Raw genomic sequence first — 54,591 nt, 5'->3', positions numbered from 1 at the left:
CGCCCGGAACCAAGAACCGCCGTCCCGCACCCCGCTACGACGTTGGCAAAACCGTCAAACGACCTGAGACCCTCAAGGCCATCGGCAGACCTTGCCGATCTTGGTAGATAAAGAACAAGCTAAGCGGGGCATAAAGCCCAACAGGCCCGCTGAACGGCGCACGCGCTCGCCTCGGACCGGCCCGCTCCATCAGCTCAACGGGTCCGCACTGAACGACGAGAGCGGCGGCCAGGGCAGGCCCGAAGGGTGCGCGCCACCGCGACCGACCCCCGGGAAGACGGCCGCCGACGAGGGACGCGGCCGCGCCCGTTCGGCGAACGGCCTCAGACGCCCACAGGCCGATCGGTGACCGCGACGACCGCCACCCACCACCCTCCCTCCCGTAGGTGCCAGCCCTGACCCGCACCAGAAACGAAACAAGCCACCGCGGCAGGCGGCCCGCACCACCGGACCCTCCGTAGCCGCCCGCCGTCCGGGCCGCGCCGCGCCGCGCCGCACCGACACGTTCCCCGCCTCCTCGTCGCCCCCCGGGCGTACGCCCCCCGCCAGCAACGAGTTTCCGGCCGCGGGCCCGGCGGGATGCCACCCCTCACGGGGACGCGTCGTACCGCGCGCGGGCTCTTCTGATGTCCTCGCGGTGGCGGGCGCTCCAGTCGCACACGGTCAGCAGCGGTTCGCGGAGCGAGAGGCCGAGGGGGGTCAGGGTGTACTCGACCCGGCGCGGGTAGGTCTGGTGATCCCTACGGGTGAGCAGGCCGTCCCGTTCCATGCCGCGCAGCGTCTGCGTGAGCATCTTCTCGCTGATCCCGCCCGCGAACTCCCGCAGGGCGGACCTGAGTTCGGCGTAGCGCCTGGTGCCGTCGGCCAGGAGCAGGATCACCAGCCCGCTCCACTGGTCGGCGAGCCGGTCCATCCCCACGCGGTCGTCGCGAGTCGCGTGCCCGCGCGCCGCGCCGGGCGATCCCGGCCGTGGGCGGATGCGTGCGTCGTCCATGCCCCGACCGTACAAGCGGCCCCGACCGTACAAGCGCCCCGGCGTCCGCGTGTCCCCGCGTCCGCACTTGCAAGTGCGTACTCCCCAGCCGACCTGCGCCGATCTAGCGTCGGGGACGGATTCATCCCCGAGGAACGGCACCAGAGATGACCCTTCCCGCGCACCGCGCACACGTCCGCGTCGGCTCGACGATCGTCACGTATCTGCCGGACGGCCACGGCATCCACCCCGCCGCGGCGACGTTTCCCGACGCGGACTGGACCGCGTATCCGGACCAGCTCGACGACGAGGGGCGGCTCACCCTGTCCTTCGGGGCCTTCCTGCTGGAGGCCGGGGAACGCAGGATCCTGGTGGACCTGGGAGTCGGCGCCGTCGACGTCGAACTCCCGGGCGGCGGTGGGGCGGTCGGGGGCGCGTTGCTCAAGAACCTTGCCGAGGTGGGCCTTTCCGCCGACGACATCGACACCGTCGTCTTCACCCATCTGCACCTCGACCACGTCGGGTGGACCACGGATGTGCCCCCGCACCCCGTGGATCCTGCCGAACGGGCCCCGGCCGGGCTGACGTTCCGCAACGCTCGGCATCGCGTGGCCGAGGCCGAGTGGGCGTACTGGACACGGACCGGCGGCTGGGGAGCGCCCGACCGGCGTGTCGTGCTCGAACCGCTTTCCGGCGTCGTCGAGTTCCTCAGGGACGGGGAGACGATCGCGCCGGGGATCACGGTGCACGCCACGCCTGGGCACACGCCGGGGCACCTGGCGGTCGCCGTGGCCGATCCGGACCGGCCGGAGGCCGAACGCGTGCTGATCGTGGGGGACATCCTGCACTCGGCGGTGCAAGTGGCCGAGCCTGACTGGTCGTTCGCCACCGATGTCGATCCGGGCCGGGCGCTCGCCGTGCGCAGGGACGTCCTCGCGACACCCGACGCCGTGCTCGCGGCCGGGCACGTCACCGGGCACGTCTTCGGGCGCGTCGAACGCACCGCCTCGGGAACGGTGTGGGCCCCGGTGTTCGACGGGGGCGGCGCGTGATGCGCGTGCACCACATCGACTGCGGCGCGATGCGGCCGCTCGGCGGGCGGCTGATCGACGACCGGCCCGGGCTGCTGCGCCGGGGCGAGATGGTCACGCACTGCCTGCTGATCGACACCGGCGCCCAACTCGTCCTCGTGGACACGGGGTTGGGAACGCCAAGCGTGGACGGGGCCCGCGACTGGCTGGGGCGCGGGCTGGTTGCCGCGTTCCGACTTGGCGGCGACGCGGGGGAGACGGCCGTGGCGCGGGTGAGAGGGCTCGGCCACGACCCGGCGGATGTCTCGGACATCGTGCTCACCCATGGGGACGGGGACCACGCCGGTGGGCTCGTGGACTTCCCCGACGCCAACGTGCACGTGTTCGCCGAGGAGTTGAGGGCGCTCAGCGCGCCCAGGACCCGGCTGGAACGCACCCGCTACCGTCGCGCGCACTTCGCCCACCGGCCGCGCTGGATCCCGTACGAGGACGCGGGCGAGCGGTGGTTCGGATTCGAGGCCGTCCGTGCGTTGAAGGGGCTGCCGCCGGAGATCCTGCTGGTCCCGCTGGCGGGGCACACGCGCGGGCATGCGGGTGTGGCCGTCGACACCGGGGCGGGCTGGCTGCTGCACGCGGGCGATTCCTACTTCCACCGCGGGGAGTTGGACGCCACGAGCCCTCACTGCCCGCCGGGCATCGGCCTCTTCCAGCGGATGGTCGAGTCGCGGCGCCGCGAACGCCTGGCGAACCAGCGGCACTTGCGCGAGCTGGTCCACGACCACGGCGACCGGGTGACCGTCTTCTCCGCCCACTGCGCCGACGAGCTCGACGCCTTCGGCGGCTCGCGGGGCGCCGCGTCGGCCTGACTGTCGGTGCGACCCCGTACGGTTCCACGGTGGAGAACACGGCGACGAGGGCGCTCATGGCGCGGGCGCTCGAGGCGTTCCGGGTGGCGCCCGTGGGGCGGCCGGGGGTGGCGCTCGAGTCCAGGTCGGGGGCCGGGGTGCACACCGTGCGGGCGGAGGGCGGGGAGGTCGCGTATCTCAAGGTCACCGGGGCCGAGGCGGGGCGTGGGCCGTTGGCGGCGGCCCGGCGGGAGCTGCGTTTCTACCGGGAGTTGGCGCCGATCGTGCCCGTGCGCACGCCGCGCCTGCTCGGCGCGTTGGACGCCGACGACGGGGTGGCCCTGCTGCTCGCGGCCGGGGGCGAGGCGCGGGACGCCGCGTCGTGGACCCCGGGGATGTGGGCGGCGCTCGGCCGTGACCTGGCCGCGCTGCATGGCACGCCGGTGCCCGAGGCCGGTGGCTGGGGCGGCCGCCCCGACGCGTTGCTCGCGGCCCTCGACGCCGCCGACGCCCCCGACGCGGCCGACACCCCCGACGCGGCGGGGATCGGCGCGTTCTGGGCGGCCTCGCTCCCCCGGCTGCCCGACCTGCTCGACCGCCGTGACGCGCTCAGGGCCCGGCTCACCGAGCGGCAGCCGCCCGTCCTGGTCCATGGCGACTGCCACACGGACAATGTCGTGCACGACGCGGGCTCGCTCGTCTTCTGCGACTGGCAGGAGACACGGATCGGCCGCCCCGCCTCCGACCTGGCCTTTCTCCAGGTGCGCGCGACCCCGGCGGGGACGACCGTGCCCCGGGCGCTCATGGACGCCTACCTGGACGCGCGCCCATGCGACCGGGACGCTCTCGAACGTGCCCTGGTCGCCGAGGAGTTGGCGATCCTGCTGTTCCTGTGGCCGCCCTTCGCCCCGTTCAACGCCCCCGAGGCGGTCGAACGCGTCCGCCGCAGGGCCCGCGCGCTGGCGGCGCGGTACCTCGGCGAGGAGGTCGACCCTCAAGCGCGGCCGTCCTGAAGAGGCGGGACGCGGGAGCTGGCCGTAGGGTGGCCCCATGGAAGACAAGGACATTCTGGTCCATGTCGGGCAGCTCGTGGACGAGGAGCGGGTGCTCCGGGCGCGGGCGGCCGGGCGTGGGCTGGGGGAGGACGAGCAGGCGCGGCTCGCCGGGGTGGAGGCCCGGCTGGACCAGTGCTGGGATCTGCTGCGACGGCGGCGGGTCAGGGAGGGCGCGGGAGAGGACCCGGACGAGGCGACGGTGCGGCCCGCGTGGGAGGTCGAGGGGTACGAGTCGTAGCCCGAGGTGCTGGGGTAGCCTGCTGGGGTGGCGGCACAGCGGATCACGACGCGTAACGCTCGGTTCCAGCAGTGGCAGGCACAGCTCACCAACAGGAACAAGCGGCAGAGGGCCGGGGAGTTCCTGGTGCAGGGGGTGCGCCCGGTGTCGCAGGCGGTCGAGCACGGGTGGCCCGTCAGGGCGCTGCTCTTCGACGAGAGCCGTCCGCCGACGCGTTGGGCCAGCGGCCTGTTGCGGGACGTGAAGGCCGAGAAGATCGCCATGGCACCGGAGTTGCTCGCCGAGCTGGGCGAGAAGGACGAGGGCGTCCCCGAGTTGGTCGCGGTGGCCGAGATGCCGCCGGACGAGCTGACGCGGATCCCGGTGGGCCCCGGCTTCCTCGGGGTGCTCTTCGACCGGCCGACCAGCCCCGGGAACATCGGCAGCATCGTGCGTTCGGCCGACTCCTTCGGCGCGCACGGCCTGGTGGTCACGGGGCACGCGGCCGATGTCTACGACCCCAAGTCCGTGCGGGCGAGCACGGGTTCGCTGTTCGCGCTGCCCGTCGTCCGGGTGCCGGGACAGCGCGAGGTCGAGGCGTGGCTCGCGGCGGCGGCGCCCGAGGTGACGGTCGTCGGAACGGACGAGCGCGGGTCGGTGGACATCACCGAGGCCGACCTCACCGGGCCCGTCCTGCTGGCCGTCGGGAACGAGACGACCGGCCTGAGCGCGGCCTGGCGCGAGCGGTGCGACGTGCTGGTGCGGATTCCGATGACGGGCTCGGCGTCCTCGCTCAACGCCGCGAGCGCCGCCAGCGTCGTGCTCTACGAGGCGGCGAGGCAGCGCGGGTTCAAGCACGGCGCGTCCGAGCGCGGCGGATCCGAGCACGGCGCGTCCGAGCACGGCACGTCCGAGCAGGACACCTAGCGGGAGCGAGGGGCGGCATGGCGCGGATCCTGGACATCGTCGTCGACTGCGCGCACCCGGCGCCGCTGGCGCGCTTCTGGGCGGCGGCGCTCGACGGGTACGCGGTCGCGCCGTACGACGAGGCGGAGCTGGCGCGGCTGCGGGCGCTGGGGTACGAGGGCCCTGAGGACGATCCGACGGTGCTGGTCGAGTCGGCGGACGGCGGGCCGCGGCTGTGGTTCCAGAAGGTGCCCGAGCCCAAGCGCGTCAAGAACCGGGTCCATCTCGACCTGCGCGCGGACGCCCCGGGGGCGGAGCTGGCGCGGCTCGGCGGCCTGGGCGCGCGGGTGGTCGAGGAGCACGAGACGCTGACGGTGCTGTGCGACCCGGAGGGGAACGAGTTCTGCCTGATGCGTTCCTGATCCCCTCCGGGGCGGTGTCCCTCAGGCCGCCGGATCCCGCACGAGTCCCGCGCGGAGCAGGCTGTCGCCGGTCTCGACGATGGTGGTCTCGGGGTCGCGCGGCCGCCAGCCGAGGACGGTGCGGGCCTTGTCGGTGCGCAGCACCGGCCTGCGGCCCAGCTGGCTGAGCACGCCCCGCAGGTCCGCGTGGGAACGGGCCGCCTCCCGCGCCTGCTCCTCGGTCAGCTCGGTGGTCGGCACGCGCGTGGCGCGCTCCCCCAGGTGCTCGGCGAGGGTCCTGGCGAGCTCGAGGAACGTCATGGTGGCGTCGCCGCTGGCGAGGAACCGCTCCCCCGCGGTGGCCGGGTGCGCCATCGCGCGCACATGGATGTCCACGACGTCGCGCACGTCCACCACGCCGAAGGCCACGGGAGGAACGGCGGGCATCGCGCCATCGAGCATCGCCTTGACCAGGTTGACGGAGGTAGACAGGCGGGAGCTGAGGACGGGGCCGAAGATGCCGGTCGGGGTGATCACCGTGAGTTGGAGATCGCCCCCTTCCTCCCGGACGAAGTCCCAGGCCGACCGTTCGGCGATGACTTTCGACCGGACGTAGGGGGTGTGGTCGGCGGACGGGATCGTCCAGTCCGTCTCGTCGTAGGTGTCACCCGGCTTGGGCGTGTAGCCGACCGCGGCGAACGACGACGTCAGCACGGTCCGCCGCACCCCGTGGTCGCGCGCGGCCCGCAGGACGCGCAGCGCGCCGTCCCGCGCGGGAACGATGACCTCGTCCGCGTCCTCCGGCTGGGAGGCAGGGAAGGGCGAGGCGACGTGGTGGACCTCGGCGCAGCCCGCGACGGCCTCGGGCCAGCCGTCGTCGGACGACAGGTCGGCGGTGACGATCTCGAGGCGGTCGCCCGGGTCGGTCCCCGCGGTCGCGAGGGCGGCGCGGACCTCCTCGGCGCGGGTGGGTGTGCGGACCGTGGTGCGCACGCGGCGGCCGTCGCGCAGAAGGCGGTCGACCAGGTGCGTTCCGAGGAAACCGGTGCCGCCGGTGACCAGAACACGTGCGCCGTTCGGCGTGGGGGTCGTGCTGTCCATGGATGTTCCCTCTCAGCGAAGCGCGTCCGCGCCGTGGATGAGTTCGTCCGTCGCCCGGCGTTCGGCCTCGGCGTCGGAGCGCCGCCTGGCGGCCCACAGGTCCGCCTTGAGCCGCAGATAGCGCTGGCGGGCGCGCAGCCGCCGGATCTCCTCGTCGACCCGCTCCACGTTGCGGCGGAACAGGTCGTGCAGCTCGGCGGCGGCGCCGGGTCCCCCGCCGAGGTGGCGGAGGTAGGCGCGCATGTCGCGCACGCTCATCCCGGTCGCCCGCAGGCAGGCAAGCGCCTCGATCGTCTCCACCGTGGCGGCGTCGTAACGCCGGTGGCCGCTGCTCTCGTCGCGGTCGACGCGGGGGATGAGCCCGATCTTCTCGTAGTACCGCAGCGTCGGCTCGGACAGACCGCTGCGCCGTGACACCTCCTGAATCGTCAGGGGCGGGCGGTCCACGCGTTTCTCCGTCGCTGCCATGCGGCCGAGTCTCCGGCACTTCAAGCGCTTGAGGTCAAGCGCACCGCCCCGCCGCCCCCGGCAGGTCGCGCGCCTGGCGCAACGGCGCGCGGCTCAGCGCGCGCGGTGGACATCGCCCCGGCGGGCCGGGGCGCGGGGGCGGGCCTACTATCGAACATGTGAACGATCTGCCGTCCGATGTGCCCCGCCTGCGGGCCCTCGCCGCCTGGCTCGAGTCCCAGCTGGGCGCCGTGCGGAAGGCCATCGACGCGGCGGAGGAGCGGGACGGGCCGCGCTGGTGGGTGCAGTGGATGCGCACCGCCCCTGGCGAGCCCCGGCGCGGCGTGCTGCACCGCGCGGGCTGCTGGTGCCCGGGCGCGCCCGACCTCCACCTCGCCGACGCGCGGCGCGTGCTGGCCGAGCACGGCACCGGGATCGAACGCTGCCTGGTCTGCCGCGCCGAGGTCACCCCGCAGCCGCCGGGGTGACCCCATCACCCGTGCGCCGAAGGGGAGTTGCGCGGAACGAACCCGTCAACGGAACGAGCCCGTCAACGGATCGGGTGGCCCGAGATCGCGCGCGCGATCACCAGGCGCTGGATCTCGCTGGTGCCCTCGAAGATCGTGTAGATCTTGCCGTCCCGGTACATCCGCTCCACCGGGTGGTCGCGGCTGTAGCCCGCGCCGCCGAGGATCTGGATCGCCTTCTCCGTGGCCGCCACCGCGAGCTCGCCCGCACGCAGCTTGGACATCGAGCCCTCAGCCGCGTGGAAGGGCCGCTCCGTGCGCGCCATCCACGCCGCGCGCCAGATCAGCAGGCGGACCGCGTCGATCTCGGTGCGCAGGTCGGCGAGGGGAAAGGCGATCGCCTGGTTCTCGATGATCGGGCGCCCGAACGCCTCGCGCCCCTTCGCGTACTCGAGCGCGTACTCGTGGGCCGCGCGGGCGATGCCGAGGGCCTGGGCGCCCACGGTGGGGCGGGAGACCTCGAACGTCGCCATCGCCGCCTGCCCCTTGGCGCGGCCGCCCTCGCGCGCCCGCGCGAGCCGCCGTTCGAGTCGCTCGCGCCCGCCGAGCAGGCAGTGGCCCGGCACGCGCACGTCGTCGAGGAAGACATCGGCGGTGTGCGAGGCGCGCAGCCCCAGCTTTCTGATCTTCCGGCCGCCGGTCAGCCCGGCCGTCCCCGGCGGCACGACGAACGCGGCCTGCCCGCGCGAGCCCAGCTCCGGGTCGACGGAGGCGACCACGACATGGACGGCGGCGATGCCCCCGTTGGTGATCCACGCCTTCTGGCCGCCGAGCACCCACTCGTCCTTGGCCTCGTCGTAACGCGCCCGCGTGCGCAGGGCGGAGACGTCGGAGCCCGCGCCCGGCTCGGAGACGCAGAACGCCGCCACACGGGGGGCGTTCGCGTCGCCGAAGCACTGCGGCACCCACTCGGCGAGCTGGTCGGGGGTGCCCGCGGCGAAGATGCCCGCCACCGCGAGCGACGTGCCGAACAGCGCCATGCCGATGCCCGCGTCGCCCCAGAACAGCTCCTCGTTGGCCAGCTGGAGGGTGATCCCCGTGGGGTCGCCGAACATCTCGGCCAGCGACTCGAAGCCGTAGAGGCCGATGGCGGCGGCCTCCTCGATGATCGGCCAGGGGGTGTCCTCGCGCTCGTCCCACTCGGCCGCCGCGGGCCGCACGACGTCGGCGGCGAAGCCGTGCACCCAGTCGCGCACGGTGCGCTGCTCGTCGGTCAGGTCGAGGAAGAAACCGCTCAACGTCCCGCCCTCCCTCAGCCCTTGGGGATCTCGAAGAGGCGGGTGAGGCCCGAGGCAAGACCCATGTCGCCGCCGACCCTGAGCTTCCTGGCCATGAACATCATGACCGGACTGCCGTGCCCCGACACGAGCTTGAGGAACTCCGCGTCGCCCATCGTGAGCACCGTGCGCGGCTCCGCGTCCGAACGGCCCTCGGCCACCGCACACTTGCCATCGGCGATGGTCGTCTCGTACACCACCACCGGGTCGCCGGTGATCTCCCAGCGGATGAGCGCGGTGAGGCCGCCCGCCTGCTCGGGCCTGAACTGCCCCGCCAGGCGCCCGAATATCTCGGCCAGCACGCGCGGGCGCGTCTCGCCACGCATCAGCCGCTCGATGTCCTTGCCCGACGCCTTCCCCACCAGCGCCGCGAACTCCTCGGGCGTGATCTCCCCGAAGTCCCTGCTCTCCAGACCCTCAAGGCCGGTGTCACCCATCAGCCGCTCACCCGACTCCCTGCCGCCCGCACCTTCCTTACCAGGAAGTAAACTTACCAGAGAGTAAGGTATGAGGGGAACGTGGGTAGGGTGACCAGGGTGAAGGACAAGCCGAAGCGCCGAGTGCCGAGGAGCGTGCGCGAGCGGGAGATCGTCGACGCGGCGGTCCACGTCTTCTCCCAACGCGGGTACCGCGCGGCCGTGGTGGACGAGATCGCCGAGCTCGCGGGGATCTCCAAGCCGATGGTCTATCTCTACTTCACCTCCAAGGAGGGACTGTTCGTCGCGTGTGTGCGGCGGGAGGCGCGGCGCCTGGCGGAGACGTTCAGGGAGGCGGCGCAACGGGCGGGCGGCTCACCGGAGTTGCGGCTGTGGGCGGGGCTCTCGGCGTTCTTCGCCTTTGTCGCGGAGCGGCGGGACAGCTGGGTGGTGCTGCACCGGCAGGCGCCCGAGCAGAGCGAGGCGATCGCCGCCGAGCTCGCGGAGGCGCGCCGGACGGTGATGGCGGAGGTCACCGCGCTGGTCGCCTCGGGGATCTCGGACAGCGACGGGGGTGACCATCTCGGGGAGTTCGAGGCGGAGTTCGTGGCGCACGCGCTGGTGGGCGCGGCGGACGCGGTCACCGACTGGATGGAGCGGCACCCGGACAGCCCGCCCGACGGGGCCTCCCTGCGGCTGATGAACATGGTGTGGATCGGCATGCGCGACGTGCTCGCGGGCGGGACCTGGGCGCCTCAGGCACCCTGAGGCCCTTGACCCAACGCCCGTGTGCGGCCCGTCAGATGGACGCGGTCGCCGGTGGCGGAGCGCAGGGTGAACGGGCCTGGCGTGGTCGCGTGGAGCGTCACACGGGCGGGCAGCGGCACGGGGGCGCTGAAGGCGGCCTCGACGGTGAACGCCCCCGGCAGCGCGTCCTGTTGGGCGGCGAGGCAGCGGGCGAGCGACCACATGCCGTGCGCGATGGGTCCTGGCAGCCCGAACAGGCGGGCCGTCAGCGGGTGGAGATGGATGGGGTTGCGGTCGCCCGAGGCGGCGGCGTAGCGGCGGCCCGTGTCGGCGGGGACGTCCCAGGGCTCGCCGGGGCCCTGGACCTCGGGCGGCACCTCGGGCGGCACCTCGCGCGGGCCATCGCGCGGCGCGTCGGGCGCACGCCTCGCACCGGGCCGTCGCCGCCCGTCCCGGCGCAGATAGGTGCTGGTCGAGTGCCACACGGCGGCGCCCGTGGCGTCGAGCGCGGTGGTCCTGATCTCGAACGCCGTGCCCCTGGGGTGCGGGGCGAGCCCGCCCGCCTCGACGCGGTGGCGCAGCGGCTCGTCGGCGGCCAGGGGCCTCCGCTGCTCGACGCGGACTCCCAGGTGGATCAGGCCCGTCGGGCGGAACGGGAAGTCGCGCCGCGTCATCAGGTCGAGGGCCAGGGGGAACGCCGCCGTGTGCGGGTGGGTGGGCGGCAGCGGGTCGGTGCGGGCGAACGCGCAGACCTCGGCGTAGCGCGCCAGCGAGGCGGGCTCGGCGGCGGCGGGCGCGCCGGTGACGACCCGGGTGGGCAGCGGCCCGCGGCCCGTGCGGGGCAGCAGCAGGGCGCGGGCGTAGGAGCGGGCGAGACCCGGCACGGTCACGCCCCCACCAGGGACTGGCCGCACACGCGCAGGACATGGCCCGTGACCGCGCCGGAGCCGGGGGACGCGAGCCAGGCGACGGCCTCGGCGACGTCGACGGGCCGCCCTGGCTGGCCGAGGCTGTTGAGCCGCGCGGCGACCGTGCGGACAGGGAACGGCATGGCCGCCGTCATGCCGGTGGCGATGAAGCCGGGCGCGACGGCGTTGGCGGTGATGCCGCGCGGCGCGAGCAGCGGGGCGAGCGCCTGGACCAGGCCGATCGAACCCGCCTTGCTCGCCGCGTAGTTGGTCTGCCCCGCGGCCCCGGCGAGGCCGTTGACCGACGAGGTGGCGACGACGCGTCCGCCGTCGCGCAGCAGCGGCGCGAGGGCCGCGGTGAGCCGCTCGACGGCGGTCAGGTTGACGTCGATGACGGCGTTCCACTGCTCGGCGGGCATCCGGGCCAGGGTGCGGTCGCGCGTGATCCCCGCGTTGTGCACCAGGATGTCGAGGCCGCCGCCGTGCGCGTCGCGCACCCGCGCCTCGATCCTGGCGTCGGCGTCCCGCGCCGTGATGTCCACGGGCACGGCGGTGCCGCCGAGCCGGTCGGCGAGGGCGTTCAACGGCTCGGCAGCGCCGGGCACGTCAAGGCACACGACGCGGGCCCCTTCGCGGTGCAGGACCTCGGCGACGGCGGCGCCTATGCCGCGCGCCGCGCCGGTCACCAGCGCGGTGCGGCCGTCGAGCGGGCGCTCCCAGTCGGCGGGCCGCGCCGCGGCCGACGGCACGGCGGGCGGGTCGAGGCGCACGACCTGCCCGCTGACGTAGGCGGAGCGGGCGGAGAGCAGGAAGCGGACGGTGGACTCGGTGAACTCCTCGGCGCCCGGGGCGACATGGAGCAGATGGGCGGTCGAGCCGCCGCGCAGCTCCTTGGCGAGCGAGCGGACGAAGCCCTCGAGCGCGCGCTGGGCGGCGCGCTCGCGTGGCGTGGTGGTCAGCTCGGGCGGGGTGCCGACCACCAGGACGCGCCCGCAGGGGGCCAACGACCGTACGCGAGGCCCGAGGAACGCGTGGAGCGCGCCGAGCCCCCGGCTCTCCCTGATGCCGGTGGCGTCGTAGACCAGCGCGGCGGGCCGCGCGGCGCCCGGCTCCACGGTGGCGCCGCAGGACGCCAGGACCGCGCGCAACGCCGTTGCCACGCGGGCGTGTTCGCCCTCGCCCAGCTCGACGGGACCGGTGAGCACGGGCCGCCCCCTGTGGTGCCGCGCCAGGGGCGCGGGTCGGGGCAGGCCGAGCCGCCGGGCGAGAAACGCGCCAGGTCGGCTGGTCACGAAGGAGAGATACCGGTCGGCCATTGATTTCCTCCTTACCGCGCGGTAAGTCTACTGATGAGTCAAGTCCGCGGTGACCGGAAGGGGTGAGGGCCATGGGGGCGTCGGGTGTGCGCCGGGTGGCGGTGCTCGGCGGGAACCGGATCCCGTTCGCGCGGGCCGACGGGCCCTACGCCACCGCGTCCGACGGGGAGATGCTGGCCGCCGCGCTCGAAGGGCTGGTCGAACGGTTCGGGCTGCGCGGGGAGTTGCTCGGCGAGTTCGTGGCGGGCGCGGTGCTCAAGCACAGCAGGGACTTCCAGCTGGCGCGCGAGACGGTGCTCGGCAGCGCGCTCGACCACCGCACCCCGGCGTTCGACGTGCAACAGGCGTGCGGCACGGGCCTCGAGGCGGTCATCCTGGTCGCCAACAAGATCGCGCTCGGCCAGATCGACGCGGGCGTCGCGGGCGGCGTGGACACCGCGAGCGACGTGCCGCTGGCGTTGGACGACGGGCTGCGCCGCCTGCTGCTCCGGGCGCGCCGTGAGCGGACGCCGCCCCGCGGGCTGCGGGCGCTCGCCGGGCTCCGCCCGCGGCATCTGCTGCCGGAGATCCCGCGCAACGCCGAGCCGCGCACCGGGCTCCCGATGGGCGAGCACGCCGCGCGCACCGCCGCGGCGTGGGGCGTGACCCGCGCCGACCAGGACGCCTTCGCGGCGGCGAGCCACCGGCGGCTGGCCGCCGCGTACGCGCGGGGCTTCTTCGACGACCTGCTCACCCCGTTCCGCGGCCTCGACCGCGACCAGAACCTCCGCCCCGACAGCACACCCGAGCAACTGGCCGCGCTCCGCCCGGTGTTCGGCGTTCGACAAGGGGACGGCGGAGAGGGTGCCACCATGACGGCGGGGAACTCCACGCCGCTCACCGACGGCGCGGCCACCGTGCTGCTGGCGAGCGAGGAGTGGGCCGCGGAGCGCCGCCTGCCGGTGCTGGCGTATCTGACGCACGCCCGCACCGCGGCCGTCGACTTCGTCGAGGGCGACGACGGGCCCGACGGGCTGCTGATGGCGCCCGCGTACGCCGTTCCCCGGCTGCTCGACGACGCCGGGCTCGGCCTGGCCGACCTCGACGTGCTGGAGATCCACGAGGCGTTCGCCGCCCAGGTCCTCGCCACCCTCGCCGCCTGGGAGGATCCCGCGTTCGGGACCCAACGCCTGGGCCTGCCGGGGGCGTTCGGCGCGGTGGACCGGGCGCGGATCAACCCCATGGGCTCGTCGTTGGCCACCGGGCACCCGTTCGCGGCGACGGGCGGGCGGATCGTCGCCACGCTGGCCAAGGAGTTGCACGAGCGCGCCGGTGAGCGCGGCGGCGGACCCGTCAGGGGGCTGGTGTCGGTCTGCGCGGCGGGCGGCGTGGGGGTCACCGCCATTCTGGAGAGCCGACAAGGGAGTTGATTCCGTGAGCGTGCACCGGGACCTCAGGCGATTGCGGCGCGGCCGACTGGCCGCCCGCGTGACGCCCGAGCTGATCAGGGAGGGCGGCGCGGTGCGCGAGGTGCGCGTGCCCCCGCTCGTCCCACCGCTCGCGCGCGGCAGCGTCGCGGACATCCCCTTCGCCAACGCCGCCGAGGCGCAGGGCGCGGTGGTCGTGCGGCGCAAGGAGGGCGACCGGTGGGTGCCGGTCACCGCCGCGGCGTTCGCGGCCCGGGTCACCGAGGTGGCCAAGGGCCTGGTCGCCGCCGGGCTCCCGGCGGGCGGCCGGGTGGCGCTCATGGCCCGCACGAGCGCCGACTGGGTCGTGCTCGACTTCGCGATCTGGGCCGCGGGCGGCGTCACCGTCCCGGTCTACGCGACGTCGTCGGCCGACCAAGTGGCCTGGATCCTGCGGGACTCGGGCGCCTCGTTCCTCGTCGTGGAGACGGCCGCGCACGCCGGAACGGCGGAGCAGGGGCGCGTCGAGTCGGGGATGCCGACGCCCTGGGTCATCGACGACGGCGCGCTCGACAAGCTGGCCGGGCTCGGGCGGACCACGCCGGACGCGGCCGTGGACGAGCGGCGCGCCGCCCTAGGCCCCGACACGGTGGCCACCGTCGTCTACACCTCGGGCACCACGGGCCGCCCCCGGGGCTGCGCGCTCACCCACCGGAACCTGCACGCCGAGGCCACCACCCTCGTCGCGCTGCTCAAGCCCGTCTTCGAGGAGGCCACCGGGCAGACGCCCACGACCCTGGTCTTCCTGCCGCTCGCCCACATCCTGGGCCGGGCCATCCAGATCGCCTGCCTGTCCGCGCGCATCGAGACGGGCCACTGCCCCAGCGTCAGGCCGGACGACCTGCGCCCCGAACTCGCGTCGTTCCGGCCGACGTTCCTGGTCGGCGTGCCGTATCTCTTCGAGAAGATCCACGACACGGGGCGGGCCACGGCCGAACGCATCGGCAGGGGCGCGTCGTTCGACCGGGCCGACCGCGTCGGCGTGGCCTACGGCGAGGCCAGGATGCGCGCCCACCACGGCACGGGCCCTGGCCCTGGGCCAGGGCTGCGGCTGGCCAAGGCGCTCTACGACGTGCTGGTCTACCGCCGCATCCGCAAGGCGCTCGGCGGCCGGGTGCGGTACGCCATCAGCGGCGGCTCGCCCCTCGACCCGAGGCTCACGCTGTTCTTCTTCGGCTGCGGCATCGTCGTCTACGAGGGCTACGGCCTCACCGAGACCACCGCCGCCGCCACCCTCAGCCCGCCCCTCGCGCCGCGCCCCGGCACGGTCGGGCTCCCGCTGCCCGGCACGGCGGTGCGGATCGCCGACGACGGCGAGGTGCTGATCCGCGGCGGGATCGTCACCACCGCCTACTGGAACGCCCCCGAGGCCACCGAACGCGCCCTGGACGACGGCTGGTTCGCCACCGGTGACCTCGGCGTGCTCGACGACGAGGGCTATCTGGCCATCACCGGGCGGAAGAAGGACATCCTCGTCACCAGCGGCGGCAAGAACGTCTCGCCCGCCCCGCTCGAGGACCGGCTGCGCGGCCGACCGCCCATCGGCGCCTGCATGGTGGTCGGCGACAACCGCCCCTTCGTCGCCGCGCTGATCTCCCTCGAACGGGAGGCGCTCGACCACTGGCTCACCGTCAGGGGCCGCCCCGCGGGCACGCCCGTGGCGGAGCTGCGCGAGGACCCCGAGCTGCTCGCCACGGTGCGGCGCGCGGTCGACCACGCCAACGAGTCCGTCTCACGCGCCGAGTCGATCCGCGCGTTCGCCCTCGTGGACGGCGAGTTCACCGAGGAGAACGGCATGCTCACCCCGTCGCTCAAGGTGCGGCGGCAGGCCGTGGCGACGGCCTACGCGGCGGAGATCGAGCGGCTCTACGATCGGAGCTCCTGACCAGCGCATGGATCCGGCGGGAGGTGGGGCGGGGTGGGCGTGGCGATCCGTCCGGCGCGGCAGGGCGAGGCGGCGGCCCTGGGCGCCCTCATGCTGCGCTCCAAGGGCCACTGGGGCTACGACGCGGCCCACCTGGCGGCGTGCCGCGATGAACTGACCCTCGATCCGGGCGAGTTGGCGGCCCGGCGCGTGGTGGTCGCCGAGGACGCCCACGAGGTGCTCGGCCTGGCCTCGCTCGAAGGCGAGCCGCCCGAGGGCCTGCTGGGGCTGCTGTTCGTCGAGCCCTGGGCGATCGGGCGCGGGATCGGCTCCGCGCTCCATGCCCATGTTCTCGGCCGGGCACGGGAGTTGGGCTTCACCCTGGTGCGGGTCGAGGCCGACCCGCACGCCGCGGGGTTCTACGAACGCGTCGGGGCCCGCCACCGGGGCCCCGGCCGGGACGGGCTTGTGCTGTTCGAGGCGGCGCTGGCGCCGCGCGCGGGCTGGCTCGACGCCTGGACGGGCGGGCGCCGCGCGGTCCACGTGGGCAATGTCGCCGACTTCCAGGGCCAGTTCGGGCCACTGCCGCCCGCCGCGCGCAAGGGCGCGGGGCACTACTCGGGGCTCGCGGCGTTCGCGGGACCGCACCCCGCGGCGCTCGTGCTGCCCCGCGCGGTGCCCGAGGGCTGGGTCGACCTGGTGGGGCGGCAGCTCGGCTGGGGCGCGGTGGAGGTGTTCGACGGGCTCGACGGGGAGCGTGGACCGGCGGGCGCGGTGCTCGAACGCCCGGCGCTCGCCGCCCATCTGCGTGGCCTCGCGGCGCCGTTGCTGCCCTGGGGCCGCACCGCCGCGTTCGCCGAGCTGGCCGGGGAGCCCTGGCGGCCCGGCGCGCTGCGGAACGAGTCGAAGCGGGCGGCGCACGCGCTGTTCACGCGGCTGGCCGGTGGCCACCCCGGGATCGTGGTGCCCGCGCAGTGGGCCGCCGCCACCCGGCGCGAGGCGGCCGGGCTGCTGCGGGCGCGTTCCGGGCTGCGGTCCATGGTCAAGTCCGCGCATGGCGCGGGTGGTTCGGGGGTGCGCCTGGTGGGGTCCCGCGACCGGGGGCGGGCGGCGCTGCGGGGGCTGCCCGAGGGGCCGCTGCTGATCGAGGAGTACCTCGCGGGCGACGGCGACGGGCCACGGGACCTCACCTATGACGGCGTGGTGGCCGCCTCCGGCGAGGCGTTCGACGTCGGCGTGGCCGAGATGGAGGTGCGCGGCCTGGCGTACCGGGGCGCGACGGTCGGCCCCGGCGTGGTCCCCGCCCCACTCGTGGACATCGCACTGAGCTTCGGCAACGCCGTCGGGGCCGCGCTGGCCGAGGACGGCTACCGCGGCTGGTTCGACGTGGACTTCGTGACCGCGCCCGGCGGGCGTCTCGCGCCCACCGAGGCCAATCTGCGCCTGACGGGACCGGCCGTGGCGTTCATGGTCAAGGCCCGCCTCGACGAGCTGCGCGGGGCCGACGACGGCTTCGTGGTGCGGGCCATGGACAGGCTGGAGCTCGGCGCCCGGCTGCCCGACGGCGAACTCCTCGACTGGCTCGGCACGTTGACGACGCGCTGCCGGGCGGTCGACGCGGTGTGCGTGCCGTCGATCGCCACGGCGGCGTTCGAGCCGAGCCCCTGGCTCGGCGTCGTCCTCGCGGCCCGCTCGAAGCACCGGCTGCTGCGCGCCGAGTCTCTTGTGCGCACGGCCGCCCGCGAACTGGCCAGGACCTTCGCCCCGTTGAGCCGGTAGCCCCGCACCGTCACACGCGCGCGGAACGTTCCTCGTGGTCCTCCTCGTCGCGGCGCCACGGCGGGCGCCACACCGCGAACACCGCCACCACGACCGCGGCGATCATCAGCGGGACGTTGAACACATAGACGAGCAGCGCCTGTTGGGGCCAGTCGTCCTTGGCGGCCAGCCGGTAGGCGTTGTCCTGCGGCCACCACGACGCCATGAGCCACACCAGCGACACATGCGCCGCGACGGTCAGCGACAGCGGCTTGCCCTGGCGGGCAAGCAGCGGCCAGCCCGACAGCAGGAAGGCCACGCCCGCGCCGAACGCCGCCCACTCGGCGACATAGAGCGCCCGAAACAGCTGCCGCCACGGCCCCGGCACGCCCGTCAGGTCCGTGGAGCCCGGCCAGATCGCGTCCGTGGCGATCGCCGCGAACACCGCGGCGATCACCGGCACGAAGAACCAGCCGACCACCGCCCTGCTGTCCTCGTCACGGATCGAGACGCCCTTCCCGCCCCCCGAGGCCCTGGCCGCCGCGGGCACGGCGGGGAGCGACAGCGCGCCGCGGTCCACCTTCCCCGCCCGGTCGCGCGGCAGCGCGTCCGTGGTCACGACCGTGTCGGGCAGCGCCCGCTCCTCGATCCCCCTGGCCCTGAGGTGCTGGCGCAGCACGGCGGCGCCCGGCACGCGGCGCGCGTCCGACGCGGGCTCGACATGGGCGACCAGGTACGAGGCGCGCCCGCCACCGGGCCCCGTGTCGCCGATGATCACCGCGTCGCGGATCCGCGGGTGGGCGGCCAGGGCCAGCTCCGCCTCATGCGGGTGGACGACCCCGCCGCCGACCTTGATCCGGTGGGCCGCCCGGCCGCGGAACTCCAATGGCCTGCCCTTGCGTTGACGCCCGAGGTCGCCCGTGGGCACGGCGGCGCCGCCGCCCGGCGGGGTCAGCCACACGAGCCCTGAACGGATCCGCACGCCGCACCCCGGCATCGGGCGGCCGAGATAGCTCACGGCGTGCGGGTCGGGCGCCGGGTCGGCGAGCTGGCCCGTCTCGAACCACGTTCCGCAACCCGCCACTTCGGCGGGGCCGTAGACGTTGATGACCCTGGCGCCGGTCCACAGCAGCTCCTCCAGCTCCACCTGCTCGGCCAACGTGAGCCGTTCGCCGCTCACGGCCACCAGGCGCGGCGGGCGGTCGCGTTCGGCGGGCCGACCACCGCCCTTGGCGTGGTCGCCGCCCGCGCCCCTCGGGCGGGCCAACAGCCGGGCGGCGGTGGCCGGGTCGGTGTCGAGCACCGTGCAGGAGAGGCCCTGGCCCGTGGGGCGAACGTTGAGCAGCAGCGTCGCGCCCGCGCACAGCGCGCGTATCCAACCCCCCGTGAACGCGGCCGAGTCGGGCGGCGCGGTCACCAGGCAACGGTCGTCGGGCTCGATCCCGTACACCTCCGCCCAGGCGGCGTGGGCGGCCAGCAGCGTGCGGTGCGTGGCGGGCAGGGCGCGGCGGTGGCTCGTGGTGCCCGCGCTGAACAACAGGGCGGCCCTGCCTGCGGAGTTGGCGGGGACCTTTGCCTCGATCGGCGCGGGCCGCGCCCGGTCGTCGAGGCAGATGACGGGGCGGCCGCCCTCGTCCACCCGCGCCCGGTGGGCGCGTTGGGTGACGACGGCCACGGCGGCGGCGCGGCGCAGCAGCCCCGCCGCCTCGGCGGGCTTCTCGTGCGGGTCGACGACGGCGTACGCGCCCCCGGCCTTGAGCACGCCGAGGATCGCGACCAGGCCGTCCGGCACCCGGTCGGTCCGCACCGCGACCGTCGCGCCGTCGGGCAGCCCGGCGGCGCGCAGCCGGCGCGCCAACGCGTCGGCCGCGCGGTCGAGTTCGCCGTAGGTGAGGTCGGTGGTCTCCGTCTGGATCGCTGCCCGCTCGGGGGCGAGCCGTGCGTGCGCCTCGAACAGGTGGTGGATGCGTGTGGCGTCTTCCGTCCCCCCTGGCATGTTCGGGGATTCTTCCAGAAGTTCGCCTCCCGCGGGGTTGGACGCCCGCCTCCGGCGGGGGTTTCGCGCTCGCGGGCGTGCGGTGGGGCGCGGCCCGCCTCCGGCGGTTGTTTCGCCCGCCCACCCACCCCTTTGCCTGCGGCATGGTGCCGCCGGGTTCGCTCCCGCGGCCATCAGCCGCGAGCGGTGCGCTCCGCGCTGCGGATCCGGCCCGGGGCCGGAAGGGGTGCGGCACCGCCGCCAAACGACGCGGGCCCGCAGGGGACCCCGCCGAAGGCGGTCCGCCCCGCGCAGCAGGCCCCTGCCGGGGGCGAGAAGGAGCGGCAGCGCCGGGGCGCCCGGCCGCCCCGGCAGGGCCCATCTCCGGCCACGCCGGGTCACCCAGGCCGCGCCGCTCGACACCACCCCCGGCAGAGCCCCCTCAGAAGCCCCGCCGAAGGCGGTCCGCCCCGCGCAGCGGGCCCCTCGCCCCCGGGCGAGAAAGCGCGGCAGCGCCGCCGCACGCCGGGCCCGGGCCCCGCCGGAGGCGACGCGCTGCGCACAGCGGACGGGCGAGGAGAGGGCGCCGGGCGACCCGCGGGAGGTGGGGGCATCCGCGCAGCGGAAACCCATACCGGCCGCGAGCCGCCCCGGCGAAGGGGCGCGGCACCGCCGCCAGGCGACGCGGGCCGCAGGCCGGGCCCGCAGGGAACCCCGCCGGAGGCGACGCGCCCCGCGCAACAGGCCCTCGCCCCGGGCGAGAAGGCGCAGCAGCGCCGGGGCGCCGGGCCCGGGCCCCGCCACAGACCGCACCCCTTCATCACCCCCGGCAGAGCCCCCTCGGAAGCCCCGCCGAAGGCGGTCCGCCCCGCGCAGCGGGCCCCTCGCCCCCGGGCGAGAAAGCGCGGCAGCGCCTCCGCACGCCGGGCCCGGGCCCCGCCGGAGGCGACGCGCCCGCGCAGCGGAAACCCGTGCCGGGCCGGGGCACCGGCCGGGGGCCGCCCCCCGCCGGGGAGGGGCGGACCGCCGGTGGGGGAACGTCGGGGCCAGCGCAGCGGACTACTCGTAGACGCGCACCCAGTCCACCTCGAACACCGCGGGGCGCAGACCGCCGTCGCCGGTGAAGTTGTCGAGTTGGATGTTCAGGTGGCCCGACGGCATCGTCTGGATGTCGCCGCGGTCCTCGTTCGCGCCGTTCGACGCGCGGAACCACTCCTCGCCGTCCACGTAGCCGACCAGCGCGTCAGGGGTCCACTCGAACGCGAAGTTGTGCCACTCCGTCATGTCGAGCGGGCACAGGTCGTAGCGCTCCTTCTCGTCCGTCGGGCTCTCCGGGTAGTGCAGGAACGCCGTGAGGCACTGCTCGTCGGGGTCGGAGTACTCGACCCAGTCGTACTCGCCGTTCTCCAGGCGGTTGCCCTCGGTGGGCCAGATCAGGTGGAGGGGGTGGTAAAGCCCGCCGCTGTCACCGGTGTTGCGGGAGCGGGAGCGGATCTCCCAGCGGCCGTACTGCTCGTCGCGCTCCTGGCGGAGCCACCCCGTGTCGCCGTTCTCCTCGCCACGCATGGTGAGGATGCCGTCGGCGACGGTGCTGTTCTTGGCGCAGCGGCGGCCGTTGCCCGCGTGCCCCTCCCAACAGCCCTCCGTGCCACCGACGTTGCCGGACGGCACCGCCCACCTGTCGGGGTCGACCGGGCCCGTGTAGTCGAACTCGTCGGAGATCGGCAGGGGTTCGCCCCAGCCGTAGCGGTCGGCGGCCGAGGTGTCGTCGGTGCCCTCGCTGCCGTCGCCGTCGCTGTGTGTGACGGTCAGGTCGTAGATCTCCACCTCGCCGTAGTTGTCGTCGCTGCATGGGGATGAGCGCTCGCAGTTGGCCTGCGTGTAGGCGCCCGCCTTGAAGTAGTTGGTGGAGTCGGAGTGGTCGATCGTCGTCTCCAGCTCACCGTTGTAGTAGATCTCGATCTCGCCGTCGCTCACCACGTACTCGAGCTCGAAGACCGTGCCCAACTCGTACTCGTCGGTGATCAGATGATGCTGGACGGTGTCTTCGTCGGTGATCCACAGCCGCGAGCCCTGGAGGCGCAGCGCGGTGACGTCGTCGTCGCCGCCGTGGATCTGGGCGCCGACGACCTCGGGCTTGTCCTCGGGCAGGTGGGTGAACGCCTCGCGCACCGTCATCGTGTGCGTGCCGGACGTCGAGGACCACTCGATCTCGTCCTCGCCGCCGCTCTCCATCTCCCGCAGCTCGGAGCGCGGATAGCTGGAGCCGCCGGTGGTCACGCCGTTGACGGGCGCGCGGAACGTGACCGCGTCGCCCGCGTCGTTGACCCGGAAGAAGGGGTCATGGGAGTACTCGTCGAGATCGGGCTGGAAGATCTCGGTCGGGTCCTCGTCGTCGCCGATGGGCAGCGTGACCTTCCAGTCGCTCAAGTCAAGGACTTCCGACGGGAGTTCGGCGTCGCCGCCACCGCCGTCGTCGCCACCACCTTCGCCGCTGCCCCAGACCTCGACCTCGGTGAGGCTGTTCCAGTCGCCCTCGCCGTCGCCCTCGTAGCCATGGCCGAGGTAGCGGATCCTCGACGTCTCGACGGGGTCGTCGAACGTGAACGTCTCGAGAGCCGTCGTCGTGCCGCTGGTCAGGCCTTCATAGGTGGTGACCCAGCGCGAGCCGTCCCAGTACTGGAGCTCGAAGACGTTCTGCCGGGTCGTGCCCTGGTGCACGGCGAGCTTGACGTGGCTCACGGTCCGCGTCGCGCCGAGGTTCAACTGGAGCCAGGCGCCGTCGCCTTCGCCCGACCAGCGGGTGCCGAGGTCGCCGTCGACGGCGTTCGCGGGCACGTTCTCGTCGCTGGTGCTCGCGCTGACCGCGCCCCCGCCCGGGGTCAGCTCCTCGTCGGCGGCCTGCGCGGTCGCCGGAGCGCTCAGCGCCGCCGTCGCCACGGTGAGGACGGCGACCGCCAACGGCAGCCGCCCTCGCCCTCTCCCGGCGGAACGGGTTACGCGGGTACCTCTCACGGGGATGCCCTCCTTCTCTTCGGGGTCCGCCCCCCGAGCCCGGGAGGCGTCTCGTCAGGCGTGACCGTAAGCGGCGCGGCGCGGGACGGGTCCCGCGCCCGACCGCCGCGTGGACGGCGAGGAGTGGCCCCGTTTCTGAAAAAGTTTCGGTGGCGCGGCCTCAGCAGGTCATCCCGTGGATGGCGTTCGCCGCCCGTGCTGACCTGGAAATCCCGGGGTAACGGAGTATTGACCCGCGCATGACTTGTCCTTAGCTTCTTCCGGAACCCTCTCGGAAATTATCGGTCCCGCCCTCCTCTTCCGCGTGGAGTACGAAGCCCATGACAAGCCGCCGTGCCTTCCTCAGCCTTCTGCCCCTGACCGTCGCGGCGACCGCGGCCGCGCCCACCATCGCCGCGACGTCCGCGCGCGCCGCGGAGAGACGTGACCTCTTCGTCTCGCCCTCATGGCAGCCAGGCAGCCTCACCCTCGCCAAGGGCGGAAGGGCCGCGCCGATCCTGGTGAGTTCGCGGGACCACCCCGGCGTCATCCGCGCCACGGGCGACCTGGCGGCCGACGTCGAGCGCGTCACCGGCGTCAGGCCCCAGGTGTCGCAGGGCGACTGGAGCCGCATCCGCGGCGACGAGATCGTGGTCGTCGGCACCATCGGCAGCAGCCCGCTGATCGACCGGCTGATCCAGGAGGGCAAGCTCGACGTCGAGGGGATCGCGGGCAAGTGGGAGACGACGCGCGAGCAGGTCGTCGACAACCCCGTGCCCGGCGTCCGTCGGGCCCTCGTCATCGCGGGCAGCGACCAGCGCGGCACCATCTACGGCGTCTACGAGACCTCGCGGCAGATGGGCGTCTCGCCCTGGCACTGGTGGGACGACGTGCCCGCGCGACAGCACGCCGAGCTGTACGCGCTGCCGGGCCGTCACACACAGGGCACCCCCGCGGTGCGGTATCGCGGCTTCTTCGTCAACGACGAGAACCCCGCGCTCGGCACGTGGGCCCCCGCGTTCTTCGGGCCAGGACACGCCCCCGGATTCCCCAACGGGTTCAACAGCGAGTTCTGGGCCAAGATCTTCGAGGTCATGCTGCGGCTCAAGGCCAACTACCTCTGGCCCGCCGTCTGGGGCCGCGCGTTCGCCGAGGACGACCCGCTCAACCACGCGACGGCGACCGCCTACGGGGTGGTCATGGGCACCTCGCACGAGGCCCCGATGATGCGCGGCATCGAGGAGTGGAACCGGCACGCGACGGCCGCGGTGCGCGACGAGGAGGGCGCCATCGTCACCCCGGGCGATGACCCCTACGGCGGCACGGGCGAGTGGAGCTTCGTCCGCAACGCCGAGGCCATCAAGGCGTATTGGCGCGACGGCGTGCGGCGCATGGTCGACGAGGACTTCGAGGGCGTCATCACCCTGGGCATGCGCGGCAACGGCGACGTCAGCCTGCCGGACGGCGACGGCATCGAGCTGATGGAGTCCATCCTCGCCAGCCAGCGCGAGATCATCGAGGAGACCTTCGACGGCGACATCACCGAGATCCCGCAGGTGCAGACGCTCTACAAGGAGGTGCAGCGCTACTGGGACCAGGGCCTGCGCCCGCCCGAGGACGTCACCGTCATCTTCTGCGACGACAACTGGGGCAACATGCGCAAGGTCCCCGACCTCTCGCTCCCCGAACGCGCCGGCGGCTACGGCATCTACTACCACTTCGACTACGTCGGCGGCGGCCGCAACTACAAGTGGGTCGACACCATCAACCTCGCCTCCACATGGGAGCAGTTGCACCTGTGCCACCAGTACGGCATCGACCGGCTGTGGATGGTCAACGTCGGCGACATGAAGGCCGAGGAGATGCCGCTCCAGTTCTTCCTCGACTACGCCTGGGATCCCGGGCGTTGGACCCTGGACCGGCTCGGCGAGTGGGAACGGCGTTACGCCGAGGAGAACTTCGGCCCCGAGCACGCCGACGCCATCGGCGAGCTCCTGCACACCTACGGCGTCCTCCAGGCCCGCCGCAAGCCCGAGTTGCTCAACCGCCGCATCACCCTGGACCCCGGGAAGGACCTGGCCACCGACCCGACCGCGGTGGTCTACGACGACCGGGCCACGCCGTTCAGCCTCACCGGCTACCGCGAGATGGAACGCGTCACCGCCGAGTGGGAACGCCTCGACGCCGAGGCGCAACGCATCGGCGACGCCCTCGACCCGGCCTGGTCGGAGGCGTACTACCAGCTGGTGCAGTACCAGGTGGAGGCCACGGCCAACCTCTACGCCCTGCGCTACGCCGAGTTCGCCGCCCTCCACTACGCCGAGCAGGGCCGCGCGCTGACCAACGAGCTGGCCGACGCGACCGACGCGCGGTTCGCCGACGACCAGGCGATGTCCGACTACTACAACAACACGCTCTCGGACGGGAAGTGGCAGGGCTTCCAGACGCAGCCGAAGATCGGCTACGGCGACATCGAGCGCTATGGGCCCGACGCGCCGTGGCAGCAGCCGCAGACGCCCGACCATGTGGCGCTGCCCGACGAGGTGTTCCCCGCGGTGCGGCGGATCGAGCTGGCCGAGGGCCCCGAGATGGGCGTGGCCATCGATGGCTCGACGGCATGGTGGCCGCACGCCCAAGAGCCCGCGACACTCCCGCAGTTCGGCCCGTACCAGAGCCAACCCACCCAGTACATCGAGGTGTTCAACCGCGGCTCCGCGCCGTTCGAGTACGCGATCGAGCCCGCCGAGCCCTGGGTGACCGTGACCCACGCGTCCGGCACCGTGGACACCCAGGTGCGCGCCGAGGTGACGGTGGACTTCTCGGCCGCGCCCCGCGGCGAGACCACCGTGCCGATCACCGTGTCGGGCCCCGACGGCGCCACCGTCGAGGTGCTCGCGCCCGTCTTCAACCCCGGCACCCCGCGCCGCCGCCTGTCCGGCTTCATCGAGGCCAACGGCTATGTGTCCATCGAGGCCGCGCACTACTGGCGCGCGGTCAACACCTCGGGCGTCAGCTGGCAGGTCATCCCCGACATCGGGCGCACGGGCGACGGCGTGACCCCGTTCCCCGTGACCGCGGCCCGGAGCACACCCGGCGGCCGAGGGCCGCGCCTCGAATACGAGGTGACACTGTTCACGGCGGGCGAGGTCACGTTGCACACGCACCTGTCGCCGCGCAACAACGCCCTTCCGACCGAAGGGCTTTCCTACGCCGTCTCGTTCGACGACGCCACGCCGCTGACCGTCAACGTCACCGAGGTCACCGGCTCGGACGACACCTCGATGAACAAGCAGTGGGAGCGCAACACGTCCGACAACGTCACCGTCACGTTCACCACGCACACGATCGCCGAGCCGGGGCGGCACGTGCTGAAGTTCTGGATGGTGGACCCGACCGTGGTCGTGCAGAAGCTGATCATCGACACGGGCGGCCTCCAGTACAGCTATCTGGGCCCGCCGGAGAGCCTGCGCGCCCGCGACTGACCGACCGCGACCGACTGTGACCACCCGCGACCGGCCGCCACGACCGTCATGCCCGCACGTTGTGCGGGCATGATGGCGGGTATGGGACGAATCACGGAGCGCCGCCCGGTGGTGCGGATCAGGGACGGCGTGGTCAGCGAGCGGGCGGACACCCTGGTGGGCGAGGAGCCGCTGGAGATCCGCGTCAACGGCCGCCCCCTGGCCGTCACGATGCGCACCCCAGGCGACGACTTCGCGCTCGCGGCGGGCTTCCTGGTGAGCGAGGGCGTGCTGGCATCGGCCGACGAGGTGGCCCGCATCGCCTACTGCGCGGGCGCCACCGCGGCGGACGGCGAGGGGCGCGTGACCAACACGTACAACGTCGTGGACGTCCGGCTCGCCGACGGCGTCGCTCCCCCGTCCCTCGACGGCCTGGAGCGCAACGTCTACACCACGTCGTCGTGCGGCCTGTGCGGCAAGGCGAGCCTGGACGCCGTGCGCACCACGGCGCGCTGGCCGCTGCCGCTGACGGGCGGGCCGCGCCTCGCGCCCGCGGCGCTGGCCGCGCTGCCCGACCGGCTGCGCGCGGCGCAGCGGGTGTTCGAGCGCACCGGGGGCCTGCACGCGGCGGCGCTCTTCGACGACGAGGGCACGCTGCTCGACGTCAGGGAGGACGTGGGGCGGCACAACGCCGTGGACAAGGTCGTGGGCCTGGCCCTGACGCGCGGGGACCTGCCGCTGTCGGACGCGGTGCTGATGGTGTCGGGGCGCGCGTCGTTCGAGCTGGCGCAGAAGGCCGTGATGGCCGGGATCCCCATGCTCGCCGCGGTCTCCGCGCCCTCGTCGCTTGCCGTCGACCTGGCCGCCGAGTCCGGCCTGACGCTGGTCGGCTTCCTGCGCGGCACGTCGATGAACGTCTACGCGGGCGCCGAGCGGCTTGTCCTCGGGGAGGCGGCCGCGACCGCACGCTCCTGATCCGCGCGCCCCTCATCCGCGCCCCCCGCGGCGGCGGGAGTCTCGGGCGCGCGCGACCAGCGGCGGGACAGATAGGCGCACACGATCAGCTGGAGCTGGTGGAACAGCATGAGCGGCAGCACCGCGAGCGCGGCCTGGTCCTGGAAGATCACGCTGGCCATGGGCAGCCCCGCCGCGAGTGACTTCTGCGACCCGGCGAGGACGACGACGATCCGGTCCTCGCGACCGAAGCGCAGCCTGCGCGCCACCAGCCAGGTCAACAGCAGCATCACGACGAGCAGCAGCGCCTCGACGCCGAACAGCGCGCCGAGCCTCGGCCAGCTGACCTCGTTCCACACCCCCGCGTTCATCCCCTCGCTGAACGCCGCGTAGACCACGACCAGGATCGAGCCGCGGTCGACGAAGGACAGCGCCCGCTTGTGGCGCCTGACCCACGCGCCGATCCAGCGGCGCAGCAGCTGCCCCAGCGCGAACGGCGCGAGCAGCTGGCCCGCCACCGCGAGCAGCGTGTCGGCGGAGAAGCCGCCGCTGCCACCGATCAACGCCGCCGCGAGCAGCGGGGTCAGCAGCACGCCGAGCACGCTGGAGAACGAGCCCGCGGCGATCGCGCCCGCGACATTGCCGCGCGCCATCGACGTGAACGCGATCGAGGACTGCACGGTCGACGGCACCAGGCACAGGAAGAGCAGCCCGTCGTACAGCTCGTCCGTCACCAGCCACGGGGTCAGGCCGTACGCGGCCAGGCCGAACAGCGGGAAGACGGCGAACGTGAAGGCCAGGACGGTCAGATGGAGCCGCCAGTGGCGGATGCCGTCGAGCGCCTCGCCGGTGGAGAGGCGGGCGCCGTAGAGGAAGAACAGCAGCCCGATGCCGCCCGTGGCCGCGCCGTCCGCCACGTCGGCGGCCGCGCCCGAGGCGGGGAGCAGCGCGGCGATCCCGACCGTGGCGAGCAGCAGCACGATGTAGGGGTCGATCATCCGGATCAGTCTGCGCACGGCGGCGGGCCCTCCCTGGCGTCTCTGCGATGTCCTGGCGTCCCCGGCGCCCCATCCGGAAACATTTCGTCCGATCATTCTTCCATTGCCGGGCAAGCCGCAACGGGCTCGGCCCCGCGCACAGCGCCGACACGGCGTTTCGGCGGCTGATCCGCGCCCGGGCATCGGGCGCGTGGAGGCGCGGGGTGGACGAAGGGACGGGGCGGGAAGGCGCCGAGGGCGGCGCGTTCGGCGGGCGGCGCGTCAGCGGGCGCCGTGGGCGGGGGCCAGGGCCTCGACGCGGCGGGCGAGGGTGACGTCGAGCTCGGTGACCTTGCCGCCGACGCTGTGGGTGTGCACGGCGACGCCGAGCCGGTTGTAGGTGAGGGCCAGATCGGCGTGATGGGCCAACTCCTCCTGAACCGTGGCCACATGGACCAGGAACGCCACGGCGGGAAGGTGGGCGGCGAAGCCGTAGCCGCGGATCAGCCGGTCGTCCTCGAAGGTCCAGCCCGGCAGCGATTCCAGGGCCTCTGCGATCTCGGACTCGGACAGCGGGCGCGGTGCCATGGTCGTTCCTCTCACGGTGCGGTCACACGGGTGCGCCTTCCAGCGTAGGCGCCGGGCCCACGCGTCCGGCGTGGCGACGCGAGCGCCGCCGCCTCCGCGCGGCGGCCACGTGGGGGCTCGGGCTCAGGGACGCCGGGCAGCACTCGTGGGTCACGGTGAACTCCCGGACCGAACGCGGGCGCGGCCCTGGTGGGTCGGCGCGCCGGACGGTGAGGGTGGTGCCGCGGCCCATGACGAACAGGTGGCCCGGGGTGCCCGTTCGGTCAGGTGCGGCGGGCGGTCGCGTTCGCTCTCGTCGGCGCGGGCCATGGCGTGGATGCCTCGGTCGGGCAGGGCCTGGCCGACGTGCTCGCGCCGGTGAACGAGAGGGGATGACCGTGGCGGACGCGCCCGTTCCACTGACCGAGGACGAGATCGCCGAAGGGCTCAGGCGCGGGCCGCCGGGTGGGACGTGTGCGTCGTTCTGTCGCCGTCGGCCGCGCGCCGGTGGGCCGACCGGCGCGGTGAGCTCGAGGAGCTGACGGGGCGCCCGGTGCGTTCCGCGTACAAGCTGCCGGGCGAGCGCGACGCGTTGCCGGGGGCGTCGGCGATGCTCGTGGCGTGGTGTTCGCGCCCGGCGAGCCGCACGCGCCGAAGCGGGGCGACGCCCATGCGTTCGCCTGGTCCGCCGGGATCGCCGCACTGCGGGCATGACCGAGGCGGCCGGGCCCCCGGGGCCGTTGCCGCGCCGCCGCCCCGGCGACGCGCAAGGGCCCGGGGCGGCGACGAACCCTTGAGTCCGCCGCCGACACCGGGGCCCTCCGTCCAGCGGCGTCAGCCGACGGTGCAGGCGTTGCCGTTGAGGGTGTAGCGCGCGGGGGGCGCGGTGTCACCCGTGTGGGTGGCAAGGAAGCCCAGGCTCACGCTGCCGCCTGGCGGGATGGTGGCGTTGTGCGCGGAGTTCCTGGCGCGGACGAGGTCGCCGCCCTGGAAGAGGTCGGTGTTCCAGTCCGACACGACGGTCTGCCCGATGGCCAGCGGGAAGATCAGCTCCCAGCCGTCGACCGGCTCGTCGCCCGTGTTGGTGACGGTGAGGTCGACGGTCATGCCGTCGCCCCACACCTCGCGGGTGACCTCGACCGCGCACGCGGGCTGGACCCGCTCGAAGCCGACGCGGTGCAGGCCGCCAGGCAGGTCGTTCACGACGTAGAACTCGCCCTCGGGCGTGGTCCCGAACGCCGTCACCTGGGTGGGCGTCTCCCCGATCTCCGCCTGGAGATAGCCGCCCGCGCCGTCCTCGCGCAGCGCCCAGACCGTGGAGGAGCAGTAGTCGGTGGCGATGTAGGTGCCGCCGACGAGGTCGGCGAACTCCTGCCCGCGGTAGACGTGCCCGCCGATGACCGCGCAGCCGCCGGTCTGCGGGGAGTAGGTGAAGACCGGCTCGGTGTACTCGGCCGCCGGGTCGCACTGGGCCTCGTCGAAGACCTCGAGGCCCTCGTAGCACGACCAGCCGAGATTGGCGCCCGGCTGCTCGCCCGGGGTGAGGTGGTTGATCTCCTCCCAACGCCCCTGGCCGACGTCCGCGATCCACGCGTCGCCCGTCTCGGGGTCGATGGACCAGCGCCAGGGGTTGCGGCCCCCCGACATCCAGATCTCCTCGCGCGCGCCCGCGACGCCGACGAAGGGGTTGTCCTCCGGAACGCAGTAGGCGAGGTCGCCGCACGCGGCGCCGACGTCGATGCGGACGATCTTGCCGAGCAGCGTGTCGAGGCGCTGCCCGCTGTCGAACGGGTCGCCCGAGCCACCGCCGTCGCCGATGCTCAGGTAGAGGTGGCCGTCGGTGCCGAAAACGAGCTGGCCGCCGTTGTGGTTGCTGAACTCGGCGTGCTCCTGCGACAGCAGCGGCTCAAGGGTGCCGTCGTCCAGGCCGTACCTGCCGAGCGTGACCGCGCCGTCGGGCAGCGCGGTGTAGGCGAGGTAGAGGTCCTGGGTCCCCGCGAAGTCGGGCGCGAGGGCGATGCCGAGGAGGCCGCGCTCGTTGCCCGACTCGTCGACGGTACCGGTCAGGTCGACGAGCGGGTCGGGCGCGAGCCCGGTGTCCGGGTGGTAGACGCGGACCACGCCGTCCTTCTCGGTGATGAAGAGGCGGCCCGACCCGTCGTCGGGCGCGGCGATCGCCGTCGGGCGGTAGAGGCCCGAGGCGACCTGGGTGGTCGTGGTGGTCAGCTCCTCGAGGGGAACGTCGGCGGCGCCCACGTCGGCGGCCCGCGACGAAGGGGAGGGCGAAGGGGAAGGGGAGGGCGAGGGGGACGCGGATGCCGAGGTGGCGGCGGTGAGGGGGGCGAGCAGGGCGAGGATCACTGCGGACAGCACGGGGGCTGCCCAGCGTCTTCTGGGCATGTCGGCTCCAGGGTGAGGGGACTTCCTGGGAACGAACGGCACGCGCGGCCGCGGAACCCGACCGGGCTCGTTCGCTCGACGTCCCAGAGCGATCAAGTCCGGTCCGGCGCAGTGGAGTTCCGCGCACGGATGTGCCATTCGGGACCGTATCCGCTTACCTCCTGCCACACCAGAGTGCGGCACCCACCGAATGGAACCGCTCCCACGCCCCGGCCCACGCCCCAGGGCCCGCGCCCCCGCGCTCAGGCCCCTGTGCGGGCCGGGGCGTCGGCGGGGCGGGCGGGCTGGGCCGCCGCCTCGCGCTGCCAGCGGCGCAGTATGCGGTGCACGGCCTCGGCGCCCACGGGCTCGAACGGCGGCGCGGACAGCGTGCGCGGCGACAGCAGGAACGCCAGGCTCTGCGGCCCGCCGAGGCCGCCGTGGCAGCCGATCTGGTCCTCGAAGGCGTGCACGGCGCCGGTCCCGGGGTCGACCGATGAGTTGACCATGAGGTCGGCGACATGGGGGTACGCCGCCACCCGCCGCACGGCGTCCGCCGCGCCGGGGCCGAAGGGGGCCAGCGGGTCACGCCCCCTGATCTCCCCGGTGGCAAGGCGGTGTTCGGCCCCGTCGGCGCCGAGCACGACGGGCCCGTGCCGCTCGTCGCGGACCAGCACGAAGCCGATGCCGGGGTGGTCCGCGAGCGCGGGCAACAGGTCGGGGTAGCGGCGTTCGATGTCGCCGCGCCCGGCGCGGCCCGGCAGGTCGGGGAACGAGATCAGGCCCAGATTCCCCGAGGCCAGGACGATGGGCGCGGTGCGGCGCCCCGGCTCGCCAGGGGGGCGCGAGGGCGGCTCGCGGGGCACTTCGGGGCGGTGCAGCGCGGCGCGCGCCACCTCGCGCGCCTCCGCACCGCTCTCGCGCCGGCGCCTGGTCCGGCGCACGGGCCGCCCCGCGCCGGCGCGCACAACCTCCTCGAGGGAGTGGCCGAACGCCGACTCGAACGTCTCGCCCTGGCTCTGCCCATGGTCCGAGAGCAGCACCAGGTGGTAGGGGCGGGGCGCGTACGCGGTGGCCTGGGTGATCAGCTCGACACAGCGGTCGAGGCGGGCGAGCACCTGGCGGGTGTCGGGCCCGTGCGGCCCCGAGTGGTGGGCGACCTCGTCGTAGGCGACCAGGTCGGCGAAGACATGGGTGCGGCCCGTCAGGATGTCGCCGACGACGACGGCGGTGACGACGTCGCGCTGCACCACGGTGGCGAACGCTCGGATGAACGGGTAGAGCCCGCCGCGCGCGACGCGCGGCCGGTCGCCGCGCAGCCGCGCGCGCGTGGACTGGCCGATCTCGCGGAAGAGTTCGGCGGTGAACGACGCGGCGGTGCGGGCCGCGCGGGCCGGGTCGGAGAAGTACGCGAAGTACCCGGCGCGCGAGTGCCGCCCGCGCCCCCGGCGGGCGGCGATCGACAGGACGAGCGCGACCTGCTCGGCGCCGCCGGTGAACAGGTTCCCGCGCGACGCGCCGTCCTCGGCCAGCAGCCCCGGGTCCCCGGCGCGGGCGACCGCGCGGCGTTGCAACTCGGCGGCGCCCGAAGGCCGGTTGCTGACGATGACCTCGCCGGTCTCCTTCTCGTACCAGCGGAACGCGGGCACGTCCTCGTTGCTGCCGTGCAGCAGGGCCAGCTGCGCCGCGCCCGTCTGGCTCGACCAGTCGGTGCGCCAGGGCGTGAGCCGGTGGGTGGCCGCGCACATCGCGGCCACCGTGGGCATGGCCGGGTCGTCGCCCTCGATCGCGGCGCACAGCACGTCGTGGCCGATGCCGTCGAGCTGGAGGAAGACGATCCCCGGGGTGTGCGCCGGGGGCGCGGGCGCCCGGCGCGTGGCGCGCCAGCCCGCCATCCGGCGCAGGCGCCGCGCCTGCGCGCCGGGGTCCCTGACGGCGAGGAACGTGCTGGCGGCGGAGGCCGTCACGGACATCACGGACGCCACGACGACCGCCGTCACCGGGCCCACCTCGCTGTTCACCTCGGGCACGGCGCTGAGCGCGATCCACAGCAGCGATCCGTTGAGCAGGAAGACGAGCGAGCCGAGGGCGAAGGCGGGGACGAGCAGCAGGGCGCGCACGAGCCAGGGCCAGACGAGGGCGCTGAGCAGGCCGAACGCGCCCGCGCCCAGGGCGGCGGTGAGCGCCGAGCGCGTGAGGCTCTCGCCGCCGGGCGCCTGGATGCGGAAGTCCGGCAGCGCGAGGGCGAGCACCGCCATGGTGAGGGTGCCGACCGCCCACACGGCGAGCAGGCGCAGCAGCGCCCGCCCCGCGCTCCGCCAACCGGTCACCGGTATCGACCTGCCCTTCCTGGTCCCGCAATTCTCGCCGACCCGCGCCTGGCATCCTGGGTGAAAGCCTGCGATGGGCCGGAAGGAGTTCCTCGTGCCGGTCGAGATCACCTGGTGGGGGCATGCCACCGCGAGTGTGCTGGACTCCGGCACCACGGTGCTGACCGATCCCCTGTTCACCCGGCGGTGCGCCCATCTGCGGCGGCGGCGCGGGGCGCTGCCCCCTCAGGCCGCGTGGCGGCCCGACGCGGTGCTCGTGTCGCACCTGCACGCCGACCACCTGCATCTGCGCTCCCTCGCGCGGCTCGCGCCCGGGACGCGCCTGGTCCTGCCGCGCGGCGCGCTGGGCGCGGTGCCGGGGCTGCGGCGCGTGGCGGCGCGGCTGGACGTGCACGAGATGCTGGCCGGGGAGTCGGTGGAGGTGGGGCGCGTGACGGTGCGTTCCGTGCCCGCGGCGCACGACGGGCGGCGGCTGCCGCTCGGCCCGCGCCGGGTGCCCGCGCTCGGCTATGTGGTGGAGGGCGAGGCGCGGACGTACTACGCGGGCGACACCGACCTCTACGACACGATGGCCAGCGAGACGGGCCCGGTGGACACCGCGCTGCTGCCGGTCGGCGGCTGGGGGCCGCGCCTCGGCCATGGCCATCTGAACGCCCAGCGCGCCGCGGAGGCGCTGGTCAGGCTCAAGCCGCACAGCGCCGTTCCCGTGCACTACGGCACGTACTGGCCGGTGGGGATGTCGGCGGTGCGGCCGCACGAGTTCCACGCGCCGGGCGACGAGTTCGTGCGGTGCGCGGCGCGCGTGGCGCCCGAGGTGCGGGTGCACCGGCTCGAGCACGGGCAAAGCGTGCGGCTGGCGGTGACGGGGTGACGGTGGCGGCCGGCGCGGACTGCGCGCTCGCGGCCTCGGGGGCGTTGACGCCGGAGTCCACGCAGCACGCGATCGGCTATCCGACGCTGTTCGCGCTCGTGCTGCTCGGGGCGCTGCTACCGGTCATCCCGACCGGGGCGCTGGTGAGTTCGTCGGCCGCGGTGGCGTTCCACCATCACAACGCGGCGGTCGCGTCCGGCGCGGTGTTCGCGGTGGCGGCGTCGGCCGCGTACTCGGGGGACGCGCTGCTGTTCTGGCTGGGGCGGCGCGGCACGCGGTCGCGCAGCGGCTCGCGCTGGCTCGACCGGATGCGGCGGCAGGTGGACCCCGACCGGCTCGCGCGGGCGGAGGACAACCTGGAGCGGCACGGCACGACGGTGCTGACGGTGTCGCGGCTGCTGCCCGCGGGGCGGCTGCCCACGATGCTGGCCTGCCTCCTCGCGCCGATGCCGACGCGCGACTACTTCCGCGGGAACATCCCGGCGGTGCTCGCCTGGACGACGACCTACCAGGTGCTCGGCACGCTGGGGGGCGCGCTGTTCCCGCACCCGTGGCAGGGCGTGGTGGCGGCGGTGGGGCTGACGCTGCTGGTCGCGGCGGTGCCGTTGCTGTGGCGCAGGATCCGTGACGGCCGCGCGCGGCGCCGCGCGGCGGCACGCTAGTTTCTCCCGGGACGGCGGCCACGGAGGGTCCGGTGGTTCTCGCCGTCCGCCGCGGTGACGTGTCTCGTCCTGGCGCGGGTCACCGATCGGCACCTACGGGAGGGTGGTAGGTCTCCTTTCACGCGGCGCACACTCTGTGTTGAACAGAAAGTGCCGCGTGTCAGAAGAGCACCCGTCCCCGCGTAAGCGGGGCATAAAGCCCAACGGACCCGCTGAACGAAACGCGCCCGTGCCCCGGACCGGCCCGCTCCATCAGCTCAACGTGCGCGCGGTGAACGACGAGAGCGGCGGCCAGGGCAGGCCCGAAGGGTGCGCGCCACCCCGGCCGACCACCGGGAAAACGGCCAAAGACCACGGCAAGCGGCCGCGCCCGGCTGGCGAACGGTCCCGGCCGACGACGAGACCGACCGTTCACCGGGACGGCCGGTCACCCGACGCCCCCTCCCCCGTAGGTGCAAGCCCTGACCCGCACCCACCACGAAAGCAGCACTCGGCCGACGGCGAACGGGAGGACGTCCAGCCCTTAGCCGCGCCCGCCAAAGCGCCGCTAGGGCACCATCACCCGCGAGCCGCCGATCGGCAGGGCCCACAGGTCGGGGGTGGGGCGACCGGTCGCCGCCCATGCCGCGCGCGTTCTCCGCAGCGGCTCCGCCGGTGGCTCGCCCGACAGCAGGAACGTCGCCCAGTGCATGGGCGCCATGCGCGCCGCGCCCACCTCGACGCACGCCCGCACCGCCTCCTCGGGGTCGGTGTGCACGGGCTGCTGGAGCCAGGGCGGGTCATAGGCGCCGATGGGCATGAAGGCCAGGTCGATGCCGGGGTGGCGGGCGCCGATCTCCGCGAAGAAGTGCCCGTATCCGGTGTCCCCCGCGAAGTAGAGCCGCCACCCCGCGGCGTCGGTGAGCACCCAGCCGCCCCACAGGGAGCGGCAGGTGTCGGTGAGGGTCCGCTTGGACCAGTGGTGCGCGGGCACGAAGTCGAACCGCACCGGGCCGCCGGGCCCCGGCAGCACGGCCGCCTCCCACCAGTCGAGCTCGGTGACCCGGGCGAAGCCGCGCCGCCTGCACCAGCCGCCGAGGCCCGCGGGGACGAACAGCGGGGTGGCGCGCGGCAGTCGGCGCAGGGTGGGCGCGTCGAGGTGGTCGTAGTGGTTGTGCGAGATCACCACGGCGTCCACCGGCGGCAGGTCGCCCCAGCGGACGCCGACGGGCGTGAGCCGGGGCGGGGTGCCGAAGATCCTGCGCGACCAGACGGGGTCGGTCAGCACGGTCAGGCCCCCGATCCGCACCACCCAGCTGGCGTGCCCCGCCCACGTGACCGCGACCGTGCCAGGGCCCGCGGCGGGCAGCGGGGCGGGGGCGAACGGCAGCCCCGCCGTCTCGCGCAGCTCCGCGGCCGAGGGGCGCAGATCGCCCCTGCGGGCGGCCACGGCGAGGGTGCGCAGACCGGGCAGCGGCGTGGTCAGCCGGTCGGCGAAGCTGCGCGGCCACGAGCGCCGCTCGAACAGCGGGCGCGGGGCGGCGAGGTCGTGCGTCATTCCATCAAGCGCAGCACGCGGCGCCGCGGCGGCCATCCGGCGGCGTGGCGCGTTGCGCCGAACCGGTGACGGCGTCCGCATCGCGGAACCGTCTTGCCCGGATGGCGAGACGGAGGCAGGGTGGCGCCATGCCGGAAGCGACCTACACCCATGGGCACCACGAGTCGGTGCTGCGTTCCCACCGCTGGCGCACCGCGGAGAACTCCGCCGCCTATCTGCTGCCGAGGCTACGCCCCGGGCTCGCCCTGCTGGACATCGGCTGCGGCCCTGGCACCCTGACCGCCGACCTGGCGGAACGTGTGGCGCCCGGCCCCGTGACGGCGCTCGACCACGCGCCGGGGATCCTCGACGCGGCGCGGGCCGAGGTGGCCTCGCGCGGGCTCGCGGGGGTGAGCTTCGCGACGGGCGATGTGCACGCGCTCGACCTGCCCGACGCCTCGTTCGACGTCGTCCACGCCCACCAAGTGCTCCAGCACGTCGCCGACCCGGTGGGCGCGCTGCGCGAGATGGGCCGGGTGTGCCGCCACGACGGCGTGGTGGCGTCGCGCGAGTCGGACTACGCGGCGATGACCTGGTATCCGCGGGTGCCGGGCCTGGACGAGTGGCGCTCGCTGTACCGGCGGGTCGCCAGGGCGAACGGCGGGGAGCCCGACGCGGGCCGCCGCGTCGCGTCGTGGGCGAGGCGGGCGGGGTTCGCCGACGTCACGGCCACGGCATCGGTGTGGTGCTTCGCGTCGCCCGAGGACCGGGCCTGGTGGAGCGGGAGTTGGTCGGAACGCTCGACGGCGTCCGCGTTCGCCAGGGCGGCGGTGGACGGCGGCCACGCCACCGCGGGGGATCTGGAGCGGATCGCCGCCGCCTGGCGTGCGTGGGGCGAGCGGCCCGACGGGTGGTTCACCGTGCTGCACGGCGAGGTGCTGTGCCGCTGACGGTCAGCGGTCCCGCCCCCAGAGCCAGCTGCCGAGCGCGGCGAGCAGCAGCGACAGGCCGCTGACGACCGCGCGGACATGGTTCCAACGGGTCCAGCGCGGCGCGTAGTCCGCCCACGCCTCGGCCGCCCGTGCCGCGCTCTCCGGGGTGCCGAGCGCGGCGAGGGTGTCGTTCATGGGGACGTTGACCGCCCCGGTGGGCAGGAGCGCGCCCAGCGCATAGACGGCTCCCGAGGCGAGGAACGCGACGCCCGCGGCCCGGTGCCCGAGCAGGATCAGCAGCACGCCTGTGGCCAGGGCCGCGACGGGCAGGCCGAGGAACGCCAGCAGGAACGCCGGGTTGACGATCGCGACGTTGAAGGACTGCATGGACCGCACGGCGAGCGGGGGCTCGACGGCGTCGAGCCCTGGCATGACCGAGACCGAGAACGCGAAGAAGACGCCGGTCATGGCGGCGGCGAACAGGAGGGCGAGGGCGGCGGTGACCGCGGCGACGATCGGCATGCCGCGAGTACAACCGGTGGGGCGCGCCCCGGCCCATCGTTCAGCCGCTCGACCCCATATGCGGGGCGCCACGGCGCCAGGACGGGACCTTGCGGCGCGTCACGGCACCACCACGATCTTGCGGCCGACGCCCGCCGCGAACCGGTCGAGGGCGCGCGGGTAGTCGTCGAGCGGCAGCCGGTCGCTGATGAACACCGCGGGGTCGAGCAGGCCACCGGCGAACAGGTCGGCGGCGCGCTCGTAGCTGTGCAGCACGGCCATGGAGCCGGTGATGGTGATCTCCTGGTTGTAGATCTTGAACGGCTCGATCGTGGCGCGCGTCGCGTAGTCGGCGACGCCGAACTGGAGGAACGTTCCGGCCTTGGCGACGCGCCCGAGGCCGTCCTGGATGGCCGCGGCGTTGCCCGTCGCGTCGATCACCACGTCCCAGCCCTCGGGACGATCGAGCTCGTCGGCGGTCGCCGCGGCCGATGAGCAGCCCAACTTCCGTGCGGTGGCGAGGCGTTCGGGGTTGAGGTCCAGCACGTCGACGCCGCTCGCGCCGGTGCGCTTGGCCAGCTCGAGCATCATCAGGCCCATCGTGCCCGAGCCGTAGATCAGCACGCGGGCGCCCAGGGTCGAGCGCATCACGTCGTAGCCGCGGATCGCGCACGACAGCGGCTCGATGAGGGCCGCGTCCTGGAGGCTGACATGGTCGGGCAGCTTGACGCAGTTGGCGACGGGCGCCAGGGCGTACTCGGCGGCGCCGCCGGAGACGGTGACGCCGATGGCGGCCCAGCGGTCGCACAGGTTGTTGTGGCCGGCGCGGCAGTAGCGGCACTCGTGGCAGTACAGCGACGGGTCGACGGCCACCCGGTCGCCGACGGCCAGCTCCGTGACGTCCCGGCCGATCTCGGCGATCTCCCCCGCGAACTCGTGCCCCGGCACCACCGGCAGCCGGGGCGCGAACTCGCCCTCCCTGATGTGCAGATCGGTGCCGCACAGCCCGCAGGCGGCCACCTTCACCACGACGTCCCGCGGCCCTGGGGCCGGGTCGGGGACGTCGGTGACGGTCACCTGGCCGACGGATTCGATGAGGGCGGCTTTCACTTGACTGCTCCTAGCGACAGGCCCTGGACCAGCTTGTCCTGGGCGGCGAACCCCGCGGCGAGAACCGGCAGGGAGATGGCGATCGAGGCGGCGGACAGCTGGGCGAGGAAGAGGCCCTGGCTCGTGATGAACCTGGTCAGGAAGACCGGGGCGGTCTCCGCCGTGACGCCGGTCAGCACCCGGGCGAAGAGCAGCTCGTTCCAGCTGAAGATGAAGCAGATCAACGCCGTGGCCACGATCCCCGGCAGCACCACGGGCGCGACCACCCGGCCGAGCACGACCGGCAGTCTGGCGCCGTCGAGCTGGGCCGCCTCGATGACGGACACGGGCACCTCGGCGAGGAAGGACTGGAGCATCCACACGGCGATGGGGAGGTTCATCGACGTGTAGAGGATGACCAGCAGCCAGATGTTGTCGAGGAAGCCGATCTCCCTGGCGAACAGGTAGACCGGCAGCAGGCCCGCGATCACCGGCAGCATCTTGGTCGAGAGGAAGAAGAACAGGACGTCGCGCCACGCCCGCACGGGCCTGATGGTCAGCGCGTACGCGGCGGGCAGCGCGAGCAGCAGCACGAGCACCGTGGAGGCGAGCGAGGCCGTCAGGGAGTTGATGAGCGGCGGCCACGGGTCGGGCCCCCCGCCGGTCCCGAAGAACTCGCGGTAGCCGTCCAGGGTGAGCGGCGCGGTGAACGCCGGGGGGTTGCTCGCGGCGTCGGACTCGGAGTGGAACGACGTGAGCACCATCCAGGCCACCGGCAGGAAGAAGACCATCCCGGCCAGCCAGGCCCCGAGGGTGAGTGAGGCGTTCTTGATCCTCATGCCCTGCTGCCCTCCTCACGGAACAGGGAGGACACCACGCGCAGCGCGAGGGTGGCGATCAGCAGCGAGCCGATCACGACGAGCACGCCCGCCGCCGAGGCGACCCCGTACTCCTGCGCGGCGTAGAACTCCTGGTAGACGACATACGGCAGGTTCGCGGTGCCGAGGCTGCCCCCGGTGATGGTGAAGACCGCGTCGAAGTGCTGCACGATGTAGATGGAACCGAGCAGCGCGCCGAGCTCGAGGTAGCGCCGCAGGTGCGGCAGGGTGAGATGGCGGAAGAGCTGCCAGTTGCTCGCGCCGTCGAGGCGCGCGGCCTCGTAGAGCTCGAGCGGGCGGCTCTGGAGCCCGGCGAGCAGGATCAGCATCATGAACGGCGTCCACTGCCAGATCAGCGCCGCCTCCACGGCCACCAGCGGCATCTCGGAGATCCAGTCCCGCTCGGGCGCGGTGAAGCCGAAGATGTCGCCGAGCTGCGCGAGCAGCCCGTTGAGCAGGCCGTACTCCGGGTTGAACAGGATATGTTTCCACAGCAGCGCGGCGGCGACCGGGACCAGCAGGAACGGCGTGATGGTGATCGTGCGCACAAAGCCGCGGCCCGCGAACTTCCGGTCGAGCAGCAGCGCGAGGCCGAGGCCGAGCAGCAGGCTGACCAGCACCACGGTGGCGGTGAGCACGGCGGTGGTGACGACGGCGCCGCGCAGGTCGGCGTCGCCGAGGACCGTGTCGTAGTTGCCGAAGCCGGTGAAGGCGCGGTCGTCGGGGTAGAGGGCGTTCCAGTCGAAGAGCGAGATCACCAGCGTGGCGACGAACGGCAGCTGGGTGACGACGATCAGGAAGATCAGGGCGGGCAGCAGGGGGGCGCGGGTGGCCCACGCCTTGGCGCGGTTCGCGCGCCGCCCCTGGCCCGGGGCCGTCCGGGCCCCGGGCCGCGGTGGCGCGCCCTGGCCGCCAGGGGCGGCCTTGGTCGTGGCGCTCGTCATCGGTTCCTGTACTCCTCCGCCACATCTTCGGCCAGGGCCTGCGACGCTTCGAGGGCGTCCTGGACGCTCTGCCGCCCGGCGATCGCCTCGCTGATCTCCTGGGAGACGCGGGTGCCCAGGTCGGCGAACTCGGGGATACCGACGAACTGCACGCCGGGCGCGGGGCGTTCCTGCACACCCGGGTCATCGGGCCTGGCCTCGGCGATGGCGTCGTGCGTGACCTGGTAGAACGCGCCCGCCGCTGCCTGGTAGTCGGCGTTCTCGTAGGTCGAGGCGCGCTTGCCCGCCGGGACGTTCTGCCAGCCGAGGGTCTCGCCGACCAGCTCCTCGTACTCGGCGCTCGAGGCCCAGGAGATGAACTCCCAGGCGTTGTCGGCGTTGTCCGAGGCGCGCTGGACGCCCCAGGCCCACGTGTAGAGCCAGCCCGATGACTCGGTCTCGACGACCGGGGCGGGGACATAGCCGATGGTGCCGCGGACCGGGGAGTCCTCGGCCTCGAGGGATCCGGCGCCCGCGGTGGCGTCGTACCACATCGCGGTGTTGCCCTGGACCATGTTGTTGAGGCACTCGGCGTAGCCCGCCTGCGCCGCGCCCGACTCGCCGTGCTCGCGGACGAGGTTCACATAGAACTCCGTGGCCTCCACGAACTCGGGGTCGGTCAGCCGGGCGTTCCACTCGGCGTCGAACCATGTGCCGCCGAACGTGTTGACGACCGTGGTGAGCGGCGCGATGACCTCGCCCCAACCCGGCAGCCCGCGCAGGCAGATGCCCTTCATGTCCTCCTCGGCCCCGTCCACCTCGGCGGCCAGTTCGGCGACCTCCTGCCATGTCGGCCGCTCGGGCATCTCCAGGCCGTGCTCGTCGAAGACGTCGGTGCGGTACATCAGGAACGAGGACTCGCCGTAGAACGGCTGGGCGTAGACCTGCCCGTCAGCGCCGGTCAACGAGGTCTGGATGGGCGGCAGTATGTCGTCGACGGCGTAGTCGGCGTCGTCCGCCAGGTAGTCGTCGAGCGGGTGCAGCCAGTCGTTGCCCGAGTAGATGGGCGTCTCGTAATTGCTGATCGTGGCCACGTCGTACTGGCCCGACTGGTTGGCGAAGTCCTGGCTGATCTTGTCCCTGACCTCGTTCTCCGGCAGCACCGTGAAGTGGACGTCGATGCCCGTCTCCTCGGTGAAGTGCTCGGCGGTCAGCTCCTCGAGCTGGGTCATCTGGGGGTTGTTGACCATCAGGACGTTGATGCTGTCTCCCCCGCCTCCGCCGCCGGAGCCTCCGGCCCCGGCACACGCGGCGAGAAACGTGGTGGCCGTCGCTCCGGCCATGATCGAACGCAGGACAAGTCGGCTCTTGGTACGCATGGTTGGGGACTCCTGGATGTCGCGGGGCGCTGGGGGCGGGTCAGACCCTGATGAGGTGCGGCCCCAGCAGGGAGTAGCGGTGTGCCTCGGCCGTGCCGAGGCTCGTACTGGTGACGATCACGTCGAGGTCGGGAACGTCGGCGAACCGGCAGAAGCTCGCCGCCCCGAACTTGGTGTGGATGCCCACGAACACGCGGCGCCGCGAGGCGAGCACCGCCTGCCGCTTGACCTCGGCCACGGCGGGGTCGGGGGTGGTGAGGCCGTGCTCACGCGAGATGCCGTTGGCCCCGATGAAGCCCAGGTCGATCACGAATCCGGCGAGCATCTTGGCCGTCCAGTGGTCCACCGTGGCCAGCGTGGAGCCGCGGACGCGGCCGCCGAGCAGCAGCACGGTGTAGTCCTTGACCGGCGCCAGGGCGGTGGCCACCGCGAGGGACGCGGTGACCACGGTCAGCGGGCGGTCCCTCGGCAGCGACTCGGCGATGAGCTGTGGGGTGAAGCCCTCGTCGACGAAGACGGTCTCCGCGTCGCCCAGTTGGTCGGCCGCCGCGGCGGCGATGCGGCGCTTCTCCGGGATGTGCCGGGTGGCGCGCGCCGCGAGCGTCGTCTCGAAGCCGCCGCTCTCCACCGGGTACGCGCCGCCGTGGGTGCGGCGCAGCAGCCCGTGCGCCTCCAGGACCTTGAGGTCGCGGCGCACGGTCTCCTTGGCCACGCCCAGCGTCCTGGCGAGCTGGGTCACCTCGACCGAGCCCGAGCGTCGGGCGGCCCCGACGATGGCGCGCTGACGCTCCTCCGCGGTCATGGCGTGCCTCCTCGCAGCCGTCCCGGTCCTGCCTCGATGCCCGTGTGGGCCCGTGTGGAGAGTTCTACCCCGGGGTCATGGCCCTGACCAGGGGCCCCAGGCGCGCGATCGTGCCCGGTTATGCCCGTTCGACGAGCTGTGACCAGGCGGGGCCGGGGTGCGGCTGCCCGAACGGACCGCGACCCCTGCCCGTTCGCTGCCCGGTAGGGGTCCTGGTATCCGGGCGGTCGGACGCGGGCGCGGGGGCGACGAAACGGGCAGTCGCCTCAGGCGGGGCGCATCCGGAACTCGTACGCGGCGGGCAGCGGGTCGTCGGTGAGCAGGGCCCATGTGGTGCTCAGGATCTCGTCGCCCTCGCGGAGGTCGGCGACCTCGAAGCCCGCGTCGAAGACGGCCCGCGCGCCCTCCCTGTCGCCGAGCGCGAGCAGGATCCGCGCGTCGAGCAGCCTGAACCGCCCTCGGGCCCGCACGTCCTGGGGCAGCCGGTCGAACACGCGGCGCGCGATGTCCGCGCGCCCGGCGTCGAGCAGCACCGGGATCATGTCCCTGGCCAGCGCGGCGAGCGCGACCGGGTCGACGCCCTGGGTGGCGAGGGCGCGCTTGGCCGCGGCCAGCGACACCGCGATGGCGCGCTGCGGATGGCCGCCCCACGCCTCGGCGAGCGCCAGGCAGCGCGCGGTCCACGGGCTGGGCGCGGCGGACAGCGAACGCTCCCAGCTGCGCCGCGCCTGCGCCCGGTCGCCCGCGTGCCACTGGGCGACGCCCAGGTGGTAGTCGGTGAGCGGCCCGCCCGGCGCGCACTCGAGGCGCTCGCGCCAGGGCCCGCCGACCAGGCTGGGGCCCGGCGGGCGTTCGGGCGCCGCCTCCTCCTCGGGGAAGCGGCCCGTGTCGAGCAGCGTGAGCCACGGCCGCTGGTCGGGCCCGAGCGTGGCGGGGTCGTACGGCGTGCCGGGCAGCGCGTAACCGCCGCGCGCGACCTCCAACGCGCCCCACCCGCTGCCGGTGTGCAGCACGTCGTCGGGGTCGCGGTCCGCGAGCGGCAGCCACGCCAGGTACGCCGCGTCCACGGTGGCCTCGGGCAGCGTCGCGGCCAGCCGCTTCTCGGCGTGGGCGCGGGCCGCCGCCCAGTCGGGCCCGTGCACCACGGTCGGGTCGGCGTCCATCGGGCCGTAGCACTCGACCCAGGACACCTCGCCGCCCGCGGCCAGCGGCACATGTTCGAGCTGGGTGCGGGCCAGGCCCGCCTGGATCTCCGCGTACCCCGGCGCGCCGTCCTCGGTGAGCCACCGCTGCCAGCGCCGCCCGCCGGGTCCCGCGCCCCACACGAACAGCTTCCTGCCGCGCAGCGTCGCGGTCGAGGTCTGCACCAGGCCGTCGCCGTCGCGGTCGACGGCGGCGATCCACTTCCTCGACCCGGCGGGCACCTCGTAGAAGTAGTCGGCGGGGAAGTCGCCGTGCAGGGGGTAACTCCGGTCGGCGCCACGCCACTCGGGGAACGGGATCCGCGTGAGGCTGTGCTCGTACCCGAAGTGCCAGCCCTCGTCGGCGGGGACGAGCACCCGGCCGTGCCGCGTCTCGGGCACGGCGATGTTGGACCACCAGTAGACGGGCACGGTGCCGTCGTGGGGATTGCGCAGCCTGACCCCGGCATACAGGAAGTCGGAGCCCTCGGGCAGCCACAGGTCGACCTGGAACGGCAGGTCGCGCAGCCGCTCCCACTCCCACAGCCGCAGCATCGGCGCGCCGCCCGGGCCGTCGAGCACGGCCGCGTGCAGGGGCGCGCAGGAGAGCGTGGTGTGCCCGGTGGCTCCTATGTTCCACTCGATGCCGCCGGAGAACCACGCGCCGTTGAGCGCGAAGTCGGCGGGCTGGATCACGGGGTTGGTGTAGAGCAGGTCGCGGCCCGTGGGCTTGTGGCGCATCGCGTACACCCGGCCGCCGTAGGCGGGGAGCACGGTGACGGAGAGCCGGTCGTTCTCCAGGACGATCGTGTCGAGGTCGGTGGGGACCCGGTCGCGGCCGTAGCCGTCGCGCAGGCGGGTCGGGAGAACGGAGGTCAGCGGCGCGTAGCCGACCTGGCGGGCCATGTCGGGCGGCAGCGTGGCGCGCTGCCTGGGGTCGATCCGGTGCGGGTCGTCCCTCGGGAGGAGCGGCGGCAGGGGGTTCTCGGGCCCCAGCGGGGCGACGGGCACGGTCAGGGTGGAACGTCGGATGGTCGTGGCGCTGCGTGCCATGGAGTCTCCCCCCGCCGGACGACTGCGTCAGGCCCCATGGAACACCGCGCGGCCTGACGGAACAACAGGGCCCATGACCGCACTCATTTGCGGTGGCGCAGATACCGTCCTGCCAGGGCTCCGATGATCAGCGTGAAGAGCAACGCCAGCCACAGGGGCATCGTCACCTCGGGGATCCAGAGCCTGATCCGGGTCTGTCTCGTGTTCGCGAAGACGAACCACAGGGTGAGGCCCGCGATCACCGCGACGACGACGCGCCCCGTGGTCCAGAAGGTCTCGGTCTCCCGCGTGGTCCCCTGCCGCTCTGAGTGGTGGTGAGAGTGCATGGCACCAGCATGCGAGCGGCACGGGAATGCCGCATGCCGCCGGAGATCCGGCGGCATGCGGCGCAGGCGCGGTGGGCGGGCGCCGTTTACGCGTAGACGTGCTCGACGAACTCGCCGATCTGGTCGTCGGTGAGCGACCTGGCGAGGTCGGCCTCGCTGATCATGCCGACCAGGCGCTTGTCGCCGTCGATCACGGGCAGCCGGCGGATCTGGTGGATCTCCATCTCCTGGAGAACCTCCTCGACGCTGGCCGAGCTGCTGATCCAGCGGGGCGTCCCACGGCACAGGTCACCCGCCGTCACCCGGGCGGGGTCGTGACCCGCGGCGATGCAGTGCACGACGATGTCACGGTCGGTGACGATGCCGCACAACCGCTCGTTCTCGTCGCTGACGGGCAGCGCGCCGACGTCGTGCTCGCGCATGAGCTGCGCGGCACGGTCGAGCGTCTCCGTGTCGGGGATCCACTGGGCGCCGGGGCTCATGATGTCCGCGGCAGTGGTCATGTCATCCCTCCTCGGTTCGGACAGTCTCATCCTCCGACTCCATCGTCACCCGGGACGGCCACCTGCGCCATTCGAGTGATCGTCGACCGGCCGAAGGGCCAGATCGAGGGCGGGCGCGTCCGGACGTTCGATGCCGAAAACGGTCAGATACAGACCCAGCTCGGCCTCGATCGCCCGGCGGATGGTCTCCGCCCGGCGGAAGCCATGGCCCTCGCCAGGGAACGTGAGATACGCGTGCGGCACCCCGCGCCCGGCCACCGCGGCGAGCAGCGCCTCCGCCTGGGCCGGCGGGCAGATCGGGTCGTCCAGGCCCTGGAGCAGCACGAACGGCACGGAGATCCGGTCGGCGCGCGCGGCGGGGGAACGCTCCCTGTACAGGTCGGCGGCCTCGTCGCGCGGGCCGATCAGCCCGTCCAGGTAACGCGCCTCGAAGTCGTGCGTGCCGTTCTCGTCCCACGTGGCCAGGTCGATGACCGGGTAGGTGAGCGCGGCGCACGCGTAGAGCCCGGCCGTGGCGGGCGACGCCAGCGAGGCGGCGGCCGTCCAGCCCCCCGCGCTGCCGCCGCTGATGGCGATCCGGTCGGGGTCGGCGGCGTTCTCCGCGACCAGGGCGCGGGCGACGGCCGCGCAGTCCTCGACGTCGACCACGCCCCACTGCCCGGCGAGCCGCTCGCGATAGGCGCGGCCGTACCCGGTGGACCCGCCGTAGTCGACGTCGGCGACGGCGAAGCCGCGCGAGGTGAGGTGGGCGATCTCCAGGTCGAGCAGCATCGCCGTGCGCCCCGTGGGCCCGCCGTGCGCGCGCACCACGAGGGGCGGCGCGGCGCCGTCGGGGCCCGTGACCTCGGGATGGCGCGGCGGGTAGACATACGCGTGCACCTCGCGCCCGCCTGGCCCGGCGACGGTGCGGGCGACGGGCTCGGGGTAGTAGGCCGGGTCCACCGCGTCCCTGTGCTCCTCGGCCACCGTGCGGCAGCGGCCCGTGACGGTGTCGAGGCAGACGATCTCCCGGCCGCGGTCAGGGCCTCCGGCGATGGCCGCCACCCGGGTGCCGCGGACCGCGAGCGGCCCCGACCACTCGGCCCAAGGGCCTGCCGCGTCCGCCAACTCCCCGGTGGCCGGGTCGAGAACGCCAAGACGCCGCGCGCCACGGCCGTGCAGCACGGCGACCCTGCCGTCGTCGAGGGGCGCGAACCAGCGCGAACCGACGCGCCACAGGGCGTCGGCGAACTCCTCGTCGCGCGGGCACAGGCCGACGGCGTCGCCCGTGTCGGGGTCCACCCGGTGGAGGTTCCACCAGCCGGTGCGGTCGGTGACGGCCAGGAGCGTGCCGTCGGGCGCCCACTCGACCTGCGCCACGGACTCGCCGGGGCCGCCGATCAGGGTGCGCGCCCCGGTGAGCTCATGGCGCCCGCCGGGGCCCGAGGTGATCCCGGCGATCATCAGCTCGGTGCCGTCCCACGGCATCCGCGGGTGGTCCCAGGCGAGCCACGCAGCGCGCGTGCCGTCGGGGGAGATCCGAGGCCCGGTGACGAAGCGGTGCCGGTCGTCGGTCAGCTCGGTGACCGCGGAGCGGTCATCCGCCGCCGTGCCGTCGAGCGGCACCGCGGCAAGCAGCCGCCGCAGCTCGCCCGGCCGCTCCCCGGTGAACTCCTCGAGCACGCACCACACGTCGCCGCCCCTGATCACCGGGTCGCACCAGCGCAGGCCGCCGCCCACCGCGGAGAGCGGCGTCAACGGGCGCGGCTGGGCCGCGCCAGGACCCTCGGCGGTGTCGGGCTCGACGGCGTGGAGCCGCTGGTCGGCGAAGTCGGCGAACACGATCAACGGGCCGCCGCCGTTCCGCGCGAGCCCCGCCCAGGGCTGGCCACCGTACTCGTGGACGCGGCTGCGGACGTTCCACGGCGCGGGCAGCACCGAGACGGCGCCCCCCGCGTCGGGCGCGAGCCGCATCAGCGCGCGCCGCCCGCCCTCCTCGGGCCTGGGCGCGGTCCACCACAGCTCGTCGCCGATCGCGCCGAGGTACTCGGGGGCGCCCGAGCGCGTGGCGACCAGCGCGGCGTCGATGGGCGAGGGCCAACTGCCGTACGGGGCTTGGTGCACGGGGCCTCCCGTTGCGTGGGGACGAGCGGTGCGGGGCGTCACAGGGCGCGCAGGGCGCGGTCGAGAACGCGGGTGCCGAAGTGGAGGGCGTCGACGGGGACGCGTTCGTCCACGCCGTGGAACATCGCCTGGTAGTCGAAGCCCTCGGGCAGCCGCAGCGGCATGAAGCCGTAGCCGACGACGCCGAGGCGCGAGAACTGCTTGGCGTCCGTGCCGCCCGACATGCAGTAGGGGATGATGTGCGCGCCGGGGTCGAAGTGCAGCAGCGCGTCCCGCATGACGGCGTACGCCGGCGCGTCCACCGGCGCCTGGAGCGGGATCTCATGGTGGACGTGCTCCCAGTCCACCTCGGGCCCGGTCAGCCGGTCGAGGGTCGCGGCGAACTCCTCCTCGCCGCCCGGCAGCACCCGCCCGTCCACCTGCGCGGTGGCGCTGCCGGGGATGACGTTCACCTTGTAACCGGCGGACAGCATCGTGGGGTTGGCGCTGTTCCTGACGGTGGGGGCGACGAGCGCGGCGGCCGGGCCGAGGCGCGCGAGCAGGCCGTCGACCGCGTCGGCGAGGCGCGCGGGCTCCGCGGTGTCCAGGTCGGGCAGCGGCACGTCGTAGACCGCGGCGAGCTCGGTGAGCGCGGCGCGGACGGTGGGGCTGAGCCGGACGGGCCACGTGTGCTCGCCGATGCGGGTGACGGCGGCGGCGACGCGGGTGACGGCGTTGGCGTGGTTGATCTTGGACCCGTGCCCGGCCCGCCCGCGGGCGGTCAGCCGCAGCCACGCGGTGCCGCGCTCCCCCGCGGCCAGCGGGTAGATGCGGCGCCCGTCGCCCGGGTGGAAGGTGAACGCGCCCGATTCGCCGATGGCCTCGGTGCAGCCGTCGAACAGCTCGGGGCGGCTGGCCACCAGGAAGCCCGAGCCGAACTGCGCGGTGTCCTCCTCGTCCGCGGTGAACGCCAGCACGATGTCGCGCCGCGGCCGCACCCCGGCCCTGGCCCACGCGCGGACCACGGCGAGCACCATGGCGTCGGAGTCCTTCATGTCCACCGCGCCCCTGCCCCAGACCACGCCGTCGCGGATCTCGCCGGAGAACGGGTGGACCGCCCACTCGGCCGGGTCGGCGGGCACGACGTCGAGGTGCCCGTGCACCAGCAGCGCGGGGGCGGCGGGGTCGGTCCCCTGGACGCGCGCGACGACGTTGGTGCGCCGCGGCGCCTTCTCGAGCAGCAGGGGCTCGATGCCGACCTCGGCGAGGAGGGCCGCCACATACTCGGCCGCCGGGCGCTCGACCCCGTCGCCGCCGCCGCGGTTGGTGGTGTCGAGGCGGATCAGGTCCGACGTGAAGCGGACCGCCTCCTCGAGCGCCGAGTCGTCGATGTGGGGGGCGTTCGCCTCAGCCATACCATTCCTCCACCGCCGCGGATACCAGTGTCGTGACCGCCTTGAAGCAGCGGATTCCCTCGTACATGTCGGGCGCGGTGTACGCCACCCGGCGCGGCCCGGTCTGCTCCACCCCTGGGACGACCGTGGCGGCGCCCGCCAGGTGCTCGGCGTCGAACTCGATCTCGACGGTACGCGGCCTGGGCCCCGCCGGCTCGTGGCGCACCGCGAGGGCGACGGCCTCGGCCGCGGCGGCGCGGATGTCACCGGCCGTGCGCGCGGGGGTGCGGCAGACGGCGGCGTAACGCGACACATAGTCCTTGACGGCGACCGTGCGCGCGTGCGGCGCGTACCCGCGGGCGTCGGCGCACGCGCGGTCGTCGCCGGTGACCAGGACGACCGGGGTGCCGTACTCGGCGGCGACCAGGGAGTTGAGCAGGCCCTCGCTCGCGCGGACGCCGTCGACGAAGACGCCGGTCAGTGAGTTCCCGAGGTAGGTGTGGGCCAGCACGCCCTCGTCGCCCGCGCCCGTGTGGTAGCCGACGAACGCGATGCCGTCCACGTCGCCGCGCTGGACGCCCTCGACCATGCTCAGCGCCTTGTGGCGGCCCGTCAGCATCTCGGCGCGGTCGTCGAGCTGTTCGAGCAGGAGGTTCCGCATGGTCATGTGCGCCTCGTTGACCAGGACGGAGTCGGCGCCGCCGTCGAGGAAGCCGACGATCGCGGCGTTGACGTCGGACGTGAACATCGGGCGGCAGCGCTGCCACTCGGGAGTGCCCGGCAGGCAGTCGGCGGGCCAGGTGACGCCGGTGGCCCCTTCCATGTCGGCCGAGATCAGGATCCTGGTCATGGAGCGTCACGTTACCCGGCGGGCCTGACCACCAGCCAGATCAACGGCGACTCCCGGGGGCGGGCTCGGGTGCGGCGGGGCCGACGGACTGCTCGAACCAGACGGTCTTGCCCCGGCCCGCGCGGCTCGTGCCCCACGCCCTGGCCAGCCGGCTGACGACGGCGAGGCCGCGCCCCGCCTCGTCGTCGGGCGCGGCGTCGCGCAGCACCGGGAGCTCGGGACCGTGGTCGGTGACCTCGCACAGCAGCGCGTCGGCCCGCACCAGGCGCACCCGGACAGGGCCGCGGGCCGCGTGCCGCACGGCGTTCGTCAGCACCTCGCTGACCAGCAGCTCCGTGGTGTCCGCGAGGTGGCCGAGGCCCCAGCTCGCCAGCCGCTCGACGACCAGGCGGCGGGCGCGCGTGACCTGGGCGGGCTCGGCGTCGAAGTGCCAGGTGGCCACGTCGCCCCGCGGCATCCCGCCGAGCCGCGCCATGAGCAGCGCCACGTCGTCCTTGCGCTCGGCGGGCGCGGTCGCGGCGGCGAGCGCGCGGATGATCGTGTCGCACGCGTCGTCCATCGAGGCGGCCGGGTGGGCGGCGGACTCGCACAGCGCGGCGAGGCCGACGCCGATGTCCCGGCCCCTGACCTCGACCAGGCCGTCGGTGCACATCACCAGGCGGTCGCCCGGCGCGACGGGCACGGTGACGGTCCCGAACGCCACGCGCCCGACGCCGATGGGCGCGCCGGTCGGCAGGTCGAGCAGCTCGCCCCGGCCATCGGCGGCGCGCACGAGAACGGGCGGAACGTGACCGGCGTTGGTCAGCTGGAGCTCGGATCCGACCGGGTCGTAGACGGCGTAGAGGCATGTGGCGAGGTAGTGGTCGCCGAGCCGCTGGGCGAGGTCGTCGAGGCCGCGCAGCACATGGACGGGCTCGGTGCCGAGCGCGGCCATGGTGCGCACGGCGGTGCGCAGCTGGCCCATCATCGCGGCGGAGTGGATCCCGTGGCCCATCACGTCGCCGACGACCAGCGCGGTGCGGCAGCCCGGCAGCCTGATGGTGTCGAACCAGTCGCCGCCGACCCGGCCGAGCCGGGTGCCCGGCAGATAGCGGGTCGCGGTCTCGCAGCCCGCCATCCTGCGCGTGACGCGGGGCGGCACGCTGTCCTGGAGCGTGTCGGCCAGCGACTCCTGGAGCGTGTACAGCCGGGCGTTGTCGAGCACCAGCCCGGCGCGCGCGGCCAGCTGCGCGCCGGTGGAGCGGTCCATGTCGTCGAACGCGTCGCGGTCGGCGTGCCGCAGCAGGACCATGAAGCCGAGCACCACCCGGCGCGCCGTGAGCGGCAGCACCAGCATCGAGCGGTGGGTGAGGAGGGGGCGCAGGTCGCGCTTCTCGAAGCGGGAGGCGATGGCGTCGCCCATCTCCTGGGTGACGCGCGGCACCAGGATCGGCTCGCCGGTGACCATGCAGCGGAAGAACGGCGTCTGAACGGGCAGCGTCGTCGACTCCCCCACGGGCACGACGTCGTCCCAGCGGCCCGGCTCGTCGTCGTGCTCGATCGTGACGCGGTGCCAGAGGGTCGAGGCGAAGGGCGGCCCGTCGGCGAACCGCTCGCCCGCGACGACCTCTTCGCGCAGATAGGTGCCCACTGCGTCGCCGAACCGAGGCACCACGGCGCGGCTGATCTCGGTGAGGGTGCGATGCAGGTCGAGGGAGGAGCCGATGCGGGCGCTGACCTCGTTGAGGAACTCGAGGCGCTCACGCGCGGCGGCGTGCTCGAGGTCGGAGAGCAGCTCGGCCTCGGCCGCGGCGACCGCCTCGTCGTCCGCGGCGGCCCTGGCCTCCTCGGCGGCGCGCAGCAGCCGCGCACGCCGGGTCACGCGCCGGGGCACGCCCCAGTCGGGGGTGACGGGAACGCGTGTGCTCCGGCTGAACTCCAGGACCGGGTAGCCGAGTCGGAGGACCTGGGCCGCGATGCGGCCGCCCTCCGCCGGGCTCATCCGGGGCAGGATCTCGGGGAGCCGCTTGGCCAGCTCGGCGGCCTCGGCGAAGTCGGTGTGGGCGGCGAACGCGGCCGCGACGCGCTCGCCCGGCTCGTCGTCGGCGTCGGGCCGCAGCCCGCTGCCGTCGGCGGCGAGCACCAGGACGCGGGCGCCGCCGGGGCCGCGCAGGGGGTACACCCACCACAGGACGTCGCTCGGGCAGCGGTCGCGCTCGGGGTGGCGGGTCCAGAAGCGGCCCGAGGTCGGCTGGGTCAGCTCGGCGGTGTCCGCGCCGAACAGCACGTCGACCCGCGCCTCGGGGTCGAGGCGGCCGAGCGCTGCGGTGGTGGGGTCCTTCGGGTCGGGCGGCTCGGCGCCCGCCTCCGCGAGCTCGGCGGCGCGGTCGATGACGCCGGAGACGGGCATGATCTCGGTGGCCGGGCGGCCCACCGCCTCGTCGGCGGCCAGCCCGAAGAGGCGGCGGGCGCCGATGCTCCAGTGCGAGACCAGGCCCGCGCCGTCGACGACGATGACGGCGAGCGGGACGCGGCCCGAGGCGGTGGTCGGGGGTAACGCCTCGGGGTCCTCAGGCCGTTGACGCACGGGTTCCTGGTGGGCGGGATGGGATGCCACCGTCTCTCCTTCCGGGCCTGGAGCCCCTCCACGGTACGCGCCCATGGGCCCCCGTCGCAGGCGAACCCGAGGGCGCCCGCGTGACCGCGTGACCGCGCGCCGGGGGGCGCTTCCACGCCCCGGGCGCGTTGGCCCGATGGGCGGCGCGCGTCGGCCGTCGCGCTCCCCGGCGCGCTCCGACTCCCCCACGGGGTCAGGACGCACAGGAGCCAGGACGCACAGGAGCCCGGCGCCTTCGGCGCCGGGCACGGTGTACGTCGCGATCGGAGCCCCTGAGGGGGAGCCGGGTGTGGGGCTACTTCTCCGTCTCGGTGGCGAGGTTGGCCAGGACCTGGTCGTAGATGGCCTTGAGCGCGCGGGGCGCGAAGAGGCGTTCGAAGAAGCCGCCCACGCCCCCGGCGCCCTCCCAGGTGGTCTGGATGGTCACGCGCGCCTGCCCGGTGCCGCCCTCGGCGACGGGCACCACGGTCCAGGTGGTGACGAGCGTGGAGTTGCGGTCGGTCTCCACCAGCGTGTCGTCCCGTGGCTCGGTGACGTCGAGCAGGCACTCCCGCACCCGGCGGGAGGTCGCCTGGAGCTTGAGGTACAGCACCGTGCCCTCGCCGTCGCCCCCCTCGCGGACCTCGTAATCCGTGAACTGCTCGGGCAGCAGCTTCGGGTGCACCTCCTTGTAGTCCGCGATCGCGTCGAGCACGTCGTCCGGCTCGGCCTTGATGTCCCGCCGCGCTACGACCTCGACCAGCGCCATGCCTTGTTCTCCTGCCTGTTGAGGAACGTGGCGGCCCAGTCTGTCAGTGCCGCGCGGGGGCGCGGGCCACCGGGGCGGCGGGATCCGGGTTGACAGCCTCGCTGCGAACATGTGTTCTATTCGGGTACGACAGCAGCGAGGAGATGCCCATGCGCTGGAACCAGCTGAGCGAGGGATCACCGGCCACCGCCCCCGCCCTCTTCGGCACGGACGTCGTGACCCGGACGTTCGACACCCCCGAATTCCGCGGGATCACCTTCCACGAGGTGCGGGCCCGCTCCCTGGTGAACCGAGTCCCCGGCGCCTCCCGGATGCCGTTCACCTGGACCGTCAACCCCTACCGCGGGTGCAGCCACGCCTGCGTGTACTGCTTCGCCCGCAAGACGCACAGCTATCTGGACCTCGACACGGGCATCGGGTTCGACACCCAGATCGTCGTGAAGGTCAACGCGCCCGAGCTGCTCCGCCGCGAGCTCCGCGCCACGCGCTGGCGCGGCGAGCACATCGCCATGGGCACCAACGTCGACTGCTACCAGCGCGCCGAGGGCCGCTACCGCCTCATGCCCGGCATCATCGCCGCCCTGCGCGACCACGCGAACCCGTTCTCGATCCTCACCAAGGGCACGCTGATCCTGCGCGACCTCGAGCTGATCCGCCAGGCCGCGGCGGTCACCGACGTGGGCGTCTCCGTCTCGGTCGGCTCGGTGGACCGCGCCGTGTGGCGCACCGTCGAGCCCGGCACCCCGGCGCCCGAGCGGCGCCTCGACGTGGTCCGCGCCCTGCGCGGGCACGGCATCCCGTGCGGGGTGCTGATGGCGCCTGTCATCCCCTATCTCACCGACTCCCCGGCGCAGTTGCGGGAGACGGTCCGCGCGATCGCCGCGGCGGGCGCCGAGTCCGTGACCCCGCTCGCGCTGCATCTGCGCCCCGGGGCGCGCGAGTGGTTCATGGCCTGGCTCGCGCACCACCACCCCGATCTGGTGCGCCGGTACCAGGTGTTGTACGCGGGAGGCGCGTACGCCCCCACGTGGTACCAGCGGCGGATCACGGGCCAGGTGCACGAGCTGGCCGCCGAGTACGGCATGGGCCCGGTCAGGCCGGGCACGCACCGCAGGCCGCCGCGGGCCGACGAGGACGACGGCGACCCGGAGCCCGAGCCCGCGCCCGAGCCCCTGGGCACCCAGCTGACGCTGCTGTGAGGACGCGCCGCTACGAGCCGCCGAGGTGGGCGGTCAGCGCCGCGCCTCCCGGGTAGGGCCGTTCGACGGGCAGCAGCCGCCGCGCCGCTTCCAGGTCGCCGCCCCGCACTAGTGTCCCGAGTCAGGAATTCTGTTCAGATGTATAGGCTTGCTCTATGGCACGGACGGGGCGGCCCAAGGCCGAGTTGACACTGTCGGACGAGGAACGGGCCGCACTCGAGGGATGGGTGCGGCG

At 74.1% G+C, this 54,591-nt stretch carries 45 protein-coding genes; 17 read left to right on the top strand and 28 right to left on the bottom strand.

From position 1 onward, the window contains the following. Window positions 1–589: 589 nt before the first annotated feature. Complete coding sequence (locus D7318_RS30295) at window positions 590–994, bottom strand: winged helix-turn-helix transcriptional regulator (protein ID WP_120700451.1); 405 nt, start codon at window positions 992–994, stop codon at window positions 590–592. Window positions 995–1,140: 146 nt separating this feature from the next. On the opposite strand from D7318_RS30295, the gene D7318_RS30290 reads away from it, so the two are divergent. Genes D7318_RS30290 through D7318_RS30265 form a run of 6 tightly spaced genes read left to right on the top strand, consistent with a single transcriptional unit; the run spans window position 1,141 to window position 5,449 of the window. Next, window positions 1,141–2,025: an MBL fold metallo-hydrolase gene (locus D7318_RS30290; RefSeq protein ID WP_120700450.1), complete on the top strand. Its 885-nt coding sequence runs from the start codon at window positions 1,141–1,143 to the stop codon at window positions 2,023–2,025. After that, the gene (locus tag D7318_RS30285) at window positions 2,025–2,870 is read left to right on the top strand and encodes an MBL fold metallo-hydrolase (RefSeq protein ID WP_120700456.1); all 846 of its coding nucleotides are present in this window, start codon (window positions 2,025–2,027) and stop codon (window positions 2,868–2,870) included. The genes D7318_RS30290 and D7318_RS30285 overlap by 1 nt, the downstream gene beginning before the upstream one ends. 29 nt (window positions 2,871–2,899) lie before the next feature. Beyond that, window positions 2,900–3,862: a phosphotransferase family protein gene (locus tag D7318_RS30280; RefSeq protein ID WP_147437882.1), complete on the top strand. Its 963-nt coding sequence runs from the start codon at window positions 2,900–2,902 to the stop codon at window positions 3,860–3,862. 37 nt (window positions 3,863–3,899) lie between these two features. Further along, window positions 3,900–4,142 carry a DUF2630 family protein gene (locus D7318_RS30275; protein ID WP_120700448.1) on the top strand — a complete coding sequence of 81 codons (243 nt, stop codon included), beginning with the start codon at window positions 3,900–3,902 and terminating at the stop codon, window positions 4,140–4,142. A gap of 27 nt (window positions 4,143–4,169) precedes the next feature. After that, the gene (locus tag D7318_RS30270; RefSeq protein ID WP_120700447.1) at window positions 4,170–5,048 is read left to right on the top strand and encodes a TrmH family RNA methyltransferase; all 879 of its coding nucleotides are present in this window, start codon (window positions 4,170–4,172) and stop codon (window positions 5,046–5,048) included. A gap of 17 nt (window positions 5,049–5,065) precedes the next feature. Next, on the top strand, window positions 5,066–5,449 hold the full coding sequence (locus tag D7318_RS30265; RefSeq protein WP_120700446.1) for a VOC family protein: 384 nt from the start codon (window positions 5,066–5,068) through the stop codon (window positions 5,447–5,449). A gap of 21 nt (window positions 5,450–5,470) precedes the next feature. On the opposite strand, the gene D7318_RS30260 is transcribed toward D7318_RS30265, so the two are convergent. Together D7318_RS30260 and D7318_RS30255 are read right to left on the bottom strand one after the other, a co-directional pair. Next, complete coding sequence (locus D7318_RS30260) at window positions 5,471–6,529, bottom strand: NAD-dependent epimerase/dehydratase family protein (protein WP_120700445.1); 1,059 nt, start codon at window positions 6,527–6,529, stop codon at window positions 5,471–5,473. 12 nt (window positions 6,530–6,541) lie between these two features. After that, on the bottom strand, window positions 6,542–6,997 hold the full coding sequence (locus D7318_RS30255) for a MerR family transcriptional regulator (protein WP_120700444.1): 456 nt from the start codon (window positions 6,995–6,997) through the stop codon (window positions 6,542–6,544). Between the two features lie 158 nt (window positions 6,998–7,155). Between D7318_RS30255 and D7318_RS30250 the strand changes: the two genes are divergently transcribed. After that, complete coding sequence (locus D7318_RS30250; protein ID WP_120700443.1) at window positions 7,156–7,464, top strand: hypothetical protein; 309 nt, start codon at window positions 7,156–7,158, stop codon at window positions 7,462–7,464. 62 nt (window positions 7,465–7,526) lie between these two features. Here the strand turns inward: D7318_RS30250 and D7318_RS30245 are convergent, their stop codons facing one another. Then, entirely contained in the window at window positions 7,527–8,741 is a 1,215-nt protein-coding gene (locus tag D7318_RS30245; protein WP_120700442.1) for an acyl-CoA dehydrogenase family protein, read from the bottom strand. A gap of 14 nt (window positions 8,742–8,755) precedes the next feature. After that, window positions 8,756–9,217, bottom strand: a complete 462-nt coding sequence (locus tag D7318_RS30240) for an SCP2 sterol-binding domain-containing protein (RefSeq protein ID WP_120700441.1) — start codon at window positions 9,215–9,217, stop codon at window positions 8,756–8,758. A 99-nt stretch (window positions 9,218–9,316) separates the two neighbouring features. On the opposite strand from D7318_RS30240, the gene D7318_RS30235 reads away from it, so the two are divergent. Further along, entirely contained in the window at window positions 9,317–9,964 is a 648-nt protein-coding gene (locus tag D7318_RS30235; RefSeq protein WP_120700455.1) for a TetR/AcrR family transcriptional regulator, read from the top strand. Here D7318_RS30235 and D7318_RS30230 read toward each other — a convergent pair. Together D7318_RS30230 and D7318_RS30225 are read right to left on the bottom strand one after the other, a co-directional pair. Continuing rightward, complete coding sequence (locus D7318_RS30230; RefSeq protein ID WP_120700440.1) at window positions 9,952–10,833, bottom strand: MaoC family dehydratase; 882 nt, start codon at window positions 10,831–10,833, stop codon at window positions 9,952–9,954. The genes D7318_RS30235 and D7318_RS30230 overlap by 13 nt on opposite strands. Beyond that, on the bottom strand, window positions 10,830–12,167 hold the full coding sequence (locus D7318_RS30225; protein WP_120700439.1) for a 3-oxoacyl-ACP reductase: 1,338 nt from the start codon (window positions 12,165–12,167) through the stop codon (window positions 10,830–10,832). Before D7318_RS30225 ends, D7318_RS30230 begins: the two co-directional genes overlap by 4 nt. 71 nt (window positions 12,168–12,238) lie before the next feature. Here D7318_RS30225 and D7318_RS30220 point away from each other — a divergent pair, with 71 nt between their 5' ends. The 3 genes from D7318_RS30220 to D7318_RS34370 are packed head-to-tail and all read left to right on the top strand — an operon-like array spanning window position 12,239 to window position 17,255. Beyond that, the gene (locus D7318_RS30220) at window positions 12,239–13,576 is read left to right on the top strand and encodes an acetyl-CoA C-acetyltransferase (protein WP_120700438.1); all 1,338 of its coding nucleotides are present in this window, start codon (window positions 12,239–12,241) and stop codon (window positions 13,574–13,576) included. 4 nt (window positions 13,577–13,580) lie between these two features. After that, window positions 13,581–15,497 carry an AMP-dependent synthetase/ligase gene (locus tag D7318_RS30215; protein WP_120700437.1) on the top strand — a complete coding sequence of 639 codons (1,917 nt, stop codon included), beginning with the start codon at window positions 13,581–13,583 and terminating at the stop codon, window positions 15,495–15,497. Between the two features lie 39 nt (window positions 15,498–15,536). Beyond that, window positions 15,537–17,255, top strand: coding sequence for a GNAT family N-acetyltransferase (locus tag D7318_RS34370; protein ID WP_230424249.1), 1,719 nt, complete (start codon window positions 15,537–15,539; stop codon window positions 17,253–17,255). 10 nt (window positions 17,256–17,265) lie between these two features. On the opposite strand, the gene D7318_RS30205 is transcribed toward D7318_RS34370, so the two are convergent. Both D7318_RS30205 and D7318_RS30200 read right to left on the bottom strand, forming a co-directional pair. Continuing rightward, window positions 17,266–19,230: a class I adenylate-forming enzyme family protein gene (locus D7318_RS30205; RefSeq protein WP_183091671.1), complete on the bottom strand. Its 1,965-nt coding sequence runs from the start codon at window positions 19,228–19,230 to the stop codon at window positions 17,266–17,268. 1,038 nt (window positions 19,231–20,268) lie between these two features. Beyond that, window positions 20,269–22,224: a polysaccharide lyase family 7 protein gene (locus D7318_RS30200; protein ID WP_230424248.1), complete on the bottom strand. Its 1,956-nt coding sequence runs from the start codon at window positions 22,222–22,224 to the stop codon at window positions 20,269–20,271. A 320-nt stretch (window positions 22,225–22,544) separates the two neighbouring features. On the opposite strand from D7318_RS30200, the gene D7318_RS30195 reads away from it, so the two are divergent. After that, a complete protein-coding gene (locus D7318_RS30195; protein ID WP_120700435.1) occupies window positions 22,545–25,685 on the top strand; it encodes a glycosyl hydrolase 115 family protein in 3,141 nt (1,046 codons plus the stop codon). An 81-nt stretch (window positions 25,686–25,766) separates the two neighbouring features. Continuing rightward, complete coding sequence (fdhD, locus tag D7318_RS30190; protein WP_120700434.1) at window positions 25,767–26,639, top strand: formate dehydrogenase accessory sulfurtransferase FdhD; 873 nt, start codon at window positions 25,767–25,769, stop codon at window positions 26,637–26,639. Here fdhD and D7318_RS30185 read toward each other — a convergent pair. The 4 genes from D7318_RS30185 to D7318_RS30165 all read right to left on the bottom strand — a co-directional run bounded on the left by D7318_RS30185 (window position 26,582) and on the right by D7318_RS30165 (window position 32,871). After that, window positions 26,582–27,616: a bile acid:sodium symporter family protein gene (locus D7318_RS30185; protein WP_120700433.1), complete on the bottom strand. Its 1,035-nt coding sequence runs from the start codon at window positions 27,614–27,616 to the stop codon at window positions 26,582–26,584. The two genes, fdhD and D7318_RS30185, sit on opposite strands and share 58 nt — an antisense overlap. A gap of 261 nt (window positions 27,617–27,877) precedes the next feature. Next, complete coding sequence (locus tag D7318_RS30180) at window positions 27,878–28,183, bottom strand: 4a-hydroxytetrahydrobiopterin dehydratase (protein ID WP_120700432.1); 306 nt, start codon at window positions 28,181–28,183, stop codon at window positions 27,878–27,880. 813 nt (window positions 28,184–28,996) lie between these two features. Next, a complete protein-coding gene (locus D7318_RS30170; protein WP_120700431.1) occupies window positions 28,997–30,562 on the bottom strand; it encodes a PQQ-dependent sugar dehydrogenase in 1,566 nt (521 codons plus the stop codon). 242 nt (window positions 30,563–30,804) lie between these two features. Further along, the gene (locus D7318_RS30165) at window positions 30,805–32,871 is read right to left on the bottom strand and encodes a phage holin family protein (RefSeq protein ID WP_120700430.1); all 2,067 of its coding nucleotides are present in this window, start codon (window positions 32,869–32,871) and stop codon (window positions 30,805–30,807) included. A 94-nt stretch (window positions 32,872–32,965) separates the two neighbouring features. On the opposite strand from D7318_RS30165, the gene D7318_RS30160 reads away from it, so the two are divergent. After that, window positions 32,966–33,742, top strand: coding sequence for an MBL fold metallo-hydrolase (locus tag D7318_RS30160; protein WP_120700453.1), 777 nt, complete (start codon window positions 32,966–32,968; stop codon window positions 33,740–33,742). Next, complete coding sequence (locus tag D7318_RS30155) at window positions 33,739–34,404, top strand: DedA family protein (RefSeq protein ID WP_230424246.1); 666 nt, start codon at window positions 33,739–33,741, stop codon at window positions 34,402–34,404. Before D7318_RS30160 ends, D7318_RS30155 begins: the two co-directional genes overlap by 4 nt. 547 nt (window positions 34,405–34,951) lie before the next feature. Here D7318_RS30155 and D7318_RS30150 read toward each other — a convergent pair. Continuing rightward, on the bottom strand, window positions 34,952–35,977 hold the full coding sequence (locus D7318_RS30150) for an MBL fold metallo-hydrolase (protein WP_230424250.1): 1,026 nt from the start codon (window positions 35,975–35,977) through the stop codon (window positions 34,952–34,954). Between the two features lie 92 nt (window positions 35,978–36,069). On the opposite strand from D7318_RS30150, the gene D7318_RS30145 reads away from it, so the two are divergent. Beyond that, complete coding sequence (locus tag D7318_RS30145) at window positions 36,070–36,870, top strand: class I SAM-dependent methyltransferase (protein WP_120700428.1); 801 nt, start codon at window positions 36,070–36,072, stop codon at window positions 36,868–36,870. Between the two features lie 3 nt (window positions 36,871–36,873). Here the strand turns inward: D7318_RS30145 and D7318_RS30140 are convergent, their stop codons facing one another. From D7318_RS30140 to D7318_RS30075, 14 genes are all read right to left on the bottom strand, one after another. Continuing rightward, window positions 36,874–37,374, bottom strand: coding sequence for an anthrone oxygenase family protein (locus D7318_RS30140; RefSeq protein WP_120700427.1), 501 nt, complete (start codon window positions 37,372–37,374; stop codon window positions 36,874–36,876). 99 nt (window positions 37,375–37,473) lie between these two features. Then, window positions 37,474–38,463, bottom strand: a complete 990-nt coding sequence (locus tag D7318_RS30135; protein WP_120700426.1) for a zinc-dependent alcohol dehydrogenase family protein — start codon at window positions 38,461–38,463, stop codon at window positions 37,474–37,476. Further along, the gene (locus D7318_RS30130; RefSeq protein ID WP_120700425.1) at window positions 38,460–39,281 is read right to left on the bottom strand and encodes a carbohydrate ABC transporter permease; all 822 of its coding nucleotides are present in this window, start codon (window positions 39,279–39,281) and stop codon (window positions 38,460–38,462) included. The genes D7318_RS30135 and D7318_RS30130 overlap by 4 nt, the downstream gene beginning before the upstream one ends. Beyond that, on the bottom strand, window positions 39,278–40,264 hold the full coding sequence (locus tag D7318_RS30125) for a carbohydrate ABC transporter permease (protein ID WP_120700424.1): 987 nt from the start codon (window positions 40,262–40,264) through the stop codon (window positions 39,278–39,280). The genes D7318_RS30130 and D7318_RS30125 overlap by 4 nt, the downstream gene beginning before the upstream one ends. Then, window positions 40,261–41,622, bottom strand: a complete 1,362-nt coding sequence (locus D7318_RS30120) for an ABC transporter substrate-binding protein (RefSeq protein WP_120700423.1) — start codon at window positions 41,620–41,622, stop codon at window positions 40,261–40,263. Before D7318_RS30120 ends, D7318_RS30125 begins: the two co-directional genes overlap by 4 nt. 40 nt (window positions 41,623–41,662) lie before the next feature. Beyond that, the gene (locus tag D7318_RS30115) at window positions 41,663–42,424 is read right to left on the bottom strand and encodes a DeoR/GlpR family DNA-binding transcription regulator (RefSeq protein WP_120700422.1); all 762 of its coding nucleotides are present in this window, start codon (window positions 42,422–42,424) and stop codon (window positions 41,663–41,665) included. A 266-nt stretch (window positions 42,425–42,690) separates the two neighbouring features. Further along, window positions 42,691–44,658, bottom strand: a complete 1,968-nt coding sequence (locus D7318_RS30110; protein WP_120700421.1) for a DUF5107 domain-containing protein — start codon at window positions 44,656–44,658, stop codon at window positions 42,691–42,693. Between the two features lie 83 nt (window positions 44,659–44,741). Continuing rightward, a complete protein-coding gene (locus tag D7318_RS30105; RefSeq protein ID WP_120700420.1) occupies window positions 44,742–44,984 on the bottom strand; it encodes a LapA family protein in 243 nt (80 codons plus the stop codon). Window positions 44,985–45,070: 86 nt separating this feature from the next. After that, entirely contained in the window at window positions 45,071–45,487 is a 417-nt protein-coding gene (locus D7318_RS30100) for a CBS domain-containing protein (protein ID WP_120700419.1), read from the bottom strand. A gap of 45 nt (window positions 45,488–45,532) precedes the next feature. Next, window positions 45,533–47,590, bottom strand: coding sequence for a S9 family peptidase (locus D7318_RS30095; RefSeq protein WP_120700418.1), 2,058 nt, complete (start codon window positions 47,588–47,590; stop codon window positions 45,533–45,535). A 38-nt stretch (window positions 47,591–47,628) separates the two neighbouring features. Beyond that, window positions 47,629–48,984 (bottom strand): M20/M25/M40 family metallo-hydrolase, encoded by a 1,356-nt coding sequence (locus D7318_RS30090; protein ID WP_120700417.1) that lies wholly within the window; start codon window positions 48,982–48,984, stop codon window positions 47,629–47,631. Further along, a complete protein-coding gene (locus D7318_RS30085) occupies window positions 48,977–49,813 on the bottom strand; it encodes a M55 family metallopeptidase (RefSeq protein ID WP_120700416.1) in 837 nt (278 codons plus the stop codon). The genes D7318_RS30090 and D7318_RS30085 overlap by 8 nt, the downstream gene beginning before the upstream one ends. A gap of 40 nt (window positions 49,814–49,853) precedes the next feature. Continuing rightward, the gene (locus tag D7318_RS30080; RefSeq protein WP_408055561.1) at window positions 49,854–52,379 is read right to left on the bottom strand and encodes a SpoIIE family protein phosphatase; all 2,526 of its coding nucleotides are present in this window, start codon (window positions 52,377–52,379) and stop codon (window positions 49,854–49,856) included. 325 nt (window positions 52,380–52,704) lie between these two features. Next, a complete protein-coding gene (locus tag D7318_RS30075; protein ID WP_120700414.1) occupies window positions 52,705–53,157 on the bottom strand; it encodes an SRPBCC family protein in 453 nt (150 codons plus the stop codon). Window positions 53,158–53,306: 149 nt separating this feature from the next. Here D7318_RS30075 and D7318_RS30070 point away from each other — a divergent pair, with 149 nt between their 5' ends. Beyond that, window positions 53,307–54,356 (top strand): Rv2578c family radical SAM protein, encoded by a 1,050-nt coding sequence (locus D7318_RS30070; protein ID WP_120700413.1) that lies wholly within the window; start codon window positions 53,307–53,309, stop codon window positions 54,354–54,356. Window positions 54,357–54,591 lie beyond the last annotated feature (235 nt).

This window comes from Streptomyces radicis (assembly GCF_003626575.1).
In the GTDB taxonomy this organism is placed as follows: Bacteria; Actinomycetota; Actinomycetes; order Streptomycetales; family Streptomycetaceae; genus Streptomyces; species Streptomyces radicis.
The sequence above is the reverse complement of the archived record's forward strand: the minus strand, read 5'-3'. Positions and strand labels throughout refer to the sequence as shown.

Bases quoted from the DNA above. Each gene is read 5' to 3' on its own strand.
- D7318_RS30295 (WP_120700451.1), bottom strand. From the start codon at position 994: ATGGACGACGCACGCATCCGCCCACGGCCGGGATCGCCCGGCGCGGCG.
- D7318_RS30290 (WP_120700450.1), top strand. From the start codon at position 1,141: ATGACCCTTCCCGCGCACCGCGCACACGTCCGCGTCGGCTCGACGATC.
- D7318_RS30285 (WP_120700456.1), top strand. From the start codon at position 2,025: ATGCGCGTGCACCACATCGACTGCGGCGCGATGCGGCCGCTCGGCGGG.
- D7318_RS30275 (WP_120700448.1), top strand. From the start codon at position 3,900: ATGGAAGACAAGGACATTCTGGTCCATGTCGGGCAGCTCGTGGACGAG.
- D7318_RS30265 (WP_120700446.1), top strand. From the start codon at position 5,066: ATGGCGCGGATCCTGGACATCGTCGTCGACTGCGCGCACCCGGCGCCG.
- D7318_RS30260 (WP_120700445.1), bottom strand. From the start codon at position 6,529: ATGGACAGCACGACCCCCACGCCGAACGGCGCACGTGTTCTGGTCACC.
- D7318_RS30255 (WP_120700444.1), bottom strand. From the start codon at position 6,997: ATGGCAGCGACGGAGAAACGCGTGGACCGCCCGCCCCTGACGATTCAG.
- D7318_RS30240 (WP_120700441.1), bottom strand. From the start codon at position 9,217: ATGGGTGACACCGGCCTTGAGGGTCTGGAGAGCAGGGACTTCGGGGAG.
- D7318_RS30225 (WP_120700439.1), bottom strand. From the start codon at position 12,167: ATGGCCGACCGGTATCTCTCCTTCGTGACCAGCCGACCTGGCGCGTTT.
- D7318_RS30220 (WP_120700438.1), top strand. From the start codon at position 12,239: ATGGGGGCGTCGGGTGTGCGCCGGGTGGCGGTGCTCGGCGGGAACCGG.
- D7318_RS30205 (WP_183091671.1), bottom strand. From the start codon at position 19,230: ATGCCAGGGGGGACGGAAGACGCCACACGCATCCACCACCTGTTCGAG.
- D7318_RS30195 (WP_120700435.1), top strand. From the start codon at position 22,545: ATGACAAGCCGCCGTGCCTTCCTCAGCCTTCTGCCCCTGACCGTCGCG.
- fdhD (WP_120700434.1), top strand. From the start codon at position 25,767: ATGGGACGAATCACGGAGCGCCGCCCGGTGGTGCGGATCAGGGACGGC.
- D7318_RS30185 (WP_120700433.1), bottom strand. From the start codon at position 27,616: ATGATCGACCCCTACATCGTGCTGCTGCTCGCCACGGTCGGGATCGCC.
- D7318_RS30180 (WP_120700432.1), bottom strand. From the start codon at position 28,183: ATGGCACCGCGCCCGCTGTCCGAGTCCGAGATCGCAGAGGCCCTGGAA.
- D7318_RS30170 (WP_120700431.1), bottom strand. From the start codon at position 30,562: ATGCCCAGAAGACGCTGGGCAGCCCCCGTGCTGTCCGCAGTGATCCTC.
- D7318_RS30150 (WP_230424250.1), bottom strand. From the start codon at position 35,977: ATGGCCGCCGCGGCGCCGCGTGCTGCGCTTGATGGAATGACGCACGAC.
- D7318_RS30145 (WP_120700428.1), top strand. From the start codon at position 36,070: ATGCCGGAAGCGACCTACACCCATGGGCACCACGAGTCGGTGCTGCGT.
- D7318_RS30140 (WP_120700427.1), bottom strand. From the start codon at position 37,374: ATGCCGATCGTCGCCGCGGTCACCGCCGCCCTCGCCCTCCTGTTCGCC.
- D7318_RS30130 (WP_120700425.1), bottom strand. From the start codon at position 39,281: ATGAGGATCAAGAACGCCTCACTCACCCTCGGGGCCTGGCTGGCCGGG.
- D7318_RS30125 (WP_120700424.1), bottom strand. From the start codon at position 40,264: ATGACGAGCGCCACGACCAAGGCCGCCCCTGGCGGCCAGGGCGCGCCA.
- D7318_RS30120 (WP_120700423.1), bottom strand. From the start codon at position 41,622: ATGCGTACCAAGAGCCGACTTGTCCTGCGTTCGATCATGGCCGGAGCG.
- D7318_RS30115 (WP_120700422.1), bottom strand. From the start codon at position 42,424: ATGACCGCGGAGGAGCGTCAGCGCGCCATCGTCGGGGCCGCCCGACGC.
- D7318_RS30110 (WP_120700421.1), bottom strand. From the start codon at position 44,658: ATGGCACGCAGCGCCACGACCATCCGACGTTCCACCCTGACCGTGCCC.
- D7318_RS30105 (WP_120700420.1), bottom strand. From the start codon at position 44,984: ATGCACTCTCACCACCACTCAGAGCGGCAGGGGACCACGCGGGAGACC.
- D7318_RS30100 (WP_120700419.1), bottom strand. From the start codon at position 45,487: ATGACCACTGCCGCGGACATCATGAGCCCCGGCGCCCAGTGGATCCCC.
- D7318_RS30090 (WP_120700417.1), bottom strand. From the start codon at position 48,984: ATGGCTGAGGCGAACGCCCCCCACATCGACGACTCGGCGCTCGAGGAG.
- D7318_RS30085 (WP_120700416.1), bottom strand. From the start codon at position 49,813: ATGACCAGGATCCTGATCTCGGCCGACATGGAAGGGGCCACCGGCGTC.
- D7318_RS30075 (WP_120700414.1), bottom strand. From the start codon at position 53,157: ATGGCGCTGGTCGAGGTCGTAGCGCGGCGGGACATCAAGGCCGAGCCG.
- D7318_RS30070 (WP_120700413.1), top strand. From the start codon at position 53,307: ATGCGCTGGAACCAGCTGAGCGAGGGATCACCGGCCACCGCCCCCGCC.